The sequence below is a fragment of the Brevibacillus agri genome (genome assembly GCF_004117055.1).
Lineage (GTDB): Bacteria > Bacillota > Bacilli > Brevibacillales > Brevibacillaceae > Brevibacillus > Brevibacillus agri.
The window spans coordinates 1,958,187-2,015,646 of record NZ_CP026363.1 but is presented as its reverse complement, the minus strand read 5'-3'; the positions used below and the strand labels follow the sequence as shown (position 1 = coordinate 2,015,646).

General features: G+C 57.1%; 51 protein-coding genes, 3 pseudogenes and 1 riboswitch (1 of these 55 running past the window's edge). Of the genes and pseudogenes, 13 read left to right on the top strand and 41 right to left on the bottom strand.

Going from position 1 to position 57,460, the window contains the following annotated elements; genetic code table 11:
• The 3 genes from BA6348_RS09980 to moaC all read right to left on the bottom strand — a co-directional run.
• Positions 1-265: the 5' portion of a pyridoxal phosphate-dependent aminotransferase gene (locus tag BA6348_RS09980; RefSeq protein ID WP_005828518.1), read on the bottom strand. Its footprint begins 917 nt before the window's first position; only the first 265 of its 1,182 coding nucleotides appear in the window; the start codon lies at positions 263-265; the stop codon falls past the left edge of the window.
• Positions 266-353: 88 nt separating this feature from the next.
• A riboswitch (SAM riboswitch) is annotated at positions 354-468 on the bottom strand.
• 96 nt (positions 469-564) lie between these two features.
• Positions 565-1,860 (bottom strand): MFS transporter, encoded by a 1,296-nt coding sequence (locus tag BA6348_RS09975; RefSeq protein ID WP_005828516.1) that lies wholly within the window; start codon positions 1,858-1,860, stop codon positions 565-567.
• 3 nt (positions 1,861-1,863) lie between these two features.
• Positions 1,864-2,346 carry a cyclic pyranopterin monophosphate synthase MoaC gene (gene moaC / locus BA6348_RS09970; protein ID WP_005828514.1) on the bottom strand — a complete coding sequence of 161 codons (483 nt, stop codon included), beginning with the start codon at positions 2,344-2,346 and terminating at the stop codon, positions 1,864-1,866.
• A gap of 278 nt (positions 2,347-2,624) precedes the next feature.
• On the opposite strand from moaC, the gene BA6348_RS09965 reads away from it, so the two are divergent.
• The 5 genes from BA6348_RS09965 (at position 2,625) to BA6348_RS09945 (ending at position 6,532) form a co-directional block, all read left to right on the top strand.
• Positions 2,625-3,161, top strand: coding sequence for a methylated-DNA--[protein]-cysteine S-methyltransferase (locus tag BA6348_RS09965; RefSeq protein WP_005828512.1), 537 nt, complete (start codon positions 2,625-2,627; stop codon positions 3,159-3,161).
• Positions 3,154-3,867, top strand: coding sequence for a 2OG-Fe(II) oxygenase (locus tag BA6348_RS09960; protein ID WP_005828509.1), 714 nt, complete (start codon positions 3,154-3,156; stop codon positions 3,865-3,867). The genes BA6348_RS09965 and BA6348_RS09960 overlap by 8 nt, the downstream gene beginning before the upstream one ends.
• A gap of 12 nt (positions 3,868-3,879) precedes the next feature.
• A complete protein-coding gene (locus BA6348_RS09955) occupies positions 3,880-4,698 on the top strand; it encodes an SPL family radical SAM protein (protein ID WP_122952523.1) in 819 nt (272 codons plus the stop codon).
• Between the two features lie 95 nt (positions 4,699-4,793).
• Positions 4,794-5,501 carry a molybdenum cofactor biosynthesis protein gene (locus tag BA6348_RS09950; RefSeq protein WP_005828506.1) on the top strand — a complete coding sequence of 236 codons (708 nt, stop codon included), beginning with the start codon at positions 4,794-4,796 and terminating at the stop codon, positions 5,499-5,501.
• Between the two features lie 5 nt (positions 5,502-5,506).
• The gene (locus BA6348_RS09945) at positions 5,507-6,532 is read left to right on the top strand and encodes a ThiF family adenylyltransferase (protein WP_005828505.1); all 1,026 of its coding nucleotides are present in this window, start codon (positions 5,507-5,509) and stop codon (positions 6,530-6,532) included.
• 301 nt (positions 6,533-6,833) lie between these two features.
• Here BA6348_RS09945 and BA6348_RS09940 read toward each other — a convergent pair whose 3' ends face one another.
• The 3 genes from BA6348_RS09940 to BA6348_RS09930 are packed head-to-tail and all read right to left on the bottom strand — an operon-like array spanning position 6,834 to position 10,365.
• Entirely contained in the window at positions 6,834-7,925 is a 1,092-nt protein-coding gene (locus BA6348_RS09940; protein WP_005828503.1) for a sensor histidine kinase, read from the bottom strand.
• On the bottom strand, positions 7,922-8,596 hold the full coding sequence (locus tag BA6348_RS09935; RefSeq protein ID WP_005828501.1) for a response regulator transcription factor: 675 nt from the start codon (positions 8,594-8,596) through the stop codon (positions 7,922-7,924). The genes BA6348_RS09940 and BA6348_RS09935 overlap by 4 nt, the downstream gene beginning before the upstream one ends.
• Complete coding sequence (locus BA6348_RS09930) at positions 8,593-10,365, bottom strand: ABC transporter ATP-binding protein (protein ID WP_007783145.1); 1,773 nt, start codon at positions 10,363-10,365, stop codon at positions 8,593-8,595. The genes BA6348_RS09935 and BA6348_RS09930 overlap by 4 nt, the downstream gene beginning before the upstream one ends.
• Before the next feature lie 490 nt (positions 10,366-10,855).
• On the opposite strand from BA6348_RS09930, the gene acnA reads away from it, so the two are divergent.
• On the top strand, positions 10,856-13,585 hold the full coding sequence (gene acnA, locus BA6348_RS09925; protein ID WP_122952524.1) for an aconitate hydratase AcnA: 2,730 nt from the start codon (positions 10,856-10,858) through the stop codon (positions 13,583-13,585).
• Positions 13,586-13,855: 270 nt separating this feature from the next.
• On the opposite strand, the gene BA6348_RS27000 is transcribed toward acnA, so the two are convergent.
• Genes BA6348_RS27000 through BA6348_RS09910 form a run of 3 tightly spaced genes read right to left on the bottom strand, consistent with a single transcriptional unit; the run spans position 13,856 to position 16,453 of the window.
• Complete coding sequence (locus tag BA6348_RS27000) at positions 13,856-14,035, bottom strand: hypothetical protein (RefSeq protein WP_174768821.1); 180 nt, start codon at positions 14,033-14,035, stop codon at positions 13,856-13,858.
• Positions 14,032-15,762 (bottom strand): ABC transporter ATP-binding protein, encoded by a 1,731-nt coding sequence (locus BA6348_RS09915; RefSeq protein WP_007783136.1) that lies wholly within the window; start codon positions 15,760-15,762, stop codon positions 14,032-14,034. The genes BA6348_RS27000 and BA6348_RS09915 overlap by 4 nt, the downstream gene beginning before the upstream one ends.
• A gap of 43 nt (positions 15,763-15,805) precedes the next feature.
• Entirely contained in the window at positions 15,806-16,453 is a 648-nt protein-coding gene (locus BA6348_RS09910) for a TetR/AcrR family transcriptional regulator (RefSeq protein ID WP_005828492.1), read from the bottom strand.
• A gap of 154 nt (positions 16,454-16,607) precedes the next feature.
• Here BA6348_RS09910 and BA6348_RS09905 point away from each other — a divergent pair, with 154 nt between their 5' ends.
• The 4 genes and pseudogenes from BA6348_RS09905 to BA6348_RS09895 all read left to right on the top strand — a co-directional run bounded on the left by BA6348_RS09905 (position 16,608) and on the right by BA6348_RS09895 (position 19,141).
• Positions 16,608-16,937, top strand: coding sequence for a DUF3892 domain-containing protein (locus tag BA6348_RS09905; protein ID WP_005828490.1), 330 nt, complete (start codon positions 16,608-16,610; stop codon positions 16,935-16,937).
• Between the two features lie 211 nt (positions 16,938-17,148).
• Positions 17,149-17,235, top strand: a pseudogene (locus BA6348_RS27990) (alanine racemase C-terminal domain-containing protein); the annotation flags it as partial.
• 3 nt (positions 17,236-17,238) lie between these two features.
• Positions 17,239-17,403 (top strand): annotated as a pseudogene (locus BA6348_RS27300) (alanine racemase C-terminal domain-containing protein); the annotation flags it as partial.
• A gap of 136 nt (positions 17,404-17,539) precedes the next feature.
• A complete protein-coding gene (locus BA6348_RS09895; protein ID WP_005828486.1) occupies positions 17,540-19,141 on the top strand; it encodes an alkaline phosphatase family protein in 1,602 nt (533 codons plus the stop codon).
• Positions 19,142-19,153: 12 nt separating this feature from the next.
• Here the strand turns inward: BA6348_RS09895 and BA6348_RS09890 are convergent, their stop codons facing one another.
• Both BA6348_RS09890 and BA6348_RS09885 read right to left on the bottom strand, forming a co-directional pair.
• Complete coding sequence (locus tag BA6348_RS09890) at positions 19,154-19,627, bottom strand: DUF4188 domain-containing protein (RefSeq protein WP_005828484.1); 474 nt, start codon at positions 19,625-19,627, stop codon at positions 19,154-19,156.
• A gap of 9 nt (positions 19,628-19,636) precedes the next feature.
• Complete coding sequence (locus tag BA6348_RS09885) at positions 19,637-20,269, bottom strand: TetR/AcrR family transcriptional regulator (protein ID WP_005828482.1); 633 nt, start codon at positions 20,267-20,269, stop codon at positions 19,637-19,639.
• Between the two features lie 178 nt (positions 20,270-20,447).
• Here BA6348_RS09885 and BA6348_RS09880 point away from each other — a divergent pair, with 178 nt between their 5' ends.
• The gene (locus BA6348_RS09880) at positions 20,448-21,575 is read left to right on the top strand and encodes a glycosyltransferase family protein (protein ID WP_025843904.1); all 1,128 of its coding nucleotides are present in this window, start codon (positions 20,448-20,450) and stop codon (positions 21,573-21,575) included.
• A 45-nt stretch (positions 21,576-21,620) separates the two neighbouring features.
• On the opposite strand, the gene BA6348_RS09875 is transcribed toward BA6348_RS09880, so the two are convergent.
• Positions 21,621-22,364, bottom strand: a complete 744-nt coding sequence (locus tag BA6348_RS09875) for an IclR family transcriptional regulator (protein ID WP_005828478.1) — start codon at positions 22,362-22,364, stop codon at positions 21,621-21,623.
• Between the two features lie 223 nt (positions 22,365-22,587).
• Between BA6348_RS09875 and BA6348_RS27985 the strand changes: the two are divergent.
• Positions 22,588-23,312 (top strand): annotated as a pseudogene (locus BA6348_RS27985) (YheC/YheD family protein).
• A 153-nt stretch (positions 23,313-23,465) separates the two neighbouring features.
• Here BA6348_RS27985 and BA6348_RS09865 read toward each other — a convergent pair.
• From BA6348_RS09865 to BA6348_RS09805, 13 genes are all read right to left on the bottom strand, one after another.
• Positions 23,466-24,290 (bottom strand): aldo/keto reductase, encoded by an 825-nt coding sequence (locus tag BA6348_RS09865; RefSeq protein WP_007783121.1) that lies wholly within the window; start codon positions 24,288-24,290, stop codon positions 23,466-23,468.
• A gap of 141 nt (positions 24,291-24,431) precedes the next feature.
• Complete coding sequence (locus tag BA6348_RS09860; protein ID WP_005828469.1) at positions 24,432-25,070, bottom strand: pyridoxamine 5'-phosphate oxidase family protein; 639 nt, start codon at positions 25,068-25,070, stop codon at positions 24,432-24,434.
• 91 nt (positions 25,071-25,161) lie between these two features.
• Positions 25,162-26,091, bottom strand: a complete 930-nt coding sequence (locus BA6348_RS09855; protein WP_122952525.1) for a GntR family transcriptional regulator — start codon at positions 26,089-26,091, stop codon at positions 25,162-25,164.
• Between the two features lie 114 nt (positions 26,092-26,205).
• The gene (locus tag BA6348_RS09850; protein ID WP_005828466.1) at positions 26,206-26,736 is read right to left on the bottom strand and encodes a phage tail protein; all 531 of its coding nucleotides are present in this window, start codon (positions 26,734-26,736) and stop codon (positions 26,206-26,208) included.
• A 21-nt stretch (positions 26,737-26,757) separates the two neighbouring features.
• A complete protein-coding gene (locus BA6348_RS09845) occupies positions 26,758-27,255 on the bottom strand; it encodes a phage tail protein (protein ID WP_005828464.1) in 498 nt (165 codons plus the stop codon).
• 32 nt (positions 27,256-27,287) lie between these two features.
• Positions 27,288-27,800 (bottom strand): phage tail protein, encoded by a 513-nt coding sequence (locus BA6348_RS09840; RefSeq protein ID WP_007783117.1) that lies wholly within the window; start codon positions 27,798-27,800, stop codon positions 27,288-27,290.
• 139 nt (positions 27,801-27,939) lie between these two features.
• Complete coding sequence (locus BA6348_RS09835; protein WP_122952526.1) at positions 27,940-32,910, bottom strand: Ig-like domain-containing protein; 4,971 nt, start codon at positions 32,908-32,910, stop codon at positions 27,940-27,942.
• Positions 32,911-33,181: 271 nt separating this feature from the next.
• Positions 33,182-34,183: an agmatinase family protein gene (locus BA6348_RS09830; RefSeq protein ID WP_122952527.1), complete on the bottom strand. Its 1,002-nt coding sequence runs from the start codon at positions 34,181-34,183 to the stop codon at positions 33,182-33,184.
• A complete protein-coding gene (hutI, locus tag BA6348_RS09825; RefSeq protein WP_122952528.1) occupies positions 34,180-35,454 on the bottom strand; it encodes an imidazolonepropionase in 1,275 nt (424 codons plus the stop codon). The genes BA6348_RS09830 and hutI overlap by 4 nt, the downstream gene beginning before the upstream one ends.
• 6 nt (positions 35,455-35,460) lie before the next feature.
• Complete coding sequence (hutU, locus tag BA6348_RS09820; RefSeq protein WP_122952529.1) at positions 35,461-37,131, bottom strand: urocanate hydratase; 1,671 nt, start codon at positions 37,129-37,131, stop codon at positions 35,461-35,463.
• Positions 37,132-37,295: 164 nt separating this feature from the next.
• A complete protein-coding gene (locus tag BA6348_RS09815; protein ID WP_007783105.1) occupies positions 37,296-38,792 on the bottom strand; it encodes a helix-turn-helix domain-containing protein in 1,497 nt (498 codons plus the stop codon).
• A 94-nt stretch (positions 38,793-38,886) separates the two neighbouring features.
• Positions 38,887-39,450 (bottom strand): signal peptidase I, encoded by a 564-nt coding sequence (gene lepB / locus BA6348_RS09810; protein ID WP_005828450.1) that lies wholly within the window; start codon positions 39,448-39,450, stop codon positions 38,887-38,889.
• 146 nt (positions 39,451-39,596) lie between these two features.
• Positions 39,597-40,268 (bottom strand): AAA-type ATPase lid domain-containing protein, encoded by a 672-nt coding sequence (locus BA6348_RS09805; RefSeq protein WP_242507473.1) that lies wholly within the window; start codon positions 40,266-40,268, stop codon positions 39,597-39,599.
• Between BA6348_RS09805 and BA6348_RS26605 the strand changes: the two genes are divergently transcribed.
• A complete protein-coding gene (locus tag BA6348_RS26605) occupies positions 40,239-40,532 on the top strand; it encodes a hypothetical protein (RefSeq protein ID WP_165328962.1) in 294 nt (97 codons plus the stop codon). The genes BA6348_RS09805 and BA6348_RS26605 overlap by 30 nt on opposite strands.
• 31 nt (positions 40,533-40,563) lie before the next feature.
• Here BA6348_RS26605 and BA6348_RS09800 read toward each other — a convergent pair whose 3' ends face one another.
• From BA6348_RS09800 to BA6348_RS09725, 16 genes are all read right to left on the bottom strand, one after another.
• Positions 40,564-41,454, bottom strand: coding sequence for a putative RNA methyltransferase (locus tag BA6348_RS09800; RefSeq protein ID WP_035317235.1), 891 nt, complete (start codon positions 41,452-41,454; stop codon positions 40,564-40,566).
• Positions 41,455-41,694: 240 nt separating this feature from the next.
• Entirely contained in the window at positions 41,695-42,678 is a 984-nt protein-coding gene (locus BA6348_RS09795) for an ATP-grasp domain-containing protein (protein ID WP_122952530.1), read from the bottom strand.
• A complete protein-coding gene (locus tag BA6348_RS09790; protein ID WP_122952531.1) occupies positions 42,675-43,955 on the bottom strand; it encodes a type III PLP-dependent enzyme domain-containing protein in 1,281 nt (426 codons plus the stop codon). Before BA6348_RS09790 ends, BA6348_RS09795 begins: the two co-directional genes overlap by 4 nt.
• Complete coding sequence (locus tag BA6348_RS09785) at positions 43,942-45,126, bottom strand: DegT/DnrJ/EryC1/StrS family aminotransferase (protein ID WP_005828440.1); 1,185 nt, start codon at positions 45,124-45,126, stop codon at positions 43,942-43,944. Before BA6348_RS09785 ends, BA6348_RS09790 begins: the two co-directional genes overlap by 14 nt.
• A gap of 2 nt (positions 45,127-45,128) precedes the next feature.
• The gene (locus BA6348_RS09780) at positions 45,129-46,157 is read right to left on the bottom strand and encodes a GNAT family N-acetyltransferase (RefSeq protein WP_007783095.1); all 1,029 of its coding nucleotides are present in this window, start codon (positions 46,155-46,157) and stop codon (positions 45,129-45,131) included.
• Positions 46,126-46,773: a sugar transferase gene (locus tag BA6348_RS09775; RefSeq protein ID WP_005828437.1), complete on the bottom strand. Its 648-nt coding sequence runs from the start codon at positions 46,771-46,773 to the stop codon at positions 46,126-46,128. The genes BA6348_RS09780 and BA6348_RS09775 overlap by 32 nt, the downstream gene beginning before the upstream one ends.
• Positions 46,757-47,770 carry a polysaccharide deacetylase family protein gene (locus tag BA6348_RS09770; protein WP_122952532.1) on the bottom strand — a complete coding sequence of 338 codons (1,014 nt, stop codon included), beginning with the start codon at positions 47,768-47,770 and terminating at the stop codon, positions 46,757-46,759. Before BA6348_RS09770 ends, BA6348_RS09775 begins: the two co-directional genes overlap by 17 nt.
• Complete coding sequence (locus BA6348_RS09765) at positions 47,736-48,962, bottom strand: glycosyltransferase family 4 protein (RefSeq protein WP_122952533.1); 1,227 nt, start codon at positions 48,960-48,962, stop codon at positions 47,736-47,738. Before BA6348_RS09765 ends, BA6348_RS09770 begins: the two co-directional genes overlap by 35 nt.
• Complete coding sequence (locus BA6348_RS09760) at positions 48,931-50,187, bottom strand: O-antigen ligase family protein (RefSeq protein WP_242507472.1); 1,257 nt, start codon at positions 50,185-50,187, stop codon at positions 48,931-48,933. Before BA6348_RS09760 ends, BA6348_RS09765 begins: the two co-directional genes overlap by 32 nt.
• Positions 50,188-50,190: 3 nt before the next feature.
• On the bottom strand, positions 50,191-50,847 hold the full coding sequence (locus tag BA6348_RS09755) for a phosphocholine cytidylyltransferase family protein (protein WP_242507471.1): 657 nt from the start codon (positions 50,845-50,847) through the stop codon (positions 50,191-50,193).
• A complete protein-coding gene (locus BA6348_RS09750; RefSeq protein ID WP_035423069.1) occupies positions 50,844-51,620 on the bottom strand; it encodes a CDP-alcohol phosphatidyltransferase family protein in 777 nt (258 codons plus the stop codon). The genes BA6348_RS09755 and BA6348_RS09750 overlap by 4 nt, the downstream gene beginning before the upstream one ends.
• Positions 51,617-53,038, bottom strand: a complete 1,422-nt coding sequence (locus BA6348_RS09745; protein WP_005828426.1) for a flippase — start codon at positions 53,036-53,038, stop codon at positions 51,617-51,619. Before BA6348_RS09745 ends, BA6348_RS09750 begins: the two co-directional genes overlap by 4 nt.
• A gap of 30 nt (positions 53,039-53,068) precedes the next feature.
• Entirely contained in the window at positions 53,069-53,758 is a 690-nt protein-coding gene (locus BA6348_RS09740) for a CpsD/CapB family tyrosine-protein kinase (RefSeq protein WP_005828424.1), read from the bottom strand.
• The gene (locus tag BA6348_RS09735; RefSeq protein ID WP_025843886.1) at positions 53,739-54,491 is read right to left on the bottom strand and encodes a YveK family protein; all 753 of its coding nucleotides are present in this window, start codon (positions 54,489-54,491) and stop codon (positions 53,739-53,741) included. Before BA6348_RS09735 ends, BA6348_RS09740 begins: the two co-directional genes overlap by 20 nt.
• Complete coding sequence (locus BA6348_RS09730) at positions 54,484-55,554, bottom strand: LCP family glycopolymer transferase (RefSeq protein WP_005828420.1); 1,071 nt, start codon at positions 55,552-55,554, stop codon at positions 54,484-54,486. Before BA6348_RS09730 ends, BA6348_RS09735 begins: the two co-directional genes overlap by 8 nt.
• Positions 55,555-55,559: 5 nt before the next feature.
• A complete protein-coding gene (locus BA6348_RS09725; protein WP_122952535.1) occupies positions 55,560-57,458 on the bottom strand; it encodes a polysaccharide biosynthesis protein in 1,899 nt (632 codons plus the stop codon).
• Between the last annotated feature and the right edge of the window lie 2 nt (positions 57,459-57,460).

The window sequence follows — 57,460 nt, the reverse complement described above, 5'->3', positions numbered from 1 at the left end:
CGTCAAATTGTTGCTTGTACCAGTGCGCGACTGCCTGCTTCAGCTCCAGTCGGCCGGAAAATGGCGGGTATTTGTGATGCAGCGGATTTTCTGCCTGTGCCTTCAGCTCTTCCACAATGTGCGGCGGCGTAGGCAGGTCCGGGTTTCCTTGGCCCAGATTAATGACGTCATGCCCACAAGCGATGACTTTGTTTACTTTTGCCACCAATGTCGCAAAAAACTGGGTCGGGAGCCGATCAATCATGTCGGAAGGTTGGATGCGCATCTGTCTTCAGTTCCTTTCTTTTTAGGCCAATGTACAGCAAAAACCCCCTCTTTCCGTACAGAAAAAGGGGGAGATCAGCTTGGTCACGTCCTTATCTGTCAGGAATTATCCTGCTGGAATTGGCACAGCATCTGCAACGCGCAAGCGCGCAGATCCGCTGCCGGGCTTCATAGGGCCAGTCCCTCCGCCTCTCTTCATAAGTAAATCACACGGAATATACTGTTTTTAATCTTCTTCATACTACATTGCGGGCTCCGAACGTGTCAAGACGCTTCGCGAGGCCCGCGAATTTTTCCTGGCTACATCTTTTCTACGGTCGCGGCTGGCACTTTTCGGGTGCGACCTTGAAACGAGCTGTGCAGGGCGAAAAACGCGACAGACATTAGCGCCAGCCCCGCCATGATGTACAAAAGTCCTTGTGCCTGAAAATGCTGGAAAATGACCGCTCCGAGCAATGGGCCGAGCATGCGTCCCGCAGAGCCTGTGCCGGAGATCAGCCCTTGGATGAAGCCTTCTCGCCCCTGTGGCGTAAACTCTGCTGCCACGGCAGGCACGGCCGGCCAGACGAGCATTTCTCCAAGCGTCATGATGAACATCCCGGCGACAAAGCCGGCGTAGGAGGTCGTCTGCGACAAAATCAGCATCGACAGCACGAACACGTAGGAGCCGAGCAGCATCTGCGCTCGCAGCGTGCGGGCGAAGCGGCCAATGACCCAGGCGATCAGCGGCTGGCCGAACAAAATCAGGCCGCCGTTGATCGTCCAGAGCAAGCTGTACTGACGCAAGGAAATGCCCAACGATTGCATGTAGGTCGACAACACCGTCGTCCACTGGACGTAGACAATCCAACTGATTAACAGCCCGCTGCACAAGAGCAGTAGGGCGCCCCACGCCACTTTTTTCGTCGGCAGTTGCTGTAGCGGCGAAAGCGCCTCAACTGGCTTCGGCTTGGCAGCGCTTTGGACAGCAGCGGCGGGAGTGCCTGCGGTATTGGCTTGCTCCGCCCGATAGCCCCGCTCTGCAACTGCCTTGAGCTGCCGAGGCAAAATGAGCACGAACATGACGAGCACGATGACTTGCGAGATCGCGTTGCCAAAAAACGTCCAGGCAAACGAAATGCTCGCCAGCAAGCCGCCGAGGGCAGAGCCAGCCGCCACCCCGGCGTTGAGCGCGACGTAGATCATGTTGATCCCTTTGCGCCCGCCTTCCGGCCACAGCACGACAGCGAGTGCATTCATCACCGGAGAGAGCGTGCCGTAAAACAGCCCGTTCAGCAACAACAAGATCGTGTACAGCGTAAAGTCATGCGTGACGCCAAGCCCGACGGAAATCAGAATGACGCCGATCGAGGCAAAAACGATCGTGCGCATTTTCCCCCAACGGTCGAACAGCATGCCACCTGCGATGCTGCCGATCAAAAAAGCCCCCTGGTTCAATAACAGCAAAAAGCCCGCTACGGTCAGCGGCTTCCCTAAATAATCGTGGATATAGATGGTGACAAGCGGCCAAATACAAGCCATTCCGGTAGAAAAAATGATCGCAGCAATCGCCAGAAGACGAATGCTGCTCGGATAGGATTGCCATTTCTGTTTCATGGTTTAGTTCTCTCCCCGACGAAAATCGCCGCTTTTCCCGCCTGTTTTGCTCACCAAGCAAGTCGGACCGATTACCATGCCTTTGTCCATCGCCTTGCACATATCGTACACCGTAAGAGCTGCGACACTGACAGCCGTCAAAGCTTCCATTTCCACGCCCGTTTTTCCCGTCGTCCGCACACATGCTTCCAGGGCAAGCGTCGTCTCGTTTTCAAAAGCGAAGCGAATGTCGATCCCGGTCAAAGGAAGCGGATGGCACATCGGGATGATTTCCCACGTCTTTTTCGCTGCCATGACGCCCGCTACCTGTGCGACTGCCAGCACATCCCCTTTCTCTACCCGTCCTTCGCGAATGCGGGCGAGCGTTTCCGGCTTCATGACGATTTTGCTCTCTGCCACAGCCTCCCGTTTTGTGATGTCTTTTTCCGAGACATCTACCATCCGCGCACGGTTTTGTTCATTAAAATGCGTCAGTTGATCGTTCATGCAACTATCCGTCCTCCATCTATGCGATCCCGTTAAACAGCCGAAAAGCCTGGCTGAAACCGGTCATCTGTCTACTCCTACCTTACTCCCGCGGCTTGCGAAAAGCAATGGAAACATCGCTGCCAACTGCTCCAGCTACTTGTAGCATGCGTCTTCTCCTTCATTATCTTGCTGTTCTACTCGCAAATTCGTACAAAAACGCCGCGGTGAAGCTATACTGTGCGTACAACAACCAGCAAGCGTGCTGGAAACGATAAGGTCTGGAGGCGTTTGTCACAATGAAGGAAAAACAACATGTTTACTGGTCAAAAGTCATTTTGCAAGAGTGGAGCCTGCATCTCGCGGCCACAGCCAAAGGGCTATGCTTCGTCGGCTCCCAAAACGGCCCGTTCGCAGAGCTGAGCAATTGGTTCGCTCGTCGCAGACCCGGCCATGTTTTGGTCCAGGATCACGAGCAGCTCGCCCCCTATGTGGCGGAAATCAGCGAATATTTGCAAGGGGCGCGGCAGCAATTCTCGCTTGCGCTCGATCTGGAGGGCACGCCGTTTCAGCTATCTGTCTGGGACGCTTTGTGCCGCATTCCATACGGGCAGACGACGACTTACTCCGAGATTGCCGCTCACATCAAAAAGCCTGCCGCCGTCAGGGCCGTAGGAGCCGCGATCGGAGCCAATCCGCTGCTTTTGACCGTCCCTTGCCATCGGGTCGTCAGCAAAGACGGCAGCCTCACCGGCTATCGCGGCGGCCTGGACATGAAAACAGCGCTGATCGCGCTCGAAAAAGGAAGTCTTGCAAGGGGGATGCAGCATGGCTGAGCCGCTGACAAAACGCATCGCCCTACTCCCCTGGGAGCAGTTGCAACACAGTCTGGACGAGCAAGGCTTTGCCGTCCTCCCTCCCGTCTTGCAACCGGAAGAATGCCAGGAGCTGATCGCCACCTATCGCGAAGACCGCTTTTTCCGAGCGACGATCAACATGGCGCGATACCGCTTCGGCAGCGGAGAGTACCGTTATTATCAAGCTCCCCTGCCGCCCATAGTGGAGCAGTTGCGCGAGGGCTTTTATCCCGAGCTGGCCAAAACGGCGAATCGCTGGAACACACTGCTCGGACAGCAGCCTGCCTACCCTCCGTCGCTGTCCGCCTTTCTCGCCCGTTGCCACGAGCACGGGCAGGCCCGCCCGACGCCTTTGCTCCTGAAATACGAGGCCGGCAGCTACAACTGTCTGCACCAGGACATGTACGGCGACGTGTTTTTTCCTTTTCAGGTCGTCTTCGTCCTGAGCCAACAGGAAAGCGACTTTTGCGGCGGACAATTTTTGCTGATCGAACAACGGCCGCGAGCGCAAAGCAGAGGACATGTGATAACCTTGGAACAGGGGGCAGGCTTGATTTTTCCGACTGCCTATCGCCCTGTAGCCGGAGCGCGCGGCTATTATAAAACGACGCTGCGCCACGGCGTCAGCACGATCACCCAGGGAACGCGGTACAGTCTGGGGATCATTTTTCACGATGCAAAATAAGAAGGGACAAAAGTGAACAGCACTTTCTTTTACAAGCAACCAAAAACGCTGCTCAATAAAGGAACCGGATTTTTGACCGATTACACGCACTCGCTCAATCCGTACACGGGCTGCTCCTTCGCCTGCTCTTACTGCTATGTGCGGCAGATGCCCGTCTCGCTGTTTCGCGGGCACGAATGGGGGACGTGGGTCGATATCAAGACGGGAGCCGCCGCGCTGCTCGCCAAAGAGCTACAGCGGGCAAAAGCGAAGGGGCCCGTCTCCATTTTCATGTCGTCGAGCACTGACCCTTACCAGCCCGTTGAATATCGGGAGCAGGTAACGCGTTCGCTACTCGAAGTGATGGTGGAGCATCCGCCCGACTTTTTGCTCGTCCAGACCCGCAGCCCGCTCGTCACGCGCGATCTGGACCTGCTGCTCCGCCTGGGCGAGCGAGTACGCGTCAGCATGACGGTGGAAACGGACCTGGAGGAAATCCGCAAACATTTCTCGCCGCAAGCGCCTCCGATTGCCGCACGGCTGCGGGCGCTTCGGGAATTGGCTGCGGCTGGCGTCCCGACACAGGCGACGATCGCACCCGTCTTGCCGAGCAGCGAAGCTTTTCCCGACCTGCTGCGGCCGCTGGTCGGACGGGTTTGCATTGACGATTTTTACATGGGCGACGGCAGCGGCGGCAAGCGTACGAAGAAAAACGGGGTTCCCTCGCTTTTTGCCGAGTTGGGGCTGGAAGCATGGGCGGAGCCGGACGCCTATCGACTCGTGTACGATCGGCTGCGGCGCGTGTTTGCGGAAGACGAGCTGTACGTAAGCCAAAAAGGCTTCGCTCTCTAAGTCCCCAAGCCCCTTCGCGCATTGGCATCCGTGCCGGATTGTGATATCGTCAACCCATAGACAACTGTCATCCCAATCGGAAGTGAGGAATTGCTTTGACGATCACCATCTTGTTGTTTGCCGGACTGGCCGAGCGGGCCAACGTCCGCGAAATCGAACTGACTTTGCCAGAACAGGCAACCGTGCGCGACCTGCTGCAAGCAGTCGGAGAGCAGTATCCGGCGCTTGCGCCGTTGCTCGGTAGCTGTTTTGTTTCCATGAATCACGAGTACGCTGCTTTTGATCGCGTCATCAGCCCGGATGACGAAATCGCGCTCTTGCCGCCTGTCAGCGGCGGAGAGGAAGTGCCGCGCTTTGCCATTACCCGCGAGCCGCTGTCTGCCGACCAGCTCGTGCGGCTGGTGAGCAACCCGCACGCGGGCGCCATCTTGACGTTTGTCGGAACGGTACGCGAATTTACGCACGGTCAGCGCACGGTCTACCTGTCCTATGAAGCGTACGAGCCAATGGCTGTGGAAAAAATGAAGCAGGTCGCAGCCGAGATCGAGGAACGCTGGCCCGGAGCACAAGTCGCCATGCACCACCGCATCGGCGATTTGGCCGTGGAAGAAATCGCCGTCGTCGTCGCGGTGGCAACGCCGCACCGCAACGAGTCTTTTGAAGCCGGGCGCTACGCCATCGAAAGACTGAAGCAAATCGTCCCTATCTGGAAAAAAGAAATGTGGGAGGACGGCAGCGAATGGAAGGGCCATCAGCAAGGCCCGTGGAATCCGCTGGCGATGTCGGAAGGAAAGGAGGAGTAACCGCTTTGGATACACGTTATTCCCGCCAGCTCCTGTTTCACCCGATCGGGCGCAGCGGCCAGGAAAAACTGTTGCAAAGCCGCGTCGCCATCGTCGGGATGGGCGCGCTCGGAACGGTGCTGTCCAATCATATGGTCCGCGCCGGAGTCGGCTTTGTGCGCCTCATTGACCGCGATTTCGTCGAACCGAGCAACCTGCAGCGACAAATGCTCTACGACGAGTCAGACGCCGCCGAGCATTTGCCAAAAGCGATGGCGGCCCATGCCAAGCTGACGAAAATCAACTCGGAAGTCACGATTGAGCCGATCGTCGCCGACCTGTCTGCTTACAACGCCGAGGAGCTTTTGCGTGACGTCGATCTCGTGCTCGATGCGACAGACAATTTTCAAGTGCGCTATCTGGTCAACGACGTTTGCGTGAAGCACGGGATTCCTTGGGTGTACGGCGGTGCGGTGAGCGCGACGGGCACGTTTACGACCATCCGCCCCGGCATTACGCCGTGTTTACGCTGTCTGTTCCCGGAAGCTCCGAATCCGGGGGAAATGCCGACTTGCGATACCGCCGGGGTCATCGGTCCGATCATCCACATCGTCGCCTCCTACCAGGCGACCGAAGCGTTCAAGCTGCTGGTCGGAGCCACGGATGCGCTCAATTTGAACCTGGAGCATTTTGAAATCTGGCAAAATCGCCACACGCAAATCAAGGTGGCCAATGCTCGCCGCAGCGACTGCCCGACGTGCGGCAAGCACGAGTATGCATTTTTGCAGCCGGAGACGCAGGATGGACAAGCGGTTTCGCTCTGCGGACGGGATACGGTGCAAATCTCGCCCGGAGCTTCTGCCTCCCTCGACCTCGACGCCCTCGCCAAGCGGCTTGCTCCGCTCGGGAAAATTGAGCAAAACAAATTTTTGCTCCGCTTCCACGTCGACTCGTACACGCTCGTCGCCTTCCCGGACGGACGCGTGCTCGTCCAGGGAACGGATGAGATCAGCGTGGCCCGTTCGCTGCATGCGAAGTACATTGGGGCGTAAACGGAAAACGGCGAAAACTGACTTCTTGCCTATGCGAACAAGACCTTGAGAGGTGTCGGTCCTCAAGGTCTTGTTTCATTATATAGAGGCAGAGGGTGATCGCTGTTTGCATCGGTGGCGGGGTGCTATATGAATTCCTCTACCCGCTCATGATCCAATCGCCTCCCGGTTCGCCTTGCAGGAAGTGCCTAGCCAAAATCGGCCGCTTGCTCACCCGGCCGTGCAAGTCTCATCCCAGGTCGCTTGCCAAGAAAGGTCCCCAGCCTTTTAAATGCGCTCTGCTCACTTTGAGGACAGGACCCTACTCCCCCTGCCACGTCACCGTAAACGTCGTCCCGCGCCCCTGCTCGCTTTGCACGGAGATCGTCGCCTGGTGCAGATCGAGAATTTTTTTCACGATCGACAGCCCCAAACCGCTGCCGCCCTTGGCGCGGTTGCGCGACTTGTCTTCCTTGAAAAAGCGTTCGAAAATCCGTTCCAAATTTTCTTTGGCGATCCCGATGCCCGTATCGGAAATTTGCACCTGTGCGCCTCCGGGAAGCGATTGCAGCTTGACGCTGATTTTGCCGCCAGGCTCGGTGAACTTGATGCTGTTGCTGAGCAGGTTGTTCCACACCTGGCTCATCATGTCTTCGTCCGCGACGATTTCCGCCTTTTCCAGCTCAATCTCCAGCTCGATCTCCTTTTCCAGCCAGAGCGGCTCACAGGCCAAAATGATGCTGCGCAACTGCTGGTCCAGCCGATAGCGCTTGCGCTCGACCGGATGGTGCTTGCCCTCCAGCGACGTGAGCTTGAGCAGGTTGTCGCTAATTTTGGACAAACGCTTGCTCTCCGTTTCGATGATCTCCAGGTAGTGCCGACGCTCCGCCAGGCTCAGGCTCTCGTTTTGCAGCGCGCGGGCAAATCCGCTGATCGAGGTCAGCGGCGACTGGATTTCGTGGGAAACGTTGGAAATGAACTCCTGGCGCATCTGCTCCATCGCCTGCAATTGCTCGGCCATATGGTTGATGCCCTCCACCAACTGCCCCCATTGGCGCTCCATTTTGACGTCGAGATTGACGTTGAAGTCTCCTTTGGCAATTCGTCTCAAGGCGTCGATCAGCAGTTGAAACAGCTCGACATGCCGGGGGCGGATGAAGTGGGAAATCGTGAACCCTGCGAGGATAAAAAAGCAAAAGCTGACGACTGCGTGGACCACCGCTTGCACAAAGTCGCTCGGGGCAAGCCCTGTATAGCGGTAAAAGAGGCCCGTGCTCCAGTAAGCTACTGCCCCGCAGAGCATCAGCAAGGCAAAGATTCCAACAGTCGCAAGCAGCTTCAGCCCGATGTGTTTGTGCAAAGGCATCGTTCGCCCGGATTTGTGCCTTGGCTTTTCACTTGGCTCTCTGCTCATTTGTCTGCCTCCAGCCGATAGCCAAGGCCGCGCACGGTGCGAATCCGAAAGCCGTACTCCCCTTCCGGAAAACGTTCCCGCAACCGATTGATATGCACGTCTACCGTCCGCTCGTTGCCTTCAAAGTCGTAGCCCCAGATTTGCTCGATCAACTGCTCGCGCGGAATCGTTTGCCCCGGATAGCTCGCGAGCTTGAACAACAGCTCGAATTCTTTTAACGGAATCGTCCACGAGCGGCTGTCCTGCACGATTTCAAACGTTTTGCGGTCGAGCTGCAACAGCCCTGCCTGCACCTTGTGCGACGCGGCGATCTTGTATCGTTTGAGCAACGCTTTTACCCGCACCAAAAGCTCCGCCGGCTCAAACGGCTTGACGAGGTAGTCGTCCGTCCCCAGCTCGAAGCCTTTGATTTTTTGCGCCGTCTCGCCTTTTGCCGTCAGCATGAGCAGCGGAATGTCGTAGTGCTCGCGCAACTGCCGGCACAGCTCCCAGCCGTCCATCTGCGGCATCATGATGTCGAGCACGACCAGGTCCGCGCCGGGCGACTCCATTTTTTCCAGCGCCTCGACGCCGTTTTCCGCCTCCACGATCTCGAACCCGTCGTTGCGCAAAAAGATGCGCACCAGTTCGCGAATGTGCGGGTCGTCGTCCACTACCATGATTCTGGTCATGTCGTCAGCATCCTTTCTTTCATCAGCAATTGCTGGCTGGCCAGCTCCCGGTACATGTCATGCGAATCAAACAGTTGCTCGTGCGTCCCCATGCCCGTAATTTTTCCTTTTTCCAAAAAGATGATCTGGTCCGCGTCCACCACCGTCGACAGCCGATGCGCGATCACGAGCGTGGTGCGTCCCTTCATCAGATTTTGCAGCGCTTTTTGCACGATGATTTCCGATTTGCTGTCGAGGCTGGACGTCGCCTCGTCGAGCATCAAAATTTGCGGATCGCGCAGCAGGGCGCGGGCGATGCCGATGCGCTGGCGCTGTCCGCCGGAGAGTTTGACGCCCCGCTCGCCTACTTGCGTCTCGTAGCCGTCCGGCAGTTCGTCGATGAACTGATCCGCGTAGGCCATGGCGGCGGCCTGTTTCAGCTCTGCTTCCGTCACCTCGCGGGAAATGCCGTAGCAGATGTTTTCCCGGATCGTGCCGGCGATCAGCGGGCTTTCTTGCGAGACGTAGCCGATTTTGCTGCGCCAGGACGCCAGGGAAAACGCGTCGATCGGATCGCTGCCCAACCTGATTACGCCGCTATCCGGCTTGTAAAAGCGCTCGACCAAGGAAAACAAGGTCGTCTTGCCGCTGCCGCTCGGCCCGACAATCGCACTCACCTTCCCGGCCGGAATCGTGAAGCTGACGTTATCGAGAATGTTTTCCCCGTTTTCATAGGAAAAGCTCACGTTCTCCACTACAATCGGCAAGGCGGCATTTTCCACGGTCCGTCCGCTCTGGTGATCCTCTTCCGGCTCCTCTAGTGTAGCAATGATTCGCTCCGTCGCGCCCATTGCCTTTTGCAACTGGGTGAAAAATTGCGTGAACTGCCCCATCGGCATGATGATTTGCACCAGGTACAAAATAAACGCGACCAGTTCGCCGGCGGAGAGCGCTCCCGAAGCGACGCGCATTCCGCCGTAGCCCATAATGACGACGAGCAAAACCATCAGCACAAACGAAATCAACGGCGCGATCATCGCCTGTACCTGGCCTTCCTTCAGGCCGAAGCGAAACAGGTTGGCAATTCCCTTTTTCCCTGCCTCGTACTCATGTGGCTCGGCATTCGACGCCTTGACAAGCCGCACCTCTGACAACACTTGATTCATGATCGTCGTGAAGCTCGCCGTCTCGTCCTGCAGCCCTTTGGAAATTTTGTACATCTGTCTGCCCAGCGGCACGAGAATCGCCACAGACAGCGGAACGGCGATCAGCATGGTCAGCGTCATTTGCCAGTCCAGGTACAAAAGCGTGGCCACGGAGCCGATAATCGCGATGATTCCGGTGAAAAAGCTGGCGAGGTGCTCGCTGATAAGTCCTTTGACGACTCCTGTGTCATTCGTCATCCGGCTGATCGTCTCCCCTGTCCGGTGGTTGTCGTAATAGGAGACGGGCAGGACGAGCAGCTTTTTCCACAGTCGGTCGCGCAGAGCCGCGACGATGCTCTGGCCGACGTGGTTGAGCAAATAGATGGACAGCCCGCTGGCGATGGCCTGCGCGATGAAGGCGACCATTAACAGCACGATTTGGCCTCGGCTGATGGACGAGAGCGTAAAGCTGTCCACCAGGTCTTTGGTAAACAGCGGAATGACCAGGCTGACCAGTGTCGTCGCCACACTCATGAACAGCGCGACACCGATTTTCAGCTTGGACGGCTTCGTCTGCATGATTAATTGAAAAAACGGGCGCCAGTCTCCCAGTTTGGTACGATTGTCGTTGGTTTGTTCTCTCATTTGCTTAACTCCTTGCCCATTTTTATGTGTGCGTATTTCTTATTGTTTACGTCTGACGCTTCCCTTCGTTGCGCTTGCCTCCTTCGCTTTCCGGTGCTTTGGCAAAGCGCATCTCCCAGGGGTGATTCCAAGCTGCTCCTGAAGAGCGGATGGGAGGTAAAAGGTGTCACAGGCAGCCTCTCCTTTCTGCAAACGGCCGCAGAGGTTGACGTCGGCGTCCCCTGCGCCCTTTTTGCCCGCAAGAGAAACAATAACGGATGAATGTAAACGAAATATAAACGGGATAATACATGAAGTCTGGATATTTTTCCTTCATTAAATACAACGCGAAACAAGCGCGTCTGTTTTTTCTCCCATGATTTTTGTATATAAATGATGAATTTGGGGTAGAAGCCGGGAAACAAATCGAGTATAATAAGTTCGTAATGAGAGAAACGAAACTACGTTTCACCAGACGAAACCCCAAGTTACAATAGGGAGGTTGTATAAATTGGCTAAACAAGATGCTTACAATGTGAAATCTTCCCTGCAAGTAGGCGACAAGTCTTTCGCGTACTATCGCCTGCAAGGATTGGAAGAACAAGGACTCGGCGACGTTTCCAAGCTGCCGTTCTCGATTAAAGTTCTGCTCGAGGCTGCTGTACGTCAGTTCGATGGCCGTGCGATCACCAAAGAACACGTACAACAACTGGCGACCTGGACAAAAGGCCGCGACGAAAACCAAGAAGTACCGCTCATGCCAGCTCGTATCGTTCTGCAAGACTTCACCGGCGTACCGGCTGTAGTTGACCTGGCAGCGATGCGTATCGCCATGAAGCGCGCTGGTGGAGATCCAAAGCGAATCAACCCGCTCGTACCGGTTGACCTCGTAATCGACCACTCCGTAATGGTTGACGACTTCGGCAACCCTGCTGCTCTGGAAAACAACATGAAGCTCGAATTCGAACGCAACCAAGAGCGCTACCGCTTCCTGCGCTGGGCGCAAACAGCGTTTGACAACTTCCGTGCGGTTCCTCCGGCAACTGGTATCGTTCACCAAGTAAACCTGGAGTACCTGGCAACTGTGATCGCTACTCGCGAAGTAGACGGCGAACTCGTTGCTTTCCCTGACTCTCTCGTAGGTACTGACTCCCACACTACCATGATTAACGGTCTTGGCGTTCTCGGCTGGGGTGTTGGCGGTATCGAGGCAGAAGCAGGAATGCTCGGCCAACCGCTGTATTTCGTAACGCCAGAAGTCGTTGGTTTCAAATTGACTGGCACGCTGAATGCCGGCGCAACTGCAACCGACCTCGCGCTGACTGTTACCCAAATGCTGCGCAAAAAAGGCGTAGTAGGGAAATTCGTGGAGTTCTACGGCCCTGGCCTGTCCAACATCTCGCTGGCTGACCGCGCTACTGTAGCGAACATGGCTCCTGAGTACGGTGCTACCATGGGCTTCTTCCCGGTAGACGCTGAAACACTCAACTACCTGCGCCAAACTGGCCGCAGCGAAGACTTGATCGCTCTGGTAGAAGCTTACACCAAAGCACAAGGTCTGTTCCGTACCGACGACACTCCAGACCCAATCTTCTCCGAAACATTGGAACTGGATCTGTCCACAGTCGTACCGAGCCTGGCTGGTCCAAAACGTCCGCAAGACCGCGTAGAACTGACTGCCATGAAGGAATCCTTCAACAACAGCCTGCGCACACCGATCGACAAAGGCGGCTTTGGCCTGTCCGAAGAGAAAATCGCAGCAAGCGCACCTGTTACTTATGCAAACGGGGAAACCGCTACACTGAAAACAGGCTCTGTCGTCATCGCAGCGATTACTTCCTGTACCAATACATCAAATCCTAGCGTAATGCTGGGTGCAGGTATCCTGGCGAAAAAAGCAGTGGAAAAAGGTTTGAAAAAGCCTCCATTCGTGAAAAGCTCCCTGGCTCCAGGTTCCCGCGTCGTTACGCAATACCTGACTGACGCTGGTCTGATTGATTCCCTGAATGCGATCGGATTCAACGTAGTCGGCTACGGTTGCACCACTTGCATCGGTAACTCCGGTCCATTGCCAGAGGAAACCAGCAAGGCAATCGCAGATGAAGACCTGACTGTAGCAGCCGTACTGTCCGGTAACCGCAACTTCGAAGGCCGTATCCATGCACAGGTAAAAGCGAACTACCTCGCTTCTCCTCCATTGGTTATCGCCTACGCACTGGCTGGTACTGTCGATATTGACCTGACTACCGAGCCAATCGGTACGGGCAAAGACGGAGAGCCTGTCTACCTGAAAGACATCTGGCCAACTCCGCAAGAAATCTCGGAAGCAATGAACAAAGCCATGAACCCAGACCTGTTCCGCGCCGAGTACGGTCAAGTGTTCACGCAAAACGAAGCCTGGAACAAAATCGACGTTCCAACTGGCGACCTGTACGAGTGGGATGAAAAATCCACCTACATCCAAGAACCGCCATTCTTTAAAGACCTTGCTGGTGAAATCGCAGCGATCGCAGACATCAAAGCAGCGAAAGCAATCGCTCTGTTCGGTGACTCCGTCACAACCGACCATATCTCCCCAGCGGGTAACATCTCGCCTACAAGCCCTGCAGGTCTGTATCTGCAAGCAAACGGCGTAGAGCGCAAAGACTTCAACTCTTACGGTGCTCGCCGTGGTAGCCATGACGTTATGATGCGCGGTACATTTGCCAACATCCGCATCCGCAACCAAGTGGCTCCTGGCACAGAGGGCGGCGTAACCAAATACTTGCCAACCGGCGAAATCATGTCCATTTACGATGCTTCCATGAAGTATCAAGCAGACGGCACTCCACTCGTTGTCCTGGCTGGTAAAGAGTACGGTACTGGTTCTTCCCGCGACTGGGCAGCAAAAGGTACTTTCCTGCTCGGCATCAAAGCGGTTATCGCAGAAAGCTTCGAGCGTATCCACCGTGCCAACCTCGTCGGTATGGGCGTGCTGCCTCTGCAATTCGCTGACGGCCAAAGCTGGAAGTCGCTGGGTATCGACGGAACTGAGTCCTTCAACATTGTGGGTCTCTCCAATGATGTTCAACCAGGCCAACGCGTAAAAGTAGAAGCAACTCGCCAAGACGGCAGCAAGTTCGAGTTCGACGTCATCGTTCGTCTCGACTCCATGGTAGACGTAGACTACTACCGCAACGGTGGTATTCTGCAAACCGTTCTTCGCCAACTGCTGGACGAAGGCCAACCAGTAAACGCGTAAACTGCGCGACACAAAATAAGTTCGTAACAGCACCCACCCACAAAGGGCAGACTCCGAGAGCGTCTCGGCAGTCTGCTCTTTTTTGCATGCCGTCCCCTGTGCGCACATTGAATGTCCGTGGTGCTGTCGGGAAAAGAAAAAGCACCACAGAACTACATGTCCGTGGCGCTATCATGAAAAGAAAAAGCATCACAGACTACGTGCCCGTGGCGTTATCGGAAAAAGAAAAGCACCACAGAACAAACAAGCCCGTGGCGCTTTTCCATGGCATTATTGCAAAAAGACATCCACCACAGAGTAGCGTATTTTCCGTGGGGTTAGCGTAGATGACAAAACCATGTACGGCATCGTCAGCAATCCAGGCCCGCCAAAGCCCATCGGACGCTGCCCTCCCGGCCCTGGTCCGGCTCCCGGTCGTCCCTGGGGAGGACGTTGTTGTCCATCACTCATGCGATTTCCTCCTCCGTTAGCTGGGATTTGACGATCTCCTGGTACACGCTACAGGTGGCGAGCAACTCGCGGTGTGTACCGATTCCCGCCACTTTGCCTTCCTCCAACACGATAATCTGGTCGGCGTCCATCACGGTATTGACCCGCTGCGCGACGATGATGACCGTCGCATCCCCTGTCTCCTGCTTCAAGGCAGCCCGCAGCTTCGCATCTGTCTTGAAGTCGAGGGCGGAAAAGCTGTCGTCAAAAATGTACACCTCCGGCTTGCGGACGAGCGCACGGGCGATGGAGAGGCGCTGCTTTTGCCCGCCTGACAGGTTCTGCCCGCCTTGGGCGAGGACGGTATCCAGCCCGTCCGGCATGCTCGCGATAAACTCGGCTGCCTGCGCCACGCTTACGGCATGGCGGACTTCCTCGTCTGTCGCCTCCTCTTTTCCGTAGCGGATGTTGTCTGCGATCGTCCCCGTAAACAGCAGCGCTTTTTGCGGGATAAAGCCAATGCGGGAGCGCAGCTCGCTTTGCGACCACTCGCGCACATCGACGCCACCGACGCGGACGCTGCCGCTCTCGACGTCATAGAAGCGCGGGATCAGGCTGACCAGCGTTGTTTTTCCTGCGCCTGTTCCCCCGATGATCGCCGTCACCTGGCCGGGCCTGGCGGTAAAAGAAAGCTCAGACAGTGCAGGCTTCTCTGCGCCAGGATAGCGGAACGTCACCTGCTCGAAAGCGACTTGCCCGCCTTTTCCCGCGCCAGATGGGTCTGGCTTTTCCCTGTCGACAATGATCGGCTCTGTCGCGAGCACCTCGTGAATGCGCACCGCCGAAGCCGAAGCTCTCGGCACCATGCTAAACATCATCGACGCCATCATCAGCGAAAACAAAATTTGCATCGCATACTGCAAAAACGCCATCAGGTCGCCTACCTGCATGTGCCCGGCGCTGATCCGCAAGCCGCCGAACCAGATGATGGCAATCGACGTGACGTTCATCATCAGCATCATGACAGGCATCATCCCCGCCATGATCTGGTTGGCTTTGATCGCCGTCGCCGTCAAATCTTCATTGGCACGGTCGAACCGCTCCCGCTCGTGCTCCGTCCGGTTGAACGCCCGCACGACGCGGATTCCGGTCAACGACTCGCGCAGCACGAGATTCAGCCTGTCGATTTTGCCCTGCATTGCTTTGAAGTACGGAATCCCTTTTGAACCGATCAAAAAAATCGCCAATGCCAAAATCGGAATCGCCACGATGATGACGAGAGACAGCTCCGCGTCCTTCGACAGCGCCATGATGATTCCGCCAAAACACATCATTGGTGCCATCACCAGCATCCGCAGCATCATGTTCAGCACTTGCTGGACTTGCGTAATGTCATTGGTCGTCCGGGTAATGAGCGAGGCCGTCCCGTGCTTGTCGAACTCCTGCAACGAAAAACGTTCGACGTGGCTAAACACGCTGCTGCGCAGCCGCATGCCAAAGCCGGAAGCAGAGCGGGAAGCCAAATAGCTCGCCGCGACGGACAAAGCGGCCGCGACGGCGGATACTAGCAGCATCCAGCCTCCGGTTCTCCAGATATAGGCCGTGTCTTCCTTGACGATCCCTTCGTTGACGATATGGGACATCAGGTTTGGCAAATATAAATTCGCCAGCGATTGCAGCAACATAAAAAACATCGTCATGGCGACCATATAACGGTATGGCCGCAAAAAACGCAATAATTTCAGCAAACAAATCCTCCTCTTGCTTGATAGGCTGCGGCGGCGGATGCCCTCACGCCCGCACCATCGCGACGCACGATTCCGTCGCCGCTTCGATGTCCGGCGAGAGCAACTGCTTGACCTGCTCCATGTCGTGTCCTTCTGCGAGCAAGCTTCTCTTTTTCCGCTGCAAAAAACCCATGGCGTGCATCATGGCTCCCCAATATTGTTCTGCGAGCAGCTCCGGCTCCATCCGGCGAATATCGCCTGTCTCCATTCCGCGGCGCAACGTCTCCACCAGTACCTGCAAATTGTTGTCGCGCCACAACAGCGTCTTCAACTCGTCCCCTGTGAACAGCTCGCGCAGGTCGTGGCGCATGCGGAAAAAGAACATGACGTGCACGGAGCTTTCAAACAAATTGTGGAACATGACGTGCGCGAATTGCCGGCACAGCTCTGTAGCCGTCCCCTCCTGGGAAAAATGATGGCGGGTGTGCTTGTTGGAGAGCTGGAACATATGCACAAACAAATCGCGAAACAACGAGCGCTTGTCTTTGTAGTAGTAATACACCAATCCTCTGGCCACGCCGGCACGCTCCGCCACATCCTTGATATCTGCGGCTGCGTATCCTTTTTCCACGTAAACAGCAAGAGCGCCCTGCATGATCGCTTCTTTGCGCTGGGCGCGAATTTCTTCATTCTGCTCCTTTGAGCGAGGCACGAGCTGCTCCCTCCTTTTTCATTGACTTTCGTGTCAGTCAAAATATAATCCTCCTGCCAGCAAGTGTCAAGAGGCGAATGTCGGGCCTTGGTTTAAAACGAATGCATGTTCTCTCCCGCCTTGAGCCACCTTATGCATAAGGAGGGATTCCGTGATGAGCGAGAAAAGCTTTGAGCAAATTTACGCCGACTACAAAGCGGCAGGCGAGCAGCAAGCGTTGCAGGAAAGCGCAGGAGCGAAAAGAGTCCTATCGCCTGATTCAGACAAAGAGCGGATCGTCGCCGTGCGCAAAAACGATGACGGAGACTTGATCGCATTCAAAACAAGCAGCGGACGTGAGCTGGACTACGTCACCGCCTTGCAGGAAGCAAAAGCGGGACAACTTGCGCACGTAGACGTGTTTCACAAATACGGACGGGATATTTTGCGCAGCGAGCCGGACGGCATCAAAGAAAACAATCTGGACCAGTTGCCCATTTTTTGACCACAGGAAAAAAGCGCTCAGGCTGGTGAGCGCCGCTTGGCGTTGCAGGTGCAGGCTGTTGGCTAAGCGGCCTGCTTTTTTTATTGGTGCTTTGGAATCGGCCACGCCTAAGTAGCCCGGAAGACGAATACTTATGAGAAAAAAGTATGCATGACATTCTTTTCCAAAGGGAAAACAAGGCTTTCCATCTTGTTTTGGAAAGGTACCCGTAATGAAAAAACCGTTTCGCGAAACGTGGATCGAGGTCAATCTCGATGCCGTCAAAAGAAACATCCGCGCGATTCGCCGCCATATTCCGAAGCTGTACGGCAAGCAGGGGAACGCGGAGATTACGGTCGATGAAGTGGCGGAAATGCTCGGGACGATCAACTATGAAGTCGTCGCTACTTTGAGCAACCGCATTCCGCGCCTGTTTTTGGAGAAAGGCGAGGTCGTGGAGGTGAGCCATTTGCTGCCGGAAGGATAACCGCATAAAAATCTCCCCCTCATGCACAGCGTCTGCCGGCTCGCGAGGGGGAGATTTTTTATGCGGCTGTATGTGGAATAATTTAGCGGCGACGGCAAAAAATAAAACCACGATACTCATGGAAAGGAATGGAAGCATGAAGTCGAGATGGACATCCGCCATCCTTTGGTTGCTTGTGCTCAGCTTGCCACTCATTGGCTGCAAGGCTGGCGAAAGATTGCAAATCCAGGAGAAGATCCCCGCTCCGCTGTCTTCCGAACAAGAACAAACGCAAGGGCCAAAACCCGTTGTGCTCATCCTCATTGATTCGTTGATGGACAAGCCGCTGCAGGAGGCGATTCGCCAGGGGCGCGCTCCTGCCTTGGCCTTTTTGCGGGAAAAAGGGCACTACTTCCCCCATGTCGTCAGCTCGTTTCCGACGATGTCCGTGACGATCGACAGCACGTTGCTGACCGGGACCTACGCCGATCAGCATCACGTGCCGGGTCTGTCCTGGTACAACGAACAAGAAAAGCGGATGGTTTACTACGGTTACGGCCCAAAGGAAGCGATGAAGATTGACCAGCCGCAGGTGCTGCTGGACGCGATTTGGCAGTTGAACCAGAGTCAGTTGAATCCGCAGACAAACACGATCCACGATGTGCTGGCCGACCAAGGCAAAGATTCGGCTTCCATCAATGCGATTGTGTGGCGGGGCAAGACCGAACATGCCTTAAAAATCCCGCATCTGATCGAGATTGCCGCGCAACTGCCGGAAGAGCTGAACGTAACCGGGCCGAAGCTGCTGTCTTACGCCGCCTTTGCCCAGCTCGATCCGAACCAGAAGCGCCATACGCGCATCTGGCGCAAATACGGCATGAACGACGAGTTTTCCGCCCAGGAAACTGCTTTTTTGATCGCGCATGACAGGCTGCCGCCGCTCACGATCACGTACTTGCCGGAAAATGACATGGAGGTCCACCGCAAAGGCCCGCTGACGCTGGAAGGGATTGAAAATGCCGACAAGGCGCTGCAAACCGTGCTCGACGCCTTTGGCTCGTGGGACAAGGCCGTCGAGGAGGTGCGCTGGATCGTCATGGGAGACAGTGCCCAAAGCGCGGTGCAGGATGATCGGCAAGCGGCGACGATTGATTTGCGCAGCTTGCTCGCCTCGTACCGGATTTCCTCGATCAGCCGGCCGCCGCAAGCAACCGACCAGATCGTGATCGCCGCCAACGAGCGGATGGCGTACGTCTACGCGCTCGATCCGCAGCTTTCGCTCTCTGCCGTCGCGGCACAGTTGCAGCGCGAACCGCGGATGGACGTGATCGCGCGAAAAGAAGGACAGTCAATCGTCGTCACGGCAGGAGGCAGCAGCAAGCAGATGACGTACAAGCCGGGCGGTCCCGTCAAGGACGAGTACGGGCAGACGTGGACGATCAGCGGAGACACAAGCGTATTGGACATGACCGTGAGCAAAAAGCGGCTCACGTACGGGAAGTATCCCGATGCGTTGGCCCGGCTGCACGGAGCCATGAACTCCCACCCCGGAAGATACGTCATCGCCACCGTGCAGCCCGGCTACGAGCTGATTACGGAAAGCTCCCCGACCCATATCGGCGGCGCTGCCCACGGCTCGCTGCATGCAGCCGACTCGCTCGTCCCGCTGCTCGTCACCGGAACCGATTCGCGTCCGAAATCGTTGCGCATCGTCGACCTCAAGGAATGGCTGCTGCGCCTGGTCAACGAAACCGACTAGGCGGATGCTGCTCTAGCCTTTGTTGATCCGCTGTCTGGCCGATTCGCGTTTGCCTGTGGCGGGAACGAGCTCGCCCACTTCTCCCAGGCCGAAAACAGGCATATTGACATACACACATTCGTAATGGCCCGCTTCTACCAAGTACGTCTCATGGTAAATTCCGACCGAGCCGTCTGCGCCCACTGCCTGATTGAACTTTTTCCACGCCTTCAGGTGCAGTGGGGCGTGCCGCGCATATTTTTCCAAATGCTCAAACGAACGCCAATATTGAATCTGGGTGATCGTGCACAGGCTCATGCTGGAGCGACTGCCCAAAAAGCCAAGCTCGGGATTTTGATACAGCTCCTCCACCATTCCGCCCATCGCCCGCGCAACCGGAAGCCATTTGTGAACCGCCAGCAGTTGGTTGATCCGCATGCCGATGATGAACACTACGTATGACCCTTCCATTTTTGCCGTGTACCGTCCAGGCACAATTTTCGCCATTGCGCTCTCCTACCTTGTCAAAGATTTGAGATGAAGCTCATAGCAAGCCATGAAATCGTCCGACCGGAACAAGTGCGCCGTCAAATACGCCCCGTAAAACATGGAGAACAGCAGCACGACAGCCTCCTCCTCGCTGACATCGTCGGCGAGTTCCCCGTCTTCGCGCGCTTCCCGCACACAGCGCACAAAAATCTGGTGCAAGTCCGCATCGCTGAAGGGCGCCCTGTCGCTGACATCGGGGAACAGCAAGGCCAGCTCCGCCGCTGACAGCGTCGGGACGCACGGATGCATTTTTTGCTCGGCGAGAAAGCTAATCAGGCTGAGCATAATCCCCGGATACTTCTCGCTTTCCTCCGCCACCATGGAAAAGATGTGGCGCACAGCAGCAAAGCCCCGCTTCCCGTTGGCTGACAGCTCGCAGAAGCAGCGCGCCTGCCAGATGCTCATGAAATAGATGAGCATCTCCTCTTTTTGCGGAAAAAACTTGAAAAACGTCACCTTGGATACTTCTGCCCGCTCGCAAATATCGTCGACGAGCACGCTGCGAAATGTTCCTTCGTCGATCAGGGCCAGTGCTGCCTCCAGTAAGGCGAGCTTCGTTTTTGCTTTTTTCTTTTCTCGCAGCGAAATCGTTTCCGTCATAGTTCCCTCTCTTTCGTTTTCCAGTTACATCCAAGAAATACAATAGCATTCATATTAACTCGAGTAAAGTTTTTTATTTAAGTAAATGAATTGTACAACGGCGTTTTCTCCTCTTCCAGTAGCCAATGGCCCCAAAAGCCATACCATAGGTAAAGAGCCCTGCGAAGGAGAGAATCCCGTGAGAATTTGCTTTTCCTGTAATCTCATCGAATTCAAGCCAAAGGGAAACGTCCTGCAATTTTTTATTTTGCTGCGTTCCGTCGACCGTATCGTGACGAAGCTTGGCGCGAGCGAGCGCAAGCGGTACGTGCTCGATTGCGTCTTGCCTTTTCAGTTCCGCAACGGAACGGGCGGCTTTACGTTTGAACACGTCCGGTTTCACAAGTCGGACGATCTCGTGAATGACATCATCGCCCGCGACCAAAAGCACAAATACGACTTTTTGTTTATCCGTGGCCGCAACGAGGCTTTTCACCTGGTGGAAAAAAAGCCTGCGCTCGGCAAAAAGCTGCTCTATTTGGCCGTCCAGTACAATTTGCGGGACCCGTACATCATGGGCAGACTGGATCACATTTTCCAGCATTCCCGCGTCGTCTTTTTCCAGACGGAGCCGAATGCCGACAGATATCGCCGCTACCAGCTCAGCAAAGCGAAATACTCGGCGCAGGAGCTACAGCGCAAAATCCAGGTGCTGCCCCAGTTCGTCGAACCCCACGACGGCGAGCCGCTCACCCGTCTGCCTGGCGAGCCTTTGCATCTGATCTGGGCAGGCGTCATCCGACCGCGCTATGGACTTGCTGTCGCCACCAAAGCGATTCGCCTGATTCGCAAAAGATATCCGAAAGCGAAGCTGCGCGTCCTCTATCCGTCCATCGTCGGCAGCTATCAAAAAAAGGCGCGGATTCTGCTGCGCACGTCTGGCGTCGCCGACCACGGGCAAAAGTCGATGTGGACGACCAAAAAGATGATCGTGCAAAGCGGCATCGGCATTGCGCTGCTCTACGACGATACCCCGGACCAGAACCCGTCTCACTCGTACTTGTCCCGGATCATCGAATGCATGGCGCTCGGCGTCCCTGTCCTGACGACCAAAACGATCGGCAATCTCGCGTTGCTGGGCGAACATTACCCGCTGTTTGTGCAGGATGCCCACGACATCGCCTTCCATTACGAAAAGCTGCGCGATCCCGCCTACTACCAGGACATGAGCCAGTACGTCCGGGCGCGCGGGGAGCGCTTTCTCGCCGACAACGCCGTCCAGCCGTTTTGGCGCGTGCTGCAAAGCGAGTACAGGCAGCGCAAATAGCAAAAAAAGCCAACACGCCCGCAAGCAAGCGTGTTGGCTTTTTGGTTATTTCATCATTTTTCCCATGCGATAAGCTGCTTCCATGATGTAGGGAGCGTACTCGCTCATTTTTTCCGGGGTGAGCCGGTTGGATGGGCCAGATGCAGCGATTGACGCCACCAGTTGTCCGTTGCGGTTGAAGATCGGCACCGCTACGGCCGCTGTCCCCAGCTCGCGCTCCTCCACGCTGGTTGCAAAGCCAAGTCTTTTGATCTGGTCGAGCTGCTCGACATACGCCTCCCGATTGACGTATTCCGGCCAGTCGGGATCGTTCAGAACTTGTTCCAGCACATGCGGCTCGTCATAGGCGACCAACACCTTGCTGGACGCCCCGACGGCCAGCGGCATGCGCGCCCCGATCGGCGCGACCCTGCGAATCGGCTGCCGACTCTGCACAGCCTGAATGCGTATTCGCTCGTTTCCATCGCGCACGTACAGGCTGATCGTTTCCTCTACCAAATCCCGCAGCCTCTCCATCTCGGGCAAAAGCAGTGTGGCGGGATCGTCGTTATGCGTCAGGTTGGCGGAAAGCTCCCAGATGCGAAAGCCTAACCGATATTTTTCCGTCTGGACATCACGGATGAGAAAGCCCTTGTTTTCCAACGTCGCCAGCAAACGATGCACCGTGCTTTTATGCAAGGAAAGCCGACTCGATATCTCACTTAGCCCAAGGTCTGTGGCGTCCGTAAAACAGAGCAGGATATCCAAAGCACGCTCGACGGAACGAACGTTTGCTTTTTGTTCATCCATTTGTTCTTACACCTGCTTCCTACTTGGTTCCGTTCGTTTCATCTGATGAAACAAATATGCTACTTTTCAGTATACAAAAATTAATAGCATAGTAAAGAGCGAATCTTCCCCCGCCGAGCCAAATCCTACCTATTTTTTTGCGGCAAGGACATTCCCACAAGCGCTGAAACAAGCCGGACATACATTAGGAAAGAATCATGCGTTTCACATCACGATTGGGGGAATGACCTTTTTGGGCAATAAAAGCGAGTCAAAACTGACCAAGTACTACGTGCTGCGGGCAAGCTCCGCTCTGCCCGGCGCGCTGCCAAAGACGCGCAAGTTTTCCAGGCGCGCTCTGTACAAGTTTCTCGACCGTTACCGCAAAGTGATCGCCAAGCCAGCCTCAGGCAGCGGAGGCGCGGGAGTCATCCTCGTGACCGGGCTCGGCGGCGGCCGCTATCGGGTCCAGCGCGGGGCCAAGCGCAAGACGAAGCACGGCAAAAAAGCGGCGTACAAGCATTTGGCCGCAAAATCAAAACGCGCTATCTCGTGCAGCAGGGCATATCGCTCGCTCGCGTCAACAGCTCGCTGTTTGACGTCAGAGTCATGGTGCGGCGAAAAAGCGGACAGCCTTGGGTAGTGGCGGGCAAAGGCTACATCATCACCAACATTAAGCGCAGCGGCGGCAAAGTGCTCCCGCTCTCCACCGCGATTTGGCGCTCGAACATTCGCGGAGCCTCGTCCTCGGCGATCGTCTCCCGTTTGCAGCAGGTCGCACTGCTCGCAGCGAAACGGCTGGCCCGCTACTACACCCGCCAGCGCGTCTTCGGCTTCGATATGGGCATCGACGCAAACGGGCGCGTCTGGATCATCGAAGCAAACTTGCGGCCAGACATTTCCTTGTTCCAGAAGCTCGCCGACAAAAGCATGTACCGCACCATCCTGGCCTATCGCCGCCACGGATGAACAAGCGGGTGTCCCCCTGCTGGCAGGCAAGGCTGCCTCGCGGGGATACCCTGCTTTCTTTTTCGGGGCTGGTCCGCCTGCAATGGGAAAGGGGCGCATCCCGTCGTCTGCGTCAGACATGCGGGACAGCCCCCTGTTTATTGGCCTTGTTTATTAAAAATCGAAGTTGTCCGGATCGGGTCCAAAGCGCTTGTTCTCGTTCAGCGCACTGATTTTTTCCACGTCTTCGGCACTCAGCGCGAAGTCAAACACTTGTGCGTTTTGCACGATGCGCTCAGGCGTAATGGATTTCGGAATGGTGACAACCTCGTTTTGCAAATCCCAGCGAATGACGATTTGCGCAGGCGACTTGCCGTATTTTTGTCCCAGTTCCACCAACAGCGGATGATCGAGATTCCCCTGCATCAGCGGGCTCCACGCCTCCAACTGGATGCTGCGCTCTTTGCAATACGCGTGCAGCTCTTTTTGCGTGAGCAGCGGATGGTACTCGACCTGGTTGACGACAGGCGTGATCTCGCTGTGCTTTTTCAGTTCTTCCAGATGGTGAATGTGAAAATTGCTCACGCCGATCGCGCGCACGTATCCATCGCGGTACAGCTTCTCCAGCGCTTTCCACGTCTCCACAAACTTGTCTTTTACCGGCCAGTGGATCAGGTACAGGTCGAGCGTATCCAGCCCCAGCTTTTTCATGCTCGCGTCGAAAGCTTTGAGCGTCGACTCGTAGCCTTGGTCGGCGTTCCACACCTTTGTCGTGATGAACAACTGGTCGCGGTCGATTCCCGCCTGGCGGATTCCTTCGCCCACGCCTTCCTCGTTGCCATAGACAGCAGCGGTGTCCACACTGCGGTAGCCCGCCTCAATAGCCGAGCGGACTGCCACTGTTTCATTGCCATCTTTTGCTTTCCAGACGCCCAGACCCAGCCAAGGCATTTCCACTCCGTTGTTCAAAACGGAACGATCTGTGATTTGTGTTGCCATCCGATCTCCTCCCGACTCGCGCTGTTTATGTACTTACATTAAGAAAGTATATCACAGGTTGAGCGATCGGAAAACTCGACTGCTATCTTTTGGAAAAAAAACAATCCCCCTCAAACATCAGGGAGGCTCGCTTCTCTTGCTCTAGTACAGACGATTGGTGTAGCTGTCTTGCAAGCCCTCTGCCACCTCTTTTGCAGAGATGCCAGGGAGCTTCACGTGGTCTGCCAGCATTTTGGCAATATTAGGCGTCGTGCCAGCCTCCGGCCACTTGTCCGGCTTCCACAGCCCGGAGCGCATAAACGCCTTGGCGCAATGCACGTAGCACTCTTCCACCTGCACGCCGATTCCGAGCGCGGGAACCTTGCCCTTTACAGCCATTTTCTCCAAAATATCCTGGTCCTGGATCACACATGCCCGTCCGTTGATCCGCAATGTTTCTTCCAGCGTCGGAATCAAAAAAATCAGGCCGATGTGCGGATTGACCAGGATGTTGGTGATGGAATCCATCCGCTTGTTCCCCGGCCGCTCCGGGATGACCAGATGGCGGTCGTCGATGATGTGCACGAAGCCCGGCGCATCTCCGCGCGGCGAGGCATCGCAGTTTCCTTTTTCATCTGCGGTAGAAATAATCAGAAAAGGCGATTGAGCGATATAATTCCGGCAATGCTCATCGAGCTGGGAGATCGACTTGTTTTGCACCAGGGGGCTCGGTACTCCGAACGTTTCTCGCAGTTGCTCCTCGGACGTGACTACTTCGCGAAATATTCCGAATCCTGACATGACTGCACCTCTTTTTCCTGTTATGGAAAAGCATTACCTCCATCATACCATAACCAGCGGCTGTTCACGGCACCGATTTGCCTTCCCGCGCTCAGCGCCTGCCTTCGACGCACTGCTGAATGTACTGCACGGACTGGGCGTTCAGATAACGGTCCTCGATCAATAGCGGCAAAAAGCGCGACTGCCGCTTCAAATAGTCGCCGACGATGCTGGTGCACACAATCAGGCTCGGCTTCGCGGACAAAAACTCATCCAAGGACGACGGGTATTCCATCGAGCCGATTTGCAGCTCCAGGTGCGTCATCCCCGCGTTGAGGATGGATTGGCGGAAATTGTAGGCGCCCTCCCATGTCGTGCCGCCGATTCCCACGAGGCTGCCAGGAGGGAGCTGCTGCAACTCCCGGATCGACTGGAGATTCGATTCCAGCAAGCAGCCGATGACCTTCGGAACGTCACTGTCCCCCAAGCTGTCCAGCCATTTTTGCACCTCTTCTATGTGTAAAAACGTCGTGACGACGAGATCGTAGTAGCCGTTGAGAATGCTGCTTGCAAACTGCTCCAGGTCTTTAATCAGGCACGGCTTGACGGTGTAGCCGGTCGCCTTTTCCAGCTCGACCGCGTATTCCTGCACCTGTACGACATTACACTCGGCAAACAGGATGGCTGGCTTCGTCCGGCCCTGTGCCATCTGGAAGGCCGGCTGCTTCGCCTTTTCCAGAACGCGGGACAAGATCGTCTCTTCCCGCTGCTTTGCCGCGATTCCCTGGGCGCTCTTTTTCGGGAGCTTGTCCGCGACAAACGCCGCTCCGGCATCGTCCAGCGTCACGTAGCCTTCCGCTTCCAGCGCTGCATACGCGGCTTCGACCGTTTGTTGCTTCAGCCGCAAAAAGCCGGACAGCTCGCGGATCGTCGGCAGTTTGTCCTGCGGCTGATAAATTCGTTGCTCCATCAAGTTTTTCAACTGTTCCTTCAATTGACTAGAGACGGGAATGGAGGATGGACCATTGACAGACTTCTGCATCAAATCACCCCGTGAAAAAGGTATCGCAGTAATATTCTGTCATATTACAATAGGATAATTGGACAAAGCAAGTGCCAGATACGAGAGCCAATTCGCATCCGGCACATTCTTTTCTCAATCTCCACGCGGCGGAAATTCGCCAAGCACGCAAATGATATAGTTTACGCCTAAATAGGGTTGTCTGTTGTTGTGCGGCATCCCTTCTCCTGCGGGCGAAACGGCGAACTGGCTAAGCGTTGTCTGTGCCGACGCATCGGCTGGTCCGTAAGCCAAAAGCCCGCCTCTGCCCTCCGTGTTCGACCAGATCATCCCGTCCGGGTTGTTTGTCGTCGGCCTCTCCGCAGCGTTTGGAACGTGCGTATGCCCAGGCATCTGTGAGGTATTTAGCGTCACCGTGCTGCTGCCTCCCTGATCTCCGAACGCTTTCGGCGTCAAGCCATTGCCTGTTCCGTGGTGCATCGGCGCCGTCCCTTGCAAATTGGGCAAAGCAAACGTCATTTTGCCATCCCCGCCAAATCTCGTCCCCAAAATGGCAAACAGCGGCGTAAACTGCCCGATCGAAAGCAAACTTCCGTCGCAAAAAGCCCAGTTTTTCGGTGCGAACTGGCCTGTAAAAATCCGAATCTCCCCGACAAAGCCGTCCATTTTTCATTCCTCCTCGATCAGTTAGTTACGGGAAGGGTATATCCCTTGTATAGCAATGCAGTAATTGAGCACCTGGTAAGGCTGCATGTTGTTGTGCGGCTGGCTCCCTCCGGCTGCGCCCAGGGCATCGCCGCGCATCGTCGCATTCGGGGCGGCCGCAAACGCTTGTACATTCGTCATGGCCCATACGTTTGCTTCGGCCTTTCCGATTGATCCCGAGGTCGACAGCGGCTTGGCGACGTGCGTGTGCGGCGGCATTTCCCCAATGCTCAGCACATGCGCTTCCTCGCCGCCAGCCTGTCCGAGCGTGATTCCGTTTCCGGTGTGGACAGGCACTCGCCCCCGCAGGTCAGGCAAGGCAAAGGTCGTGACGCCGTTCCCCCCATAAGTCGCTCCGAGGATCGAATACAGCGCCTGGTGCTGGGCAATTTGCAAAATGGATCCATCACACAGCGCCCAGCCCCTCATCGGGAACGGAAAAGCAAAGGCGCGAATTTCTCCGAGAAATGGTTCTGACATCGCAATCTACCTCCCCTGGATAAATGTGTTGCCTACGATTGGACTGGATAATAGCCTATTGTCGCAATGATGAAACTGATAACGGTATAGGGCATCATGTTATTGTGCGGCTGGTTGCCGCCGATGCTTTCCACGGCGAGAGGGCTCATCTGGATCGCCGCCTGATTTTGCGAAAATTGCGAAATCCGCTTCGCCCAAACATGCCCGGCTGGTTCCACATCAGTCCCGTCCGTTGACGATACGTTGACCGTATGGGTGTGCGTCGGCAATTGGCCAGACTGAAGGACGACCGTCTCGGTTCCGCCCATCGCTCCCAGCGGGTAAGCAGTTTGCGTGGACGGGTTGGTGCCCATGTGTACAGGCACTCGGCCGCGCAGATCGGGCAAGCCAAACGTGGTCATCCCGTCACCGCCATAGGTCGTTCCAATCACACTGAACAGCAGTTCATTTTCCGCTATCGAAAGCAATTGCCCCTCGCAAAACGCCCAGCCCCGCGGCGCATAAGTTCCCGCAAACATCCTGATTTCGCCCACATATGGTTCCATCGTTGTTGCTCCCTCCTTGTTTGCTTCTGCGTATTTGCCCGAAAAGCAGTCTCCGGTCTCTGCTTGCCGGTCTTGTCCTTCGCAAGTCAGAAAGTGCCAGCCGTATAGCTGGCACCTTCTTCTCTCAAAAAACACGGCGCTACTTTCTGACCTCCACCCGCACGCTGGCGGTCTTGCCTTCGTAGTTGATGGTGACGATCGTTTTACCCGCCTTGCGGGCAACGATGTTCCCGTCGATCACCTCGGCGATCTCCGGATCCTCTACCGTCCACTCGGCGTCCTCTGCAATCAGGTCCTGGTACCCTTTTTCATACGTGCCCGTCAGGACGAGCGCTTTTTCCTGCCCTTCCTTCAAGCGGACGTAGGCAGGTGCGACCTCGATGCGTCTCGGATGTTTTTCCTCGACAACCAGCAGGCGGACCCTGAATTTCCGTTTGTCTATGCTCCCGGAAATGACGGCTGTACCTGTCGCCTTGGCAACCATCCTGCCATCCTCGTCAACCTCCACGACATCCGGATTGGAGGAAGTCCATTCTACTTGATCCGTCACATCTTCTGTCGTGTCGTCGCCGTACAGCGCCACCAGCTCCAACTGCCTTTCCTCGTCTACCGCAAGCACGCCCTCGGTCCGGGAAAGCAGGCTGACTTTATCGCTTGTGCGGGTTGTGATCGTAACCGGGATTTGCAGCTCTTGCCCTTCGTACGTTACCGTGATGACGTCCTCGCCTTCGTCGCTGCCAGCCGTAATCTGGCCCGCTGCTACCGTGACGAGGCCGCGCTTCGTGCGGTACTCTACCTTTTTGTCTGTGGTGATCTCTGTCTTCTCGTCCCCTTCGACCTTGAAAATCTGGACGTGCGCCCGCTCTTGTGGCTTCAGGCGGAACGCTTTTTTCGAGGCTTGCAGGGAGGAAGAATCGGCCTCTTCCTTGACCGTTACTTCTACCGTATCCGTGTAGCCGCCATCGACAGTAGTGACGGTAATGCGCGCAGTCCCTGCTGCCCGTGCCACGATGTTCCCCTGACTGTCTACCTCCGCCACAGCGGAATGGCTGCTCGCCCATCTGACCCGTTTGCCGCTCGCATTTTCCGGCTGAATCACAGCGGTCACTGTGCGCGTATCGCCTGCTTGCAACTGCAGGCTGCTCGCATCGAGCTGTACGCCTGTCACCTTGACCGTTGTTGGCGGAGTCGGAACGTAAACGGACAGCCTGATTTGCGCCTCCAGTTCAATCGTGTTGTGCGCCTCGTCGCGCAGTTGCAGCAACACTTTTTTCATCCCGTTGCCGGAAGGAAGCCGCCACGGAACCGTTGGAGCCGCCTGTTCCCAGTCGCTCCAGCCCTCGTTTTCATTGGCGAAGCGCATTTCTACCTCTCCCAGCGAGTCGGTGGCGGTAACGTTCAGCGTCACATTGACCGAGCTTGCCGTCGCAGCGTCGTTGTTAATGGCAAACGTGCCCTGCGGAGGCGTTTTGTCGATGGTAAAGGCAATCTGCGTGAAGTTGCTTGCGGCGTCGGTGACGACCAGTTCGTGCTCGCCCTCATCGCTTACCGTCGTGCCGCTTGTAAATGACTGACCGTCGAGTGTAGCCGTGCCCTCGTTGAACGTGATCTGCACGTCTTCCCGGTAGCTTTTGCCATTCTCGATACCATGCACGACCGGCGCGTTCATATCAAGCTCGATGCTGCTTGTAAAGGACGAGACATTTCCGGCCTGATCGCGCAGTTGCATGCGAACGATTTTGCTCCCATCGTTTGCCGACAGCTCCCACGGCAGCGCCGAAACGACGTCGCTCCAGGCGTTCCACTCTTCATCCTCGTTGGCGAAGCGAGCCTGCACAGGGCCATTGGCATCTGCTGCCGTAACCGTCAAGTTGACCGTCCGCGTCTCTGTCACGAGGTTGCCCCCGTTAATGAGCAAGCTTCCCGCCGGCATGGTCGTATCCAGAACAATCGTATCGCTTACGTCCGTCGTGTACCCCGCTTTGTCCTCCAGGCGCACGTAGACGGTTTTGCCGCCATCTGCTTCGGACAGCGTCCACTCTTTTGTCAGGGCAAACGGCTCGGCTGGGCTCCATGTGCTTCCATCGTTGGAAAAGGACATGCGCGTGTCCGGTGCGCCTTTGTTTGCGTAAAGATCCAGCGTCACATTGCGCGAGGTTGTGAACGCCGCGCCCTGATTAATCGCGAGCGTCCCCGTCAAAGGCGTCTTGTCGATCGTAAAAAAGATGGTTGTTTTGTTTCCGGCCGCATCCGTTACGACGAGCGTGTACTGCCCGTGCCCAGTAACGGTTGTTCCGCTAAGGAAAGGAGCGTCGTTCAACGTAGCCGTCCCGTCCGAAAAGGAAATCTGCTGGTCGGAGTTGTACACGCCCTCATGGGTCACCCCGCTGACTACAGGCGGTGTCGTATCGAGCATGATAGACTTTTGCAAGTCGCGCACGTTGCCCGCGCGATCGCGCAGTTGCAAAAAGACTGTTTTCGTACCGTCTCCGGTGGATAGCTCCCACGCTTTCGTCTGCTGCGCCGGCTCCCAGTCCGACCAGTCATTCGTCCCTGTAGGGGAGAAACGCATTTGCAGTTGATCGTCCGCATCCGCGTATTGCAGCTTCAGTTCAACCTGCCGCTCGTTCGTCACGCTCTGGTCGTCATTGATCGTAAAGCTTCCGGTCGGGGCGGTTTGATCCAGCGTAATGTGCGCCTCCCATGTCGCCTCGTTCCCGGCCGCATCTCTCAGCTTGACCGCCACGCGCTTTTGCCCATCGCCGGAACTGAGCGTCCACGACTTCGTAGCCGCAAACGGTTCGGATGGCTGCCACCCTTCCGCGTCATTGGCGAAGGCGGCCGTCATCGGGGACATATCCGTCACATTCAACTGCAGCACGACCTGCGGGGTGTTCGTCCAGTCCTCGCCATTGTTGATCGTGAAGGTTCCCGCAGGCTTTGTCCGGTCAACCGTGAAGGAAACGGTCGTGGTATTGCCTGCCACGTCCGTGACAACCAGCGTGTACGTGCCGTCCTCGCTGATCTGCTCGCCATCCGCAAACGGCTCGCCGTTCAGTACAGCCGTCCCTTCCGAAAAATGAACGGTGACCTCCTGGTTGTAATAGTTGCCAGCCGCAACGCCTGTCACTTCCGGCGGAACCGTATCCAGCAAAATGCTGGCAGAGCGTGTGACTTCATGCCCCGCCGCGTCGCGGAATTTGGCGTAGACCGTTTTGTTTCCGTCGCCGCTGCTCAATTTCCACTGCAGCTCAGGCTGGACAGGCTGCCATCCGCCTGCAAACACGCCGTCCGTATTGGAGAGCGTCATCTCTACAGGGCCTTGCGCATCTGTCGCTTCGATCAGCAGCTTGACAGTCGCAGACGAAGTCGCCGTATTCGCAGCGTTCGTTCCTTTGATCGACAGGGCGGCTTCTGGCGGAGTCGTATCCAGCGTAATGCTGTCCTCGTATTCCCGCTCATGCCCCAGCCCGTCTTTCAGCTTCATTTTCACGGTTTTGCTTCCGTCTCCGGGGCTCAGTTCCCATGCTTTCGTGGCGGCAAGCCACTCCCATCCGGACCAGGTGGCCCCATCGTTGGAGAAGTTCATCTGAAGCTGGCCGATGCCTTCCCCGTCCGTCCCCGTGATCGTCAACACAACATTTCGCTTTGTCGTAAACGATTGGCCGCTTTCGATCTGCAGGGATCCCGTCGGAGCGGTTGTATCGAGAAAAAACGAAAGCGTCGTCGTGTTTCCAGCCATATCTGTCACTCTCAGCGTATAGTTGCCATCCGCTGTCACCTTGTAGCCGCTGACAATCGCGGCCCCGTTCAGAACCGCTGTCCCTTCGTTAAAGGTGATCGTCACAGGCTCCTTGTAATCGCCTCTGTCGACCACTCCCGTCACGAGTGGCGGGGTCGTGTCCAGCGTGATTGTAGCGCTGGCGGAAATCTGATGGCCGGCTTCATCCCGCGCCTGCATGTAGACCGTCTTTACTCCGTCTCCCGCCGCTAACGTCCAGGGATAGGAAGACGACGGGCTGTAAGCTTTCCAATCATCCGTCCATTGATCGGCGGCATTCGAGAACCGCACCTGTAACGGCTTGCCGAGATCAGGATCGGTGACTGTCGTTTTCAGACTGACCTGATTGAAGCTGGTGTAGAACATGCCCTCGTTAATCGTCAGCTCGGCAAAAGTCGGCGGCTCCTGCACATCCTCGACCCGGATCGTAAATGCTTTGGTGAGCGTGTTTCCGGCGGAGTCGCTCACCTTGACGTCGATGGAATAGCTGCTTTTCGTCTCATAGTCAAACGATGCCGTGGTGAACAGCTCGTTGCCGACAAGCTTGAAGGCGCCTTGCTCGTTGCCTGTCAACTCAAACGTCAATTTGCCCTGATCTTCGCTGTCCGGGTCTGTCGCGTTGAACGTGCCGACCGGCGTGTCCGCCGGAAGATTTTCCGGGACGCTATCGTTGCTCAGTGAAATAGCGGTCGGCGGGGAGTTCGGAGCATAGGTGATCTCCAGGTACGGAATCTTTTCCGTTTGACCGGATGACTTGTCGAGAAAAGCGACCTGTATCCGTGGTGCGCCACCCGCTGGCGGCAACTGATGCCCTTTTAGCACAAAGCTCGCTACTTTATCCGCCGACTGCTCCCGCAGAAAATCGGTCACGTCAAACGATACCCAGTCATTCTGCCTCAGACCGGATTCCGTAATCCGCTCGATCAGCTCTGCGGTTTGCGGAAGAACAGCATCCCGCTCTGTCCAGGAATCATTCTGGGCGGCGTAAAGATCGAGAAACGGTTTTCCTTGGAAGGCATCCACCTGAGTCAGAAAAAGACGCAAATAGGCCGACTGGATTTTCCGGTTGAAATCAACCTGACCGCTCCCCAACTGAAACTTGAGAGCTGCATTGGCAGCCCCAAAAGAGTCGGCATATCCGACAAATATCGCATTCAAGTTTCCTACGCCGTCGGGTGTTCCGTGCTCATAGGCATCTGTATCCACAAAAAAATCTTCGCCCACCGGGACCTTGGCCGAAGTCTGATTCGCTCCGGCAGGCGGCACCATTGGCTGCGCCAGCGAAAAAATCAGCAGCAACGACAACAGCCGTGCAAGCAATCGTTTCATATCGTCCTCTTCATTCCTCCCTTCGCCGTTGATGCGCTTTTACTCGTTTCTTTTCAGCCTGTTCGCCTGGCATACTTTGGGACAGGCATCTAGGAAATGGCAAACCAATTTTAGCAAAAGATGCTCCAGCGTGAACCTTACTAAAGTTAGTTCTTTTGTTGCTATTTTGGCGAAGCACTCGCCGTACGGCACGAGTGTCGAGCGCCACGAAAAAACCGCTGTTTCGCCCGGCATGCATGAGCCTGAGCACCAGCGGTTTGGCTTTGCTTTTTTATTGTTCGCGCTGGCGAAATCCGGTCAAAAACGACAGCAGCACGTGAACAGCCGTCTTGACCGTCGCTTCAGCGCGGTCCTTGTACGGGTCGAGACAGACGAGGTCCATCGCCTTGACCTTCGGATGCAGCCCTGCCGCGTAGACAGCTTCGAACAGTTCGTCGCTGTGCATGCCGCCGGGCGTGGAAGCAGGAACCCCCGGGCCGTAGCTGCAATCGAGTACATCCATGTCCACGGTCAAATAGATCGTGTCCACCTGGCCCGCGAGTTGCTCCAGCGCTTCCTGCACCGTCCGGGCCACCCCTTTTTGCCGCGCCTGGCGAAGCGTCGTATAGCGCACGCCTGTTTCGTCGGCGTATGCTTTGAGCGAGCGGGCGTTGAAAAAGCCGTGCAGCCCGATGTTGTGCACATCCCGCGCGCAAATCGTGCCGCTCTCGATCAGATTGCGGATCGGCGTGCCGTTCGAGGGGCCGTTATCCGCCAGGTCGCGCAGGTCAAAATGCGTGTCCAGTTGCAGGATGCCCACCCGCTCGTCGGGATGGACGTCCTTGTAGCCTTTGATGAGCATCGCCGTGATCGAATGATCGCCGCCCAGCATCACGGGCAAAAGCTGCGGATGGTGCGTGCGCATGTGCGCCATCGCTTCCCGGATGTTGCGATGGCACTGGGCGATGTCGGTCACATGCTGCCTGACGTCGCCGAGGTCGACGACGCGCAGCGGCTGCAAGTCCACGTCGTGATCGAGATTGTAGGTCGTAAAATACTTCCACGCCCGCCGCATCGCGTCCGGATTCTCGCTCGCTGCCGAGGCCGAAATGGACGAGCGCGACAGCGGCACCCCAAGGAGCGCCACGTCGTAGTCGCTCCAGTCGGTGCTGCCCGCCGTCGCCGGATCGAGCGTTGCAATCCACTCGCTTACTTTTGGCTCGGTAGGCGCTGCGCTCCGGTCCCAGGAAAAGCTGGGCGGCTTCAGGAGCGGATACGGGTACCCTGCTGTCATACGCGTCTCCCTCCCGCGACGACGACCGTGCCCTGCTTGATGACCGTGTCTACGTGGTTGACGCCGTAGCGATATTGCAAGGTCATGAAGTCAGGCACGTCAAAAATGGCGATGTCCGCTTTTTTCCCGACCTCGATGCTGCCGACCTCGTGCGCGCAGCGGATGGCGTGTGCGGCGTTGATCGTCGCGGCCGTCAACACTTCTGCCGGAGTCATCCCCATTTTCAGGCAGCCGAGATTCATCATCAGCGGCAGCGAGACAGTCGGCGAGGAGCCAGGGTTGCAGTCGGTCGAGATCGCGACTGCCACACCGCGGTCAATCATTTTGCGTCCGTTCGCAGACTCTGCCATCAGGAAAAAAGCTGTGCCTGGCAACAGCACCGCGATCACGCCTGCCTCTGCCATCAGCTCGATCCCGCGATCGGAGGCGCGCAGCAAATGATCGGCAGATACGGCGCCGAGCGAAGCCGCCAACTCCGCGCCTTCGTACGGCTCGATTTCATCCGCGTGGATTTTCGGCAGCAGGCCGTGGCGCATTCCTGCTTCGAGAATGCGCCGCGACTGCTCGGGGGTAAAGACGCCGCGCTCGCAAAACACGTCGTTGAAAACAGCCAGCTTGCGCCGCGCGACCTCGGGAATCATTTGCTCGATGACCAAATCGACAAACGCATCCGGCGTTTCCTTGTACTCGCGCGGAACCGCATGTGCGCCCATGAACGTGCTGACGAGATCGACCGGATGCTCTTCATGCAGCTTTTTCGCTACTTCAAGCTGCTTGAGTTCGTCCTCCAGGGTGAGGCCGTAGCCGCTCTTGGCCTCGACGGTCGTCACCCCGTGCAGCAAAAACTGGTCGAGCCGCCGCTTGCTCTCGGCATACAGCTCTTCGTGTGTCGCCTGTCTCGTCGCCGCGGTCGTCGCGTGGATGCCGCCGCCGTTGTTCATGATTTCCATGTACGTCGCGCCGTTCAAGCGCATGTTGAACTCGTTTTGTCTCGTACCCGCATGCACGAGGTGCGTATGCGGGTCGATCAAGCCTGGCGTGACCAGCTTGCCCGTGGCGTCGATGACGTCTGCTTCATGCGCCCGCTCGCGGTAGACGCTCGCCAGTTCGTCGTCGGTGCCGACCCGCTCGATCACGCCGTTTTCCAGCCATACGCTGCCGTCCTCAATAATCGCCAGCTCGTTCATTCTGGCCCCTGTCACCGGAGCAGAAGACCCGCCAGCCAACGTGGCGAGCTGGCTGGCATGGCGAATCCATACTGGTTTTTTCATCGCTGTTTACTCCTCCAACATCGGGATGTTGACGCCTTTTTCCTTCGCGGTGCGAATCGCCAGCTCGTAGCCGGCATCCGCATGACGCACGATGCCCATCCCCGGATCGGTGGTCAGGACGCGCTCCAGTCGGCGGGCGGCTTCCGGCGTGCCGTCTGCCACGATGACCATTCCCGCATGCAAGGAGTAACCCATGCCGACACCGCCGCCGTGATGGACAGATACCCAGCTCGCGCCACCTACCGCATTCATCATCGCATTCAGGATCGGCCAGTCGGACACCGCGTCGCTGCCGTCCTTCATCGCTTCCGTCTCGCGGTTGGGCGAGGCGACGGAGCCGGAGTCGAGGTGGTCGCGGCCGATGACGATCGGCGCTTTCAGCTCGCCGCGCGCTACCATGTCGTTGATGATCTGGCCAAACCGCGCGCGCTCGCCGTAGCCCAGCCAGCAAATGCGGGACGGCAGCCCCTGGAACTGAATGCGTTCCTGCGCCATGCGAATCCAGTTGCACAGATGCGTATTGTAGGAAAACTCGCGGAGAATCACTTCGTCGGTCTTGTAAATGTCCTCGGGATCGCCGGACAGCGCGACCCAGCGGAACGGCCCTTTGCCCTCGCAAAACTGCGGACGGATATAGGCGGGCACGAAGCCAGGGAAGCGGAACGCCTCCTCGACGCCTTCGTTTTTCGCCACCTGTCTGATGTTGTTGCCGTAGTCAAAAGTGACGGCTCCTTTTTCCTGCATAGCCAGCATGGCGCGAACGTGATTGGCGATGCTCGCCTTGGAGCGTCTCTCATACTCCTTCGGATCGCGCGTGCGCAGCTCTGCCGCCGCTTCGAGACTCATGCCTTCCGGGATGTAGCCGTTGAGCGGATCGTGCGAAGAAGTCTGGTCGGTCAACACGTCCGGGATGAAGCCCTTGGCAAGCATCGCGTTCAGCACTTCCGGGGCATTGCCGAGCAGCCCGATCGAAATGCCTTTTTTCTCCCGCTTGGCCGTCTCCGCCATCTGGATCGCTTCGTCGAGGCTCTCTGTCATCACATCGAGATAGCGCGTATCCAGTCTGCGCTGGATGCGGGTGCGGTCTACCTCGATGTTGATGCTCACGCCGCCGTTGAGCGATACGGCCAAAGGCTGCGCGCCGCCCATGCCGCCGAGCCCGGCCGTGACGGTGATCGTCCCTGCGAGCGTGCCTGCAAAATGTTGGCGGGCAAGCTCCGCAAACGTCTCATACGTGCCTTGCACAATCCCCTGGCTGCCGATGTAAATCCAGCTTCCGGCTGTCATTTGCCCGTACATCATCAAGCCTTTTTTGTCCAGCTCGTGGAAGTGCTCCCAGTTGGCCCAGGCTGGCACCAGGTTGGAGTTCGCGAGCAGCACGCGCGGCGCATCGGTGTGCGACTTGAACACCGCCACCGGTTTGCCCGACTGGATCAGCAGCGTCTCGTCGCTCTCCAATGTTTGCAATGTTTTGACAATCGCATCGAAACATTCCCAGTTGCGCGCCGCTTTCCCGATTCCGCCGTACACGACCAAATCTTCTGTGCGCTCGGCCACGTCAGGGTTCAGGTTGTTCAACAGCATGCGCAGCGCCGCTTCCTGCACCCAGCCTTTTGTATGCAGCTCGGTCCCCGAGTATGCCTTTATCATCTGTTCAATGGATTGTGTCGTTGTCATCGAAAATCCACCTGCTTTCCGTAGAATGTGTATCTCTTGGCTTTATTGTAAAAGCGCCGGGAAACGCAAAAAAGGCACCATGCTTTCGATTTGGTGCCTCTTCTTTCGATTGCTTCAGGCAATACAGATGGAATTTTCGAAAAATCTCCCTTTTCTTTCGATTTCTATCTTTTCTTTTGATTTCGTAACAAACGTGGGGTTGTACCCGTCTTTTCCTTAAAAATTTTACTAAAGTAATTGGCGTTGACGAACCCGCTGCGCTCCGCCACCTCCTGCACGGACAGAGCCGTTTCCAGCAGCAGCCGCTGCGCTTCCTTCACGCGCATCGCCGTCAAAACTTGCCGGAAGGAGCTGCCCTGCTTTTGCGCAAACAGCGTGCTGAAGTAAGCCGGACTGCGGTCGACGTGCCGGGCGACATCCTCCAGCCGCAGAGCCGGGTCGGTATAGCGCCCTTCCATGTAGCGCATAGCCTGCTCGATCACGTCTGCCCTGCCCTCGTCGCTGCGGTCGTTTGCGGTATCGAGCAGTTGGTTGATAAACAAAAGCAGCTCGGTTACGATGCGATACAAAATCGGCGCGTACAAAATCGTCTCGAATACGCGGTGGTACCCCTCTTCCAGAAAGGCGCTGTCCAGCCCGTGCGACTTCATGTAGCGCCTCACCTGGGCCAAAATGCTCGTCAACCGAATGCGCAACAGTCCCGGCTCGGGATACGGCTCGTCCTTGTAAAAAAAATGCGCGTACAGCCACTGCTTGAGCTGCTCGCGATTGCCGCTGTGCAGCATGTCGATCCACGCCCGCTGCTCGGCTGGCGTCAGGAACGGATCAAGCATCGTCCAGTTGACCTTTCCGTCGACCATGCTCACCTGCCGATAGCCTTTGAAAAAGCGCAGTTGCAACGCCTGGCTCGCCTGCTCGTATTTTTGCTGCAAGCTCTGTCCGGCGTCTTCCGCCTTGTAAATGACGAGAAACAGCGGGGCGTCGCTCGTCGCCTCCCAGTCCATCAGCAACCGCTTGCCAAACTGGTGCCACTGCGGCCAGGCAAGCGCCGTCTCCGCGGGAAAGACGGCGACAATCGCGTCACCTGTCGGCAGCAGCACTGGCTCGTCGCGAAACGGATAGTCCGCGAAAAAACGCAACAGCTCCGGGTGTCTTTTCGCGTCTTCCAACTGCGCGAGCATGACCGTATGTCCGCCGAGCGGCGACTGCCCCGGCAAAAACAAGTCGCGGTACGAAATCTCCCCGCGCCGTCCCTGGATGCTCCCGGCCCCCTGGTCGATGCGCGCGTCCCCTGCCCGCTCCTGACAAGAGCGCGTCAGCACGCGGCGGATGTACTCCGGGGTTTGCGGCTTCAGCCACAGGTCGCGCGCAGACAGCTCGATGCCTTGCATCGCCCGCTCGAACGTCGCTTCCGAGGTGGTGACGAGCACCGTCGGCCGATACTGGGCAACCAGCAGCTTCAGGCGCTCCCAGTGCGCCTTGTCGATCATGTCCAGCTCGATGCAGACGACCTCGGGAGTATGCGATTCCATCGCCTGAAACAGCTCTGCCGTCGTCCCTGCGCTGTGCACCTTGTCGTACGGGATGGCGCAGCTTGAGACGAGCCAACTGAGCCCTGCCCGCTCTGTCGGGTCCCTGTCCGCAATCAGCAAACTGGGCATTTGCAGCACTCCTTTCCCCGCTTTGTCCAAAAAATGCGACAGCTCTTTTGGCAAACAAAGGTTGCCCTCTCGCGGACAACCTTTGCTCCTTGCTCTATTCTTGTGTCTTAAACGGGTTTTCGATCATCGTGCCCATGATGTGGTCGAGCGGAATAAAGCCGATGTCCCGGGAATCCGTGCTGTGGTTGCGGTTGTCTCCCATGACGAAAATGTGGTCTGCGGGCACCTTCCATTTGCCGTCAGCCACGTACTGCATCGTCTCCTTGATATACGGCTCCTCGAGCGCTTCGCCGTTGCGGTACACCTGGTTGTTTTTGAACTCCAGCACGTCGCCCGGTCTGCCGATGACGCGTTTGACGTACATCGAATGGTCTTCTGCCGTGCCCGTCAACAGCGCCACCAACGGATGGCTGAGGACATCGTCCAAAAAGGACCGCTCGCGCTCCACGCGGCTGTCGATGACCACGATTTCGCCGTAGTCCGGCAAGTACGAAAACGTATGCGGCAGCTTGGACACGTATATGCGCTGCTGATCCTGCAAGGTCGGGTCCATGGAATGACCGTCAACCTTGTAAGGCTGAAACACGAAGATTCCAAGGACCAGGGCGAAAACGACTGCAAAAGCAATCGAACGAATCCATCCCATGATCTCTTTCATTGTGCAATGCCACTCCTCTCTTGCTTCTTCGTTCCCCCTGCTCTCTACCCACCATCATACCATAAAATGCGGCCAATCCAAAAAGCCGGTCCCCTCCTGGGCCGGCTGTGCCGCAAAACGAGACGACAGCAAGAGCGCCGGGCGAATCAGGACAGCCCGTACTCCCGCACTTTTCGAAACAGCGTAGCCCGACTGATGCCAAGCAGCGCCGCCGCCTCCTCTTTGCGGCCGTTTCGCTGCCGCACCTCCTGCATCGCTCGGGCGATCGCGGAGCGCTCCAGCTCTTTGAGCGTGACGATTTGCTTTTGCCCGGCCCCACCACCGTTTTCCGTCCACGCCTTCTCAGTGGCCGCAGCCGCCTGCAACTGCATCATCTGAGCGGGCAAGCTTCCGACCTGCACCCAGGCCGTCGCCTCCATATTGACGGCGTACCCGATCACGTTGGCCAATTCGCGGACATTGCCCGGCCAGTCGTGGCAAAAGAGCAAAGACCGTGTGTCCTGGGAAAAACCGCAGATCGCTTTGCCCAGCTTTTTCGCGTACGTCGCCAAAAAGTCGTTTGCCAACGGCAAAATATCCTCCCGGCGCTCGCGCAAGGAGGGCAAGCGGATCGGGATGACGTGCAGACGGTAGTACAAATCGAGGCGAAACAGCCCGGCCGCGACCCGCTCCTGCAAATCGAGATGGGTCGCCGCGATAATTCGCGCTTCGACCGGAACCGTTTTGCCGCTGCTCCCGAGCCGCTGCAGCTCTTTTTCCTGCAGCACCCGCAACAGCTTGCCCTGCAAATGCAAAGGCAAGTCCCCGATCTCGTCCAAAAACAGCGTTCCTTTGCCTGCCGCTTCGAACACGCCGGGCTGCCGCCGGAAATCGCCGCAAACGCATCGCCCGTTTCAGCAGCCGTCACCCGTCTCGCCATCTCGACGACCTCCTGCACATCGTCCAGCGTGATGACCCATTCCTTGATCGTATCGTCCAGTTGGATCGGGCGAATGGCGAACAAAAACGACTTGGGTACGCCGCCCACCGCCAGGAAGACCGCTTACGAATCATTCATGGAAGCTCTGTCGCACTTGTCTTGACAATTCGTCCTATAAAAAAACGCCGTCTCGTTCACTTTCTCCCAACAAGAACCGTAAACTCGACAGAAATCTCTCCGCCCTCCAGCTCATGCGCCTTTGCCAGTTGCTCTGGCTCGGCCCCCCACGTCAGCGGCGTCATCTGGATCAGCGCCGCCAGGCTCGGCTGATCCAGCCGAAACGAATACGCCACCCGCTCGCAGTCGATCAGCGAAAAGCTGGCGGCGAAGCGCTGGATCGTCGCTGCATTGGAATACGTCCGGTTGCCCGGCTGCACATAAAGACACTCGCGCAGCTCCCGCAAATATCGCTCGCCCGGCACGACCTTGATGACGAGCCCGTCTTTTTTCAGCATTCGCGCAAACTCCCGCGTATTGGGCGGCGACAGCACGTTGAGGATGGCCGCAAAGCGATTGTCGGCAAACGGAGCATTGGCCAGATCGCCGACGCACCAGATCAGCTCGGGATGCGCCTTGGCCGCGAGGGCGATTCCCGCTTTGGACAGATCGACACCAGCGCCGACGAACGCGACTGGCTGCCGCGCTTTCACCTCTTCGCGAATGCGAGCCAGATGCGAGCCTTCGCCGCACCCGGCATCCAGCACGGACAACGGCTCGCCGCTCGTCGCTGCGTACTCGGCGAGCTTTTCACTGACGGCGGCGTGCAGCGGTGAAAAAAAGCCTTTCTCGGAAATGGTTCTTCTCGCCAAAAACATTTCTTGCTCGTACTTCGATCGGTAGCCCGCATTCGCCAGGTGCACATAGCCGTGTCTCGACACGTCGAAGCAATGGCGATTGGCGCATGCAAGGCTGGCTGTATTAGCTGTATGGATGAGCGTCAGCGCCCCGTGGCAAACCGGGCATCTAAGCATCCCGCTATGCCGGGCCAGCAGTTCGGCCTGCCGCTCTTTTCTGGTTGGAAGCATAAAAAAAGCACCCCATTCATTCGTAATCGGTGAATGAAAAAAGGCACAGTCAAATAAACCCCGGCTCTCCTTTGGAAAAAACGAGCGGGATCAGGCTAGACTGTACCTTTTCTTACCGATAACGCATGAATTGGGGGCTCATACTCATAGTGGACGACACTCCTGTCAAAATCTTCACGGGGGCATGTCACCCCCGTATCTTTCATTATACAACAGATCGCCCAAGGCTGGCGCGCTTTTTTACATCCCCTCCCCCGTCAGCCGACTGCTGTGGACGAGCATGACCTGATCGTATTTCAGCATGATCGTCCCTGCTTCGTAGTCGCCGATGTTCGGCTTGCTCGCCTCTTTTCGCAAATTGCGGAACAGGGCGGCGACGGCGTTTACGCCGCTTTCATGCGCATGGGGATAGCCGCCGCCAAAGCGCGGATTGATCTCGGAGATCGCGTACTGGTCCCCGAGCAAAAAGCAGTCGATGTCGAACGGCCCGCGAAGCGGCAAGACGGAGACGAGTGACGTCACCAACGACGTCAGCCGCTCGTCCCGGATCGCCAGCGAGCGGTCTGTCTCGCCTGCCCGCATGCGCATTTTTTTGCGCGTAAACAGCGTCGTCAGCTCGCCCGTGAAGAGATCGGCGTAGCCGTCCACGCCGTATTCCTCCGCCTGCAAAAACGGCTGGACAATCAGCTCATCCTTCTTATGAGCGAACGCGGCAAGCTCCGCCTCTTTTTCCATACGGACAAGGCCGAGGCTGGCGCTGCCCTTGCGCGGCTTCGCCAATAACGGATAGGTCAGTTCTCCGCAGGCAAGCGCTGCTCGCGCCTCTTCCAGCGTATAAGTAGGCACGCATGGAAGCCCGTGGGCGCGCAAAAAATCGCAGGTCCCCTTTTTGTCGAGACACAGGTTCACCGCATCCAGCCCGGAGACGACGGCCTGCACGCCCAGCCGCGAAAACCGCTCGGCATGGGCGGCGAGCACGCCAAGCTCGGGATCGATCAGGGAGAGCACCGCCTTGATGTCATAGCGCAGGCAAATTTCCTCCAGCGTCTGCACATACGCCGGGTCGTCGATGCGCGGGACGATCTGCCTGTGATGGGCGGCGAACAGCGCAGGAGCGGTCGGGTCGCAGTCCGCCGCGATTATTTTGCCCGCGCTGCCCCACTCCCGGACGAAATACTCGATCAGCTTGACCCTGCGGCCTACGCTCGTCAGCAGCACGTTCATCTACGCGTATCCTCCTGCTTGCCAGCCTGGAATTGAAATTCATAGAGCGACTCCGGGAAAAACTCCGCCAGCGTCTCTTTGCGCCTCGCGACGACGACATCGCGGCCTGCCTTGGCCAATACAGGCGGCCGCTCGCGAATAAACGGCGGATTGAACACGAGCGTGTACGCCCCTGCGTGCCCGAACACGAGAAAATCTCCCGGCTCCGGCACTTTGCCGCGAAAGCCTTGCAGCAAGTAGTCTTTTTCCATGCACGTATAGCCTACTACGTGGTACGTCCCTTCTCTTGCCTCGCTGCTTTGTGTCACGACGCTTACGGGAAGCTGGTACGCGTGCATGGTCGGCTTGATATTGTGGACACTGCCGTCTACAAGCACAAAGCGCTCGCCGCGGTTCTCCTTGACATCCACGACCTGGCAGACGAACTCGACCGCGTCGGCCACAAGCGAGATGCCCGGCTCCAGGATGAGCTGCGGCAGGCGAGTCGTTTCTGCCAGTTCGTCTTTGAGGACAGCGGTGATGGCGAGAGCGTAGTCGTCAAAGCTCGGAACGCCGACCATCCCGAACGTGGCAGGCAGTTCGCCGTAAAACCCGCCTCCGATGTCGATATATTCAAGCTGCTCGCCGAGATGCGCTTTGCCCAGTCGGCACAGCTCGCGGGCAATCTGCCGATACACCCCTACGCTACGGTTCGTGGAAAAATGCCCGTGCAAACCCGCGACCCGCACATTCGGCACGGCAGCCAGCAGCGTGAGCGCTTGGGCGAAGCGGCCGTTTTCCACGCAAAAGCCGAAGCGGCTCACACCGTAGCCGTTTTGCAGCGGACTGACGCCGCCGCGCGTCAAATCGAAATTGACGCGCAAGCCGACGCGAACCGTCTGTTCGGGATGCTGTCTCGCGTAGGTGAGCACAGGGGCAATCTCCGAAAACGAGTCGAGATTGACCAGGCTGCCCAGCTCCAAGGCGAGCCAGATGTCTTCCGCCGTCTTCAGCGGCCCGTTGAAAATGATCGCGGTCGGCTCGACGCCCAGCTTCAGCGCGAGATCGTACTCCAGCCTGGAGACGACCTCCGCCAGTGCCCCCAGCCGATGCAGGCATTGGCACGCATACGGCAAGTAGTTCGTCTTGTACGAGTAGCCGACGCTCACCTGTTCATACCGGCTGGAAAAGGCGCGGGAAAACCGCTCGTAATTGTCGCGAAGTCTGTTTGTATCGAGCAAAAAGAACGACGACTGACAACGCTCTCTCCACGCCGCAAGCTGCTCATAACTGTACATGGCCCAGCTCCTTTGCACGTCCTCGTCCTGACAGGCACTGTCTGATAGCCGCGATGACCCGCTCCTGCTGCTGTTCGCTCAGGCTCGAGCCGGAAGGAAGGCAGACGCCCCGCGCATACAGCTCATCGGAGACGCTCTGCTCTGGCAGATGCGGGTAATAGCGGCACCCGGCAAACAACGGCTGGCGGTGCATCGGCTTCCAGACCGGGCGCGCCTCGATGTTTGCCCGCTCCAACGCGTCGATCAGTTGCCCCGCCGTAACCTCTGCCTGCTGCGGATCTACCGTCAGCGCCGTCAGCCAGCGCGTCGCCCGCCCTGTCGGAGCCTCCGGCATGAACGCGATGCCGGGAAGCTGCCGTAGCTTTGCTTCATAGCGCTGGCAGACGCGCCGCCGTGCCGCAATGCGCTCCTCCAGCACCCGCAGTTGCCCTCTGCCGACTGCCGCGAGCAAATTGCTCAAGCGATAGTTGTAGCCCATCTGCTCATGCTCGTAGTGGCGGACCCGCTCGCGAGCCTGCGTCGCCCAAAAACGCGCCCGCTCCAACGCTTCACGATCATCCGAGACGAGCATCCCCCCGCCGGAGGTCGTAATGATTTTGTTCCCGTTGAACGAAAACGCAGCAAAATGCCCGAGCGAGCCGCTCATTCGCCCTTTGTAATCGGCCCCGAGCGATTCCGCCGCATCCTCCACGACCGTCACCTTGTACTCTTCGCACAGCGCAAGCAGCGGGCCCATGTCGGCGCTTTGCCCGTACAAATGGACGATCACGACCGCTTTGGGCAGCTTCTCCTGTCGGGCGGCTTCCCGCAACGCCCGCTCCAACGCGACTGGCGACATGTTCCAGGTCGCTTCCTCGGAATCGATGAAGACCGGAGTCGCCCCCAGGTACAAAATCGGGTTGGCGCTCGCCACAAACGTCAGGCTGGAGCAAAAAACGGTATCACCCGGCCCTACTCCCGCAAGCCTCAGCCCGAGATGGAGCGCCGCCGTGCCGGAAGAGACGGCAAGCGCCCCCTTCACGCCGACATAGCGGGCCAGCTCCTGCTCAAATGCATCGACGTGTTCCCCCAGCGGCGCAATCCAGTTGGACGCAAACGCACTGGCGAGCAGCTCCAGTTCCTCTGTCCCCATGTGCGGCGGCGACAAAAAAATGCGTGAGTGTTCCCCCATCGTTACCCTCCCCATGCCCGGTAGGCTGGAAAAAAAGCTCCGGCCTCCGCGCGGTCTGCCTGTCTTTTTTCGCACAACACCCGGTAAGCTGCTTCATCGTGCACTCTTTTGCCCATCCAGTACGGAAAATGGTTCGTTTTGGAAAACGATGCCTTGAAGCGGAACAAGCCGTCCCCGTCGCGGTTGCCCCCGCCGAGCAGCAAATACTCCAGCCCGGCTTCCTTGGCCCGCTGAATCATCGCATCGAACAACAGATGGTTGATCCCGAGCGGCATGTCCGCCTTGTGCGAAGCCCCGAGCTGATAGTGGGCATAGCGGTTTCCACAGAGCATGATCGCGCCTGCGACAGCCATGTCCTCGTGCATGGCGAGCAGGAGGCGCGGCTTGCAGAGCGCGGTTTCCTGGAGCAGTCCTGCAAAAAATTCATTTTCATAGTAATAGGATGGGCCGGCAAAATTGCGCTCCATCGTCTCCCGGTACAGTTGCATAAACGCCCGCAAGCCGGCCTCGCCGCTCGCTTCCACGATGCTCACCTCGTTGGCGACCGCTTTTTTCATGTTGCGCCTGACGTTTTCGCTGTACTGCGCGCGAATTTGCGCGAGCGGCGGCCGGACATCGACGGCGACAGTCGTCCGCACCAGATCGAGCCGCATCTGCTCGCGAAACCGCTCGGCGTTTTTCTCCAGCGGATGAAAGCGCACCGTTTCCGTCACGTAGTTTTGGCTGCGGCAATAGGCGGAAAACTGTGCGGAAAACGACTCTGCCCCCGCTGTCTTCGGCCAAACATGCGGACCGCCGTAGCCGATGGAGACGATATCCGCATACCCCGGAAGCAGAGCGTCGAGGGAGCGGACCAGGTAAGGGTAAAAAATCTGGCAGCCCCCTTCGGAAAAAAACACCGCCTCCGGCACGCCCCCTTCCCTTTCGGCGTAGAGGCTCACGTATTCTTTTGCATAGGAAATGTCCACATGCTTGCATGGACGCAAATAAGCTGTCCAGTCATCCTGATTCGTAAGCACGATCAAACTCACGCATTTCCCTCCTAGCCAGCTCCGCCTGTTTGCTCCCGGTGAATTTTTCCATCGTGACGCAACCTTCGTGACTGATCCCCGTTTTTTGCAAAACCCGTTTGACCGTTAACAGCAAAATTTTCAAGTCGAGCCAAAAGCTGCGATTTTCCACGTACCAGACGTCCAGCTCGAATTTTTGTTCCCACGTGATCGCGTTTCTCCCGTTGACCTGCGCCCAACCCGTAATGCCTGGCAAAACCTCGTGCCGCTTCATCTGGCGGGGCGTGTAGAGTGGCAGGTATTCCATGAGTAGCGGCCTCGGGCCGACCAAGCTCAGTTCGCCCCGCAGCACATTCCACAACTGCGGCAGCTCATCCAGGCTGTACTTTCGCAACATCATGCCAAAAGGCGTCAGTCTTTGGGCATCCGGCAGCAATTGTCCGGACGCGTCGCACTGATTGGTCATGGTGCGAAATTTATAAATGGAAAAAGGCTTTCCGTATCGGCCCGGCCGCTCCTGGACAAACAGGACAGGAGCGCCGAGCTTGAAGCGAATCAAAATCGACAGCAGGAGCAGCAGAGGTGAAAAGACGAGCAACAGCGTCAAAGCTACCAAACGATCAAACAGACACTTCATGCCGCCCCTCCCTTTGCCTGCTCCAACTCGCAGCCGCCTCCTCCATGCTCAAACTTTGCATCCCGTACTCGCTGCGCAGCTTCGCATAATACTGCAGCAGCCGCTCCAACATCCGAAGGTTTTCCGTGAGGTGGCTGCCGAAGTTCTCCGGATGCCACCACAGATGGTACAGTCGGCGATTTTTGGCCGCAAAAAGCAGATCGCGCCGGAGCCTGCCCAGCCGGACGTTTTCCAGCCAGCGCAGCCGCGGCGAATACGGCCGCAAAAATCGGCTCGCCGGGACATCGACTAACCCTTCCTGGCTTGCGGAAAGCGGCTCGTACGCGTGATGCCCGCTCAGATTGACGTAGGCGTCGGCAAGGCGCAAAGCCCGTTTGAGCAAAGTGTCTTGCGCTCCCGGGCCCGCCTCGTACATCCACGACCGCTCGTTCCCGCGATACGCGGCGAACCCGTGCTGCTTGCAGACAGCCAGATAGGAGGACGCGAACTGATTGCGCGGAAAGACGATGCTGGTCGGGGCGTACCCTTTCTTGCGCGCCACTCTTTTGAAGGCGGCCAAATCTTCGGCAAACGTTTGGGCGGTCTGTCCCGGCTCCAGGCAATAGTAGTGGGAGTGGGTATGGCTGCCGATGTACTGATGCGGGCAGGAGGAAATCAGCCGGATGAGGGATGGGGCGTAATGATACGGGTCCACCTGCTCGCGCGCGCCAAGCGCTCCCGACTGCACGTAGCGATAAGGCGACAGGTTCGGATCGGCGTAGTCCGGCAGCTCTTTTGGCAGCGTGCCGATCAGCTCCTCGCGCGTCTCGCAGAACAAGAAGCCTACCGTCGCCCAGGTGGCGTGAATCTCGTACTTGTTAAACAGCTCCAGAATCGCCGGGATCACCTGACGAGTCCCCTGCAGGTTCTTCTTGCTGTCAGCTAGCGTCCGCTTGTCGCGAACGCCCCAATACAGCTCAAAATCAAGGGATATGACCAATGCTCCTGTTTTGCCCAAGCCGTTCGTCAACCTCCTTTTCCGTGCGCGGCGGCTCTGTCTTGGCAGCGAGCAGCGCTGCAAACAGCTCGGCCTGCCTCGCGAGTACGTGTTGCTCGTTAAAATGCTCCTCCGCCAAATAGCGGCTGTTTTGTCCGTACGCTTCCCTCAGCCGCGCGTCGCAGGCGAGCTTTTTCAGCGCCTTGTACAAATGCTCGGACTGCTTCGGCTCCACCAAAATCCCGTTCACGCCGTCCGTCACCTCTTCGCGGCAGCCGCGAATGTTCGTGGCGACAATCGGCTTGCCCATCGCCATCGCTTCGATAATCGAGCGGGGCAACCCTTCGCGATGCGAAGGCAGGACGAAGATGTCGCTTGCGGCGAGCAGTTGCGGGATGTCCTGGCGAAAACCAGTCAGGACGATTTGCGGATGCTCGCGGCAATGCTCCCGTAGCGCCTTGCCGCGCTGGTCCCGTTCGCTGTCCGACACGTCCCCGACGAGCAACAGCCGCACGCGGCCCGACTCTCGCGCAAGCCTGGAAAAAGCGTCCAGCAGCTCGAAAATCCCTTTTTCGCCAACCATCCGCCCTACGTAGGCGATGACGAGATCGTCCGCGCCGATTCCAAGCGCCGAACGCACCTCCACCGCTTCCTCCGGCGACACCGCCTGCGGATGAAACCGCCGCTCGACATCTACCCCGTTGCCGAGATGCATGATTCGCTCCGGCGGCGAAAAGCCGTCCTGCACGCTCAGCTCGTAGTCCTCCCGGCTCTGCACAAGCAAGTAGTCTGTCAAGTGCTTCGCGAACCACTTTTCCACGGCGTAGTACAGCCGGTATTCCCCTCGGCTCATGCCGTCGTGAAAATAATAGCCGTGAGCCGTGTAGACGACCGGGCTGACTCCCGCGAGCCTCGCTGCCACCCGGCCCAGCACGGCCGCAACCGGAGTGTGGACATGCACCGCGTCGTAGCGCTCCCGTTTCATCAGCCGATACAGCGCCAAAATGGAACGCAGGTTGGAGAGCGGCTCGATTTTTCGCTTGATCGCGATCGGCCAGAGCATGAGCCCCTTGGCCCGCAGCGTCTGAAAACGCCCGGTGTCTGTGCAAGCCGTATGCACTTCATGGCCTTCCTCCGCCAGCTTCTGGATGAGCGGCAAGAGCAGACTTTCCACCGTTTGGTCAATTGCGCATATTTGCAAAATTTTTCCCATGCAGGTCACCGCCATTTTTGATTGAGCCAGAACTCATCCCGGCTGTCACACAATAGAGCGCCAGCAATATCCAGAACAGCGTCTCCCGGATTCCGTTGTGCGTCAAACCGTACACGATTTGAAAAAACAGCGGATACCAGGCGTAGAGCCGATGACCGCGCACCCCGGCGTACAAGAGCAGGAAAAACAGCAGCGTTCCCACGAGGCCATACGAGAAAAACAGATTGGCGACCGTGGAGTGCAATTCGAGGGCGATGCTGCTTTCAAACCGCTCGTACTGCCCTTCGCCTGCCCCGAAAAACATGTACGCGGGATGGTTCGCGATCCGGTCGTAGCCTCTTGACGCCAGGTTGTCGTCGGAGTCCTCTCCCAACGTTTCCAGCCGCTCCTTGACTTGCGTGTACATCGTCGCATCGTGCAGCACGTTTTCATTCGTGTACAAAGAGACGCAAAAAAGCAGAAAAAAGCAGGCGAGCACGCAGACGACGTTTTTCCAGAACAGCCCCGTCCGCTCCTTCGACGAGACGAACAGAAAGGCCAGGTACATCAAGACCGCACTTACAATCGCCGCCTTGGACAAGGAAGCGGCGATCACGCTCAACGAGCAGCCGATGACCATAAACAAATAGATGGCTCGGACGGGAAAGAACCGCGCACAAAACAGGCAAATCCCCAGGCAGAGCAGGCCGAAGTACCCGAGCTGGTTCGGATTGTTGAAAAACAGCGACTGGCGGAAGTCATGCTCCCCAGGCGCCAGCCCGAGCAAGAGCGCAAGCGTCTGGACCGCGAGCGAGCAAGCGACGGACCAGAACAGCCATTGCGCATATGCGCGCGGCTCGAGCTGGCCCAAGACGACGACGGTCAGCAGGACGGCCCCGTTGTACCAGTACCATTTCGTGGACTCGAACACTTCCATGGCGCCGCCCAGCGCAATCGCCCACAGGCCGTTGACCAGCAAAATATCGTACAAAAACGCGAGCGTCAGCAGGACGAAAAACAAATACTTGCGCTGCAACTGGTTGACGCGAAACAAAAAGGTGTAGGCAATGAGCACCAGCATGATAAAATCCGCTATTTGCGGGTTGCCGCTCGGGAAGAGGTAGAAGGGCTTCAGCAGTACGTAGAGGAACAGAAGAACCTTGTCCAGCGAGAGCTTCACGTTGCCCATCCTCACATATGGGCCAGATGATTCGTGAAATGAAGAATGCGCTTGTAATCCCCCCATGTATCAACCTCTGCCCAAAACAGCCCCGGCGGAATTTGCGCCACATGCACGTCTCTTTCGCCCAAAAAGGAGTAAAGCACGTTCTCCCACCATAAATCGTGCTGCCTCCAGAATCAAACGTTGCAGACGCTCCAGGAACAGCGGCAAAAACTCCTGATGCAGCCGGGCGATGCCGATGTATTCGCCTGTCGTTTCTTCCAGAGGCAGCTCTTTTCCGTGCTTGTGCAGCAGGCCGTGTGCATAGCCGAATTTGTAATCGCCCTCTGCCCTGCGCGAAGGGTCCGCGAACATGACCGGACTTCTCGTCTCCTGCAACACGACGTCCAGCACTTTTTCTTCAAAATAAACATCCGCGTTGAGCAACAGACAGTCGCTGCCCGTGAGAAACTCGCGGGCGAACCAGAGCGAGGCGATACTGTTCGTGCGGTCGTAAAACGGATTGTGGAAAAAGCGAATGTTCTCGCTGCCGAGCAGACTGGTGATGACATGGGCGCGATACCCGACCACGATGGCGATCTCGTCGATTCCTTTTCGCTTCAGCTCCGAGATCGTATTCTCGATCAACGCCTTGTTCCCGATATCAACCGTGCACTTGGGACTTCCGTCAATTTGCCCGCTGATTCGCGAGCCGAGTCCCGCCGCCATGAGCAGAGCCTTCATTTGCTTCCCCCTCCCTCTTGCCTCGATGCCGTGACGTATTTGACGTTCAGCTTCAGCTTGTAAAGCGCGCGGAGAAGTCCGATCAGCAGATGGTAGGCCGTCCACAAATCGAGAAACTGATGCTGGCCGCTAATTGCCCACATCACGGCTGCGATCAGCACCCCGCTCTGGAAGCCTGTCTGGGTGAGAAACAAAAAGACTCCGGCATCGACCCACTTGCTGCGCTTGCGCATGGAGACGGTTTCGTGCGAGATTTTCCCCTGGCCAAAGGCGAGATCCGAGCCATTCGTCGCCAAAATTTCCGTAAAAATCGTAAACAGGATCAAGTAGATCAAATAAGGCCCGAGCGTCGGCTGGCTTTTGGCGACCCCGTAGATCACCGCGAACGAAACGAGATACAGCGAGTAGTTCAGCCCGATATCCAGCCAGACGCCGCCCCTGCTGCTTTGGTTGTTCATGCGGGCGACTTCCCCGTCCACACAGTCAGCGAGATAGCACATCTGATAAAAAAAACAACCGATTAAAAAGGCAGCCGCCGATCCGTACATGAAGGCCGCAGCAGCGATCAGGCCGGCAGCGATTCCCGCAAGCGTGATGGCATTCGGCGAGACGCGCTGCTTTTTCGACAAAAACAGGCTCACGTAGATGGAAATGCGCCTGGAAAAGTAGTACGACCAAAATTCCTCGCGAACCCATGGCTTTTGCACCTGAATCCGGTATTTCCGAATCTTCTCGCTGTCCCAAAACATGCTCGGATACAAGTCTTCTTTCACCGTAAGCCACCTTCTTCATGACCTCGTCTTCGTAGCAAGACGGAATTTTTTTCAGAGAAGAACGGAATATACCACGTGCGAAACCCGAAATACCGATAAGCCCAATACGAAGCGCAAATGTCCCGGCAGCTTAAACTGATCGCAGTAGCGATGGCTGCTCCCGTAATGCCGAGCCAGGGGATCAGCAGGCCGTTTCCGCAAATGTTCAGCAAGGCGGAAAAAACGAGAATATTACGCGCCGTCTTCTGATGTCCTGTCATGGTCAAGAGCGGGATCACGCTGCCCGAGGAAAAGTTGATGAACTGTCCCAGACAGAGGATGACCAGGACGAGACTGCTTGCTGCGAACTCTTCGCCAAACAGCCCGAGCAGCGGCGCGGCGAAAATGGCGACGAGCAAATTGATCGGCGCAGACGCGAAGAAAATGAGCCGATTGGCAAACGCAATCATTTTCCTCAGCCCGTCCAGATCGCCGCGGGCGTAAATCTCCGAAAATTTCGGCGAAAGCATCGTGTTGATCGAAATGAGCGCGAAGCTCGTCACCATCGAGAGCCGAATGACGACACTGTACACCCCGACTGTCTCCGCGTCCGTGAAAATTCCGAGCATGATCGTGTCTGTCCAGCTCATCACCAGCTCCATGGAGGCGCTCAAATACATCGGAAGCGCCATCGTGCAAAGCGCGCGGAAGCTGATTGCCGGACCTGCCTCCTGCTCCAGCGGCTGTACGCCCGCCCGAAAGTCCCGGGACAAAACATGCCACTTCGCCATACCGTACAGCGTGTTCAACATGACGGCTGCTGCGAGCAAGCCGATCAGAAGCTGCGAGGTCGGAGCGAACAAAGGCAGGGCGATAAGCAGAAACAGAAGGTGCAAAAAGCGCATGCCGACGGTGTCGACGATCACGGACGCGGTCACGCGGTGCAGCGCGCGAAAAGCCGAGGCGTACAGTCTGCCGAGCGAGACGAACGGCAGCATCCAGGCGATGACCCGCAGTGTCCCGGCGGGCAGCTCGCCTGCAAACACGTAGCGGGAGATGTGCTCCGCAAACAAGTAGAACAGCCCGGACAACAACAGCGAAGGCAGAAACGTCCAAAGCGCCACCTTGCCAAAAAGCTGCCGAATCTTTGCCAGCGCTCCTTGCGCGCGGTACTCGGCCAGCAGGCGGATAATCGCCGTGTCGGTGCCAAACAGCGCCAGCACCATCCCGATATTAAGCAGGGTGATCGCAAGCGAATAGACGCCCAGATTGCCCGCCCCGTACTCTCTTGCGATAAACAACTGCAGCGTATAGAGCAGGACGAACCCGAACAGCCGAAACAAAAACGTAATCGCAGAACCGTGCAGCACTTCGTGTACATCCCGGTTGCCGCGCACTTTGGCCAGTTGCTTGTGCCAGACTAACTTGAGGGCATTCATCGGCGCTAATCGCTCCCGTTTCTGACTCGACTATTCCATGTAGCCATAACCGTAGTAGCCTTCCCGCTTCCCCAGTTTTTTGTTGTTCAGCACGACTCCGAGCAGGTTGGCGCCAGCCGTTTTCAACTGCTCGACCGCGCGAACCGCCGGGTCCCGCTTCGTCTTGCTGGCATCGACCACGAGCACGCACCCGTCTGTTTCCCGGGCCAGCACCATCGCGTCACTCACGATCAGCGGAGGACTGTCCACGATCACCACGTCAAAATTGCTGCGCAGCCTCTCCAGCAACTCCAGCAGGCGCGGCGTTCCCAGAAGCTCCGCCGGACTGTGCGGAATCGGCCCCGCGGTGATGATGGACAGGTGGGGCACGCCGGAGTCCTGGACGATGTCGGAAAACTGGCACATGCCGCTCATATAGGAGCTGACCCCGTACAGATTCGGCATCTCAAACGTGAAGTGGATACGGGGATTGCGCAGGTCGAAATCGATCAGGACCGTCTTGCGCCGATCTTTTGCCATCATCAGCGACAGGTTGGCCGCCGTGACCGTCTTGCCTTCTGATGCGCCCGGACTGCTGACCAAAATCGTCTGCAGCTTCTGCCCTTGCGTGGAAAACAAAATGTTGAGCTTCAAGGTCCGGTAGCCTTCCACCAGCGGGGAGAGCGGCTCCCAGTGAGCGATCAGCTTTTGATAGCGATCGTCAGGCTTCTGCCTTCTCATACTCGCCTCTCACCTCCTCCACCCTTTTTTGCCGAAAATGCTTTTTCGACTTCTTGTCAATGACGGCAATCGTGGCGAGCACAGGCAGTCCCAAATACTCCTCCACTTCCTTTTCCGAGCGCAGCCGGGTATCGAGATGCTCCATGAAAAACACAACGCCGATGGAAGACGCCAGCCCGAGCACGAAGCCGATGATCGAGTTGAGCAGCGGCTTGGGACTGACGGGTTTGGCCGCCGGGTTATGGCGCGCCTCTGCGAGAATGTGCACGTTGTTCATGCTCAGCATTTTGACGACTTCTTCCTGAAAGGTCGTGGCAATCGTATTGGCGATCAGCACGGCTCGCGCCTGATCGGGGTCTTCCACCGTAATGGAAATCACCTGCGAATCTTTGACAGGCTCTACTTTCGTGTGCAGCAAGAGCGCCTCCATGCTCGCCCCTTGTCCGAGCGATTCCACGACCCGCTCCATCACCCGCGGGCTTTCGATGATGACCCGGTACGTCTCGATCAGCTTCAGGTTGGAATCAATCTCGGCTACGGACAATACCCCTTCCGGATTCGAGTTCAAGGAGCGATTCACCAAAATTTCTGTCTTGGCCTGATAGATCGGCGTCAACAGAAAGACGCTGACGAGTGCCGTCCCGATCGTAAAAATAGAAGTAACCAGCAAGATCACGACCCAGCGTTTGGACAAGACCAGCAATATTTCCCGCAGATTCACGGTTTCATTCATTTTGCTCCCCCCTTCGCCCCTCCAGGCTGTCACTAACTTGGTTCGGCAGTTGACTGTGGGCCGGCTCCGCCAGCTTGCGAAAAGCGGACAGTCGCTCGATCAGCTTTTTTCGCTCTTCCGGGCTGACGATATAGTAGTAGATCCCGTTGATGAGCTGGCCCTTTCCTTCCATGCGGATCGTCTCCACGCTCGATACGGCTGTGCTGTAGTTCTGGACGAGCCTTTTCATGTCGGCAAACGTCATGTTCGTCTTCACGTATTTGGCCATCGTTTCCAGCACTCCGTTCAACGTGGCGGGAGACGCCAAAGCCGCCTTCTTTTGCATCAGCGCTTTCAAAATCAACTGCTGCCGCTCGTTTCTGCCGAGATCGCCGCGCGGGTCCTCGTAGCGCATGCGCGCATAGACGAGCGCCTGCTTGCCGTCCAACTGGATGGGGCCGAGCGGGAAGTGGTAGTCTGCGTAGGTGAAGGCGAGCTGGTTGTCTACCTCGACGCCGCCCAATGTATCAATAATCCCGGCAAAGCCTTCCATATTCGCTGCCACGACATAATCAACGGGAGTCGCGATGAATTGCTCCACCGTGTCCACTGCCTGCTGCAGCCCGCCAAAAGCGTAGGCGTGGTTGATTTTATCCATCGTCTTCGTCTGGGCCATCTGCGTGCGCGTATCGCGCGGGATGCTGACCAAAAGCGCCGACTTTGCCTGCGGATTGACCGTCAGCACGAGAATGACATCCGAGCGCCCCTTGTCGTTTTCCCGCTCGTCGATCCCGAGCAGCAGCACCGTGAACGGCTCCTGCGCTTCCGCTGGCACTGACTCCTGCTGCGGAAGCGAGGACTGCGCCTGCCTGTGCAACGGCTGCTGCCCAGACGATGCCGGGGGCGCGGAAGACGCCAGCGACTTTTGCGTCCGGATCGGGACGTACATGCTCTTCGCCGTCTCTTGCAGCGACACGTACACATATGCCCCGTACCCTCCCACGGCGAGCAGGCAAGCGATCCCTCCGAGCAGCAGCAGACGTCTCCACTTCTTTTTCCGTGCTGCCCTCTTCGTCCTCGTCATCTCCATCATCCTGTCGCTACCGAATACGGCACGGGCTTTGCCTCTTCTTTCGGCTGGGAGGAAGATTGATAATTAGGAATGATTCCTTGCAATATTTCGATGATCGTGGAAGCGTCCTCGATCATCCCGCCATTTTTCGCAAGCTGCTCCAGGCGGGAAATGGCCGTCAACAGCTCGCTCCAGGAAAAGTCGAGCGGCTTGCCGATGAAAATTCGGTCGTGGCAAGTAGAGGTCAGCCCTTCTTCTGCGGTCAACAGTTCTTCATACAGCTTTTCGCCTGAACGGATTCCCGTGTACACAACCGGGATATCTTTTTCCGGCTCCAAACCTGCCAGGCGGATCAGGTCCATCGCCATATCGACAATCTTGACGGGCTTGCCCATGTCGAGCACGAAAATCTCTCCGCCGTGCGCCAGCGCTCCGGCCTGAATCACTAACTGGGCCGCTTCGGGAATCGTCATGAAAAACCGTTCCATGTCCGGATGGGTGATCGTCACCGGACCGCCCGCCTGAATCTGATCGAGGAAAATCGGGACGACGCTGCCTCTGCTCCCGAGCACGTTGCCGAAGCGAACGGCAGCAAAGCGGGTATGCCCGAAACGGTTGTAGCCCTGGATCAGCATCTCGGCGATGCGCTTGGTGGCGCCCATCATGGAAGTCGGATTCACCGCCTTGTCGGTCGAGATCAGGATAAAATGCTTCGCTCCCGCTTCCAGCGCGCACTCCGCGACATTTTTCGTTCCCAACACATTGTTTTTCAACGCCTCGCTCGGGTTTTGCTCCATCAGCGGCACGTGCTTGTGGGCGGCCGCATGAAAAATGACGGACGGGCGGTACTCGCTCATGATCGCAGCTATTCGCTGCCGGTCGCGAATATCCGCAATCAGGCTGATCGTAGGCAGCTCGGGAAACAGCCGCCCCAGTTCCAGGCTGATTTCAAAAATGCCGTTTTCCTCATTCCCGAGCAAAAGCAGCTTCGCCGGGCCGAAGCGGGCGATCTGGCGGCATAGCTCCGAGCCGATCGAGCCCCCGGCCCCTGTGACGAGCACGACCTGCTGCCGCAAATAGCCGGTGATTTCCTCCAGGTTGATCTCCACTGGCTCGCGTCCCAGCAAATCCTCCAGCCTGACGTTGCGAATCATGTTCATGCTGATTTTGCCGCTGAGAATATCGGAGACGTGCGGCAAAATTTTGACGCTCGCTTTCGTCGTTTTGCAAATGTCAAAAATTTCGCGGATCGTCTGCCGGGAAGCGGACGGCATGGCGATGACGATATCCGAAATGGCCTGCCGCTGCACGATGCGGGGGATGTCCTCTCTTTTTCCGACGACGGGCAAGCCGTACACGCGCAAGTTTTGCTTGCTCGGCTCGTCATCAACGAACGCGATCGGCCGCTGCTCGGACAGAGGCGACCGCCTCATCTCGCGAGCGACCAGCACGCCTGCGCTGCCCGCTCCGACGATCAGTGTCCGCCTGCGGTCCTGGCTTCTTTTTTCCCGCTCCTCGTTCCACCACTTCCAGACGAAGCGCAAGCCCGTAATTCCCGCCAGCACGAACGTCCACGTAAGCAAAAACAGCGAGAGCGGAAAACGGACGGACAAAAACAGCCAATGTCCCACGTTGTTCAAAACGAAGCTGAGCGCAAGGATAGACAGGCTCGTCGCCTTGACAATCGAAACAAGCTCGTTTGCGCTGACGTAGCGGTAGACGGGACGGTACAACTCGGCCACGTGCATCCCCGCCAAAACGAACAGTACATGTCCGATTATCAGATACATCGGCTGATAATCGCCTATTTCCGCAAGTGAAAAATCAAATCGAACCAGGCAGGCCAGCCATACAGCTATACTGATAATTCCTGCGTCCGATAAGCTTAACCAGAATCTTCTCTTCCGGTAGCTCATAT

What these genes read in the sequence shown, in the direction of transcription:
- BA6348_RS09835 (WP_122952526.1), bottom strand. Translation starts at nt 32,910, where the DNA reads ATGAAACGATTGCTTGCACGGCTGTTGTCGTTGCTGCTGATTTTTTCG.
- BA6348_RS09860 (WP_005828469.1), bottom strand. Translation starts at nt 25,070, where the DNA reads ATGTCAGGATTCGGAATATTTCGCGAAGTAGTCACGTCCGAGGAGCAA.
- BA6348_RS09755 (WP_242507471.1), bottom strand. Translation starts at nt 50,847, where the DNA reads ATGAAGGCTCTGCTCATGGCGGCGGGACTCGGCTCGCGAATCAGCGGG.
- BA6348_RS09935 (WP_005828501.1), bottom strand. Translation starts at nt 8,596, where the DNA reads ATGACCAGAATCATGGTAGTGGACGACGACCCGCACATTCGCGAACTG.
- BA6348_RS09745 (WP_005828426.1), bottom strand. Translation starts at nt 53,038, where the DNA reads ATGAATGCCCTCAAGTTAGTCTGGCACAAGCAACTGGCCAAAGTGCGC.
- BA6348_RS09830 (WP_122952527.1), bottom strand. Translation starts at nt 34,183, where the DNA reads ATGACAGCAGGGTACCCGTATCCGCTCCTGAAGCCGCCCAGCTTTTCC.
- BA6348_RS27000 (WP_174768821.1), bottom strand. Translation starts at nt 14,035, where the DNA reads ATGAGTGATGGACAACAACGTCCTCCCCAGGGACGACCGGGAGCCGGA.
- BA6348_RS09960 (WP_005828509.1), top strand. Translation starts at nt 3,154, where the DNA reads ATGGCTGAGCCGCTGACAAAACGCATCGCCCTACTCCCCTGGGAGCAG.
- BA6348_RS09940 (WP_005828503.1), bottom strand. Translation starts at nt 7,925, where the DNA reads ATGAGCAGAGAGCCAAGTGAAAAGCCAAGGCACAAATCCGGGCGAACG.
- BA6348_RS09735 (WP_025843886.1), bottom strand. Translation starts at nt 54,491, where the DNA reads ATGAATGAAACCGTGAATCTGCGGGAAATATTGCTGGTCTTGTCCAAA.
- BA6348_RS09930 (WP_007783145.1), bottom strand. Translation starts at nt 10,365, where the DNA reads ATGAGAGAACAAACCAACGACAATCGTACCAAACTGGGAGACTGGCGC.
- BA6348_RS09795 (WP_122952530.1), bottom strand. Translation starts at nt 42,678, where the DNA reads ATGAACGTGCTGCTGACGAGCGTAGGCCGCAGGGTCAAGCTGATCGAG.
- hutI (WP_122952528.1), bottom strand. Translation starts at nt 35,454, where the DNA reads ATGAAAAAACCAGTATGGATTCGCCATGCCAGCCAGCTCGCCACGTTG.
- BA6348_RS09905 (WP_005828490.1), top strand. Translation starts at nt 16,608, where the DNA reads ATGAGCGAGAAAAGCTTTGAGCAAATTTACGCCGACTACAAAGCGGCA.
- BA6348_RS09855 (WP_122952525.1), bottom strand. Translation starts at nt 26,091, where the DNA reads ATGCAGAAGTCTGTCAATGGTCCATCCTCCATTCCCGTCTCTAGTCAA.
- BA6348_RS09815 (WP_007783105.1), bottom strand. Translation starts at nt 38,792, where the DNA reads ATGCCCAGTTTGCTGATTGCGGACAGGGACCCGACAGAGCGGGCAGGG.
- BA6348_RS09850 (WP_005828466.1), bottom strand. Translation starts at nt 26,736, where the DNA reads ATGGACGGCTTTGTCGGGGAGATTCGGATTTTTACAGGCCAGTTCGCA.
- BA6348_RS09865 (WP_007783121.1), bottom strand. Translation starts at nt 24,290, where the DNA reads ATGGCAACACAAATCACAGATCGTTCCGTTTTGAACAACGGAGTGGAA.
- BA6348_RS09725 (WP_122952535.1), bottom strand. Translation starts at nt 57,458, where the DNA reads ATGAGCTACCGGAAGAGAAGATTCTGGTTAAGCTTATCGGACGCAGGA.
- BA6348_RS09840 (WP_007783117.1), bottom strand. Translation starts at nt 27,800, where the DNA reads ATGGAACCATATGTGGGCGAAATCAGGATGTTTGCGGGAACTTATGCG.
- BA6348_RS09765 (WP_122952533.1), bottom strand. Translation starts at nt 48,962, where the DNA reads ATGGGAAAAATTTTGCAAATATGCGCAATTGACCAAACGGTGGAAAGT.
- BA6348_RS09975 (WP_005828516.1), bottom strand. Translation starts at nt 1,860, where the DNA reads ATGAAACAGAAATGGCAATCCTATCCGAGCAGCATTCGTCTTCTGGCG.
- BA6348_RS09730 (WP_005828420.1), bottom strand. Translation starts at nt 55,554, where the DNA reads ATGACGAGGACGAAGAGGGCAGCACGGAAAAAGAAGTGGAGACGTCTG.
- BA6348_RS09890 (WP_005828484.1), bottom strand. Translation starts at nt 19,627, where the DNA reads ATGGCGAAAATTGTGCCTGGACGGTACACGGCAAAAATGGAAGGGTCA.
- BA6348_RS09790 (WP_122952531.1), bottom strand. Translation starts at nt 43,955, where the DNA reads ATGTACAGTTATGAGCAGCTTGCGGCGTGGAGAGAGCGTTGTCAGTCG.
- lepB (WP_005828450.1), bottom strand. Translation starts at nt 39,450, where the DNA reads ATGAAAGAGATCATGGGATGGATTCGTTCGATTGCTTTTGCAGTCGTT.
- BA6348_RS09785 (WP_005828440.1), bottom strand. Translation starts at nt 45,126, where the DNA reads ATGGGGGAACACTCACGCATTTTTTTGTCGCCGCCGCACATGGGGACA.
- hutU (WP_122952529.1), bottom strand. Translation starts at nt 37,131, where the DNA reads ATGACAACGACACAATCCATTGAACAGATGATAAAGGCATACTCGGGG.
- BA6348_RS26605 (WP_165328962.1), top strand. Translation starts at nt 40,239, where the DNA reads ATGCAAAGGCAAGTCCCCGATCTCGTCCAAAAACAGCGTTCCTTTGCC.
- BA6348_RS09760 (WP_242507472.1), bottom strand. Translation starts at nt 50,187, where the DNA reads ATGGGGGGATTACAAGCGCATTCTTCATTTCACGAATCATCTGGCCCA.
- BA6348_RS09885 (WP_005828482.1), bottom strand. Translation starts at nt 20,269, where the DNA reads ATGACGGAAACGATTTCGCTGCGAGAAAAGAAAAAAGCAAAAACGAAG.
- BA6348_RS09845 (WP_005828464.1), bottom strand. Translation starts at nt 27,255, where the DNA reads ATGTCAGAACCATTTCTCGGAGAAATTCGCGCCTTTGCTTTTCCGTTC.
- BA6348_RS09895 (WP_005828486.1), top strand. Translation starts at nt 17,540, where the DNA reads ATGAAGTCGAGATGGACATCCGCCATCCTTTGGTTGCTTGTGCTCAGC.
- BA6348_RS09740 (WP_005828424.1), bottom strand. Translation starts at nt 53,758, where the DNA reads ATGAGAAGGCAGAAGCCTGACGATCGCTATCAAAAGCTGATCGCTCAC.
- moaC (WP_005828514.1), bottom strand. Translation starts at nt 2,346, where the DNA reads ATGAACGATCAACTGACGCATTTTAATGAACAAAACCGTGCGCGGATG.
- BA6348_RS09800 (WP_035317235.1), bottom strand. Translation starts at nt 41,454, where the DNA reads ATGCTTCCAACCAGAAAAGAGCGGCAGGCCGAACTGCTGGCCCGGCAT.
- BA6348_RS09775 (WP_005828437.1), bottom strand. Translation starts at nt 46,773, where the DNA reads ATGAAGTGTCTGTTTGATCGTTTGGTAGCTTTGACGCTGTTGCTCGTC.
- BA6348_RS09875 (WP_005828478.1), bottom strand. Translation starts at nt 22,364, where the DNA reads ATGGATGAACAAAAAGCAAACGTTCGTTCCGTCGAGCGTGCTTTGGAT.
- BA6348_RS09965 (WP_005828512.1), top strand. Translation starts at nt 2,625, where the DNA reads ATGAAGGAAAAACAACATGTTTACTGGTCAAAAGTCATTTTGCAAGAG.